General features: G+C 45.4%; 62 protein-coding genes and 1 riboswitch (2 of these 63 running past the window's edge). Of the genes, 56 read left to right on the top strand and 6 right to left on the bottom strand.

Annotation, left to right across the window (positions count from 1 at the left end; all coding sequences use genetic code 11):
• The 10 genes from L2D08_RS12495 to L2D08_RS12450 form a co-directional block, all read left to right on the top strand.
• On the top strand, nt 1-434 hold the final stretch of the coding sequence (locus tag L2D08_RS12495; protein WP_242234113.1) for a nucleotidyltransferase domain-containing protein. 751 nt of this gene lie to the left of the window's left edge; the window shows 434 of its 1185 coding nt (coding positions 752-1185); its start codon lies off the left edge, out of view; its stop codon occupies nt 432-434.
• Between the two features lie 12 nt (nt 435-446).
• Entirely contained in the window at nt 447-2246 is a 1800-nt protein-coding gene (locus L2D08_RS12490) for an ABC transporter ATP-binding protein (RefSeq protein WP_242234111.1), read from the top strand.
• Nucleotides 2247-2384: 138 nt separating this feature from the next.
• Nucleotides 2385-2576 (top strand): hypothetical protein, encoded by a 192-nt coding sequence (locus L2D08_RS12485; protein WP_242234110.1) that lies wholly within the window; start codon nt 2385-2387, stop codon nt 2574-2576.
• Between the two features lie 78 nt (nt 2577-2654).
• Nucleotides 2655-3437, top strand: coding sequence for a hypothetical protein (locus L2D08_RS12480; protein WP_242234109.1), 783 nt, complete (start codon nt 2655-2657; stop codon nt 3435-3437).
• Entirely contained in the window at nt 3434-3703 is a 270-nt protein-coding gene (locus L2D08_RS12475) for a PqqD family protein (protein WP_242234108.1), read from the top strand. Before L2D08_RS12480 ends, L2D08_RS12475 begins: the two co-directional genes overlap by 4 nt.
• On the top strand, nt 3690-4142 hold the full coding sequence (locus L2D08_RS12470; protein ID WP_242234107.1) for a S24/S26 family peptidase: 453 nt from the start codon (nt 3690-3692) through the stop codon (nt 4140-4142). Before L2D08_RS12475 ends, L2D08_RS12470 begins: the two co-directional genes overlap by 14 nt.
• A 16-nt stretch (nt 4143-4158) precedes the next feature.
• Entirely contained in the window at nt 4159-5970 is a 1812-nt protein-coding gene (locus tag L2D08_RS12465; RefSeq protein ID WP_242234106.1) for an ABC transporter ATP-binding protein, read from the top strand.
• A gap of 17 nt (nt 5971-5987) precedes the next feature.
• The gene (locus L2D08_RS12460) at nt 5988-7085 is read left to right on the top strand and encodes a nucleotidyltransferase family protein (protein WP_242234105.1); all 1098 of its coding nucleotides are present in this window, start codon (nt 5988-5990) and stop codon (nt 7083-7085) included.
• A gap of 28 nt (nt 7086-7113) precedes the next feature.
• Entirely contained in the window at nt 7114-8121 is a 1008-nt protein-coding gene (locus L2D08_RS12455) for a metallophosphoesterase (RefSeq protein WP_242234104.1), read from the top strand.
• A 118-nt stretch (nt 8122-8239) separates the two neighbouring features.
• Complete coding sequence (locus L2D08_RS12450; protein WP_242234102.1) at nt 8240-8941, top strand: hypothetical protein; 702 nt, start codon at nt 8240-8242, stop codon at nt 8939-8941.
• A gap of 82 nt (nt 8942-9023) precedes the next feature.
• On the opposite strand, the gene L2D08_RS12445 is transcribed toward L2D08_RS12450, so the two are convergent.
• Nucleotides 9024-9215 carry an alpha/beta-type small acid-soluble spore protein gene (locus L2D08_RS12445; RefSeq protein ID WP_242234101.1) on the bottom strand — a complete coding sequence of 64 codons (192 nt, stop codon included), beginning with the start codon at nt 9213-9215 and terminating at the stop codon, nt 9024-9026.
• 182 nt (nt 9216-9397) lie between these two features.
• On the opposite strand from L2D08_RS12445, the gene L2D08_RS12440 reads away from it, so the two are divergent.
• Nucleotides 9398-9778 (top strand): hypothetical protein, encoded by a 381-nt coding sequence (locus L2D08_RS12440; RefSeq protein WP_242234099.1) that lies wholly within the window; start codon nt 9398-9400, stop codon nt 9776-9778.
• Nucleotides 9779-9841: 63 nt separating this feature from the next.
• A complete protein-coding gene (gene msrA, locus L2D08_RS12435) occupies nt 9842-10513 on the top strand; it encodes a peptide-methionine (S)-S-oxide reductase MsrA (protein WP_242234098.1) in 672 nt (223 codons plus the stop codon).
• A gap of 60 nt (nt 10514-10573) precedes the next feature.
• Here msrA and L2D08_RS12430 read toward each other — a convergent pair whose 3' ends face one another.
• The gene (locus tag L2D08_RS12430) at nt 10574-10834 is read right to left on the bottom strand and encodes an HPr family phosphocarrier protein (RefSeq protein ID WP_242234097.1); all 261 of its coding nucleotides are present in this window, start codon (nt 10832-10834) and stop codon (nt 10574-10576) included.
• 167 nt (nt 10835-11001) lie between these two features.
• Here L2D08_RS12430 and L2D08_RS12425 point away from each other — a divergent pair, with 167 nt between their 5' ends.
• The 6 genes from L2D08_RS12425 (at nt 11002) to L2D08_RS12400 (ending at nt 16211) form a co-directional block, all read left to right on the top strand.
• Nucleotides 11002-12975 (top strand): alkaline phosphatase family protein, encoded by a 1974-nt coding sequence (locus L2D08_RS12425; RefSeq protein WP_242234096.1) that lies wholly within the window; start codon nt 11002-11004, stop codon nt 12973-12975.
• Between the two features lie 72 nt (nt 12976-13047).
• Entirely contained in the window at nt 13048-13275 is a 228-nt protein-coding gene (locus tag L2D08_RS12420) for a hypothetical protein (protein ID WP_242234095.1), read from the top strand.
• Nucleotides 13276-13855: 580 nt separating this feature from the next.
• Nucleotides 13856-14251 (top strand): GNAT family N-acetyltransferase, encoded by a 396-nt coding sequence (locus L2D08_RS12415; protein ID WP_242234094.1) that lies wholly within the window; start codon nt 13856-13858, stop codon nt 14249-14251.
• Nucleotides 14252-14277: 26 nt separating this feature from the next.
• On the top strand, nt 14278-14742 hold the full coding sequence (locus tag L2D08_RS12410; RefSeq protein ID WP_242234093.1) for a DinB family protein: 465 nt from the start codon (nt 14278-14280) through the stop codon (nt 14740-14742).
• A 112-nt stretch (nt 14743-14854) separates the two neighbouring features.
• A complete protein-coding gene (locus L2D08_RS12405) occupies nt 14855-15400 on the top strand; it encodes a GNAT family N-acetyltransferase (protein WP_242234092.1) in 546 nt (181 codons plus the stop codon).
• Nucleotides 15384-16211: a metallophosphoesterase gene (locus L2D08_RS12400; protein WP_242234091.1), complete on the top strand. Its 828-nt coding sequence runs from the start codon at nt 15384-15386 to the stop codon at nt 16209-16211. Before L2D08_RS12405 ends, L2D08_RS12400 begins: the two co-directional genes overlap by 17 nt.
• A 29-nt stretch (nt 16212-16240) precedes the next feature.
• On the opposite strand, the gene L2D08_RS12395 is transcribed toward L2D08_RS12400, so the two are convergent.
• Nucleotides 16241-16564, bottom strand: coding sequence for an iron-sulfur cluster biosynthesis family protein (locus L2D08_RS12395; RefSeq protein ID WP_242234090.1), 324 nt, complete (start codon nt 16562-16564; stop codon nt 16241-16243).
• A gap of 117 nt (nt 16565-16681) precedes the next feature.
• On the opposite strand from L2D08_RS12395, the gene L2D08_RS12390 reads away from it, so the two are divergent.
• Nucleotides 16682-17545 (top strand): STAS domain-containing protein, encoded by an 864-nt coding sequence (locus tag L2D08_RS12390; RefSeq protein WP_242234089.1) that lies wholly within the window; start codon nt 16682-16684, stop codon nt 17543-17545.
• Nucleotides 17546-17703: 158 nt separating this feature from the next.
• On the opposite strand, the gene L2D08_RS12385 is transcribed toward L2D08_RS12390, so the two are convergent.
• Nucleotides 17704-17874, bottom strand: coding sequence for a hypothetical protein (locus tag L2D08_RS12385; protein WP_242234088.1), 171 nt, complete (start codon nt 17872-17874; stop codon nt 17704-17706).
• Between the two features lie 404 nt (nt 17875-18278).
• Here L2D08_RS12385 and L2D08_RS12380 point away from each other — a divergent pair, with 404 nt between their 5' ends.
• The 11 genes from L2D08_RS12380 to L2D08_RS12330 all read left to right on the top strand — a co-directional run bounded on the left by L2D08_RS12380 (nt 18279) and on the right by L2D08_RS12330 (nt 30257).
• Nucleotides 18279-20810 carry a rhamnogalacturonan lyase gene (locus L2D08_RS12380; RefSeq protein WP_242234087.1) on the top strand — a complete coding sequence of 844 codons (2532 nt, stop codon included), beginning with the start codon at nt 18279-18281 and terminating at the stop codon, nt 20808-20810.
• A 68-nt stretch (nt 20811-20878) separates the two neighbouring features.
• The gene (locus L2D08_RS12375) at nt 20879-21373 is read left to right on the top strand and encodes a PH domain-containing protein (RefSeq protein WP_242234086.1); all 495 of its coding nucleotides are present in this window, start codon (nt 20879-20881) and stop codon (nt 21371-21373) included.
• Nucleotides 21366-22757 (top strand): PH domain-containing protein, encoded by a 1392-nt coding sequence (locus tag L2D08_RS12370; RefSeq protein ID WP_242234085.1) that lies wholly within the window; start codon nt 21366-21368, stop codon nt 22755-22757. Before L2D08_RS12375 ends, L2D08_RS12370 begins: the two co-directional genes overlap by 8 nt.
• Before the next feature lie 88 nt (nt 22758-22845).
• A complete protein-coding gene (locus tag L2D08_RS12365) occupies nt 22846-23562 on the top strand; it encodes a FadR/GntR family transcriptional regulator (protein WP_242234084.1) in 717 nt (238 codons plus the stop codon).
• A 150-nt stretch (nt 23563-23712) separates the two neighbouring features.
• On the top strand, nt 23713-24429 hold the full coding sequence (locus L2D08_RS12360) for a (Fe-S)-binding protein (RefSeq protein ID WP_242234083.1): 717 nt from the start codon (nt 23713-23715) through the stop codon (nt 24427-24429).
• Nucleotides 24430-24442: 13 nt separating this feature from the next.
• On the top strand, nt 24443-25873 hold the full coding sequence (locus L2D08_RS12355; RefSeq protein WP_242234082.1) for a LutB/LldF family L-lactate oxidation iron-sulfur protein: 1431 nt from the start codon (nt 24443-24445) through the stop codon (nt 25871-25873).
• A complete protein-coding gene (locus L2D08_RS12350) occupies nt 25870-26580 on the top strand; it encodes a LutC/YkgG family protein (RefSeq protein ID WP_242234081.1) in 711 nt (236 codons plus the stop codon). Before L2D08_RS12355 ends, L2D08_RS12350 begins: the two co-directional genes overlap by 4 nt.
• Nucleotides 26581-26733: 153 nt before the next feature.
• A complete protein-coding gene (locus L2D08_RS12345) occupies nt 26734-27666 on the top strand; it encodes an aldose 1-epimerase (RefSeq protein ID WP_242234080.1) in 933 nt (310 codons plus the stop codon).
• A 55-nt stretch (nt 27667-27721) separates the two neighbouring features.
• Nucleotides 27722-27937 (top strand): hypothetical protein, encoded by a 216-nt coding sequence (locus tag L2D08_RS12340; RefSeq protein WP_242234079.1) that lies wholly within the window; start codon nt 27722-27724, stop codon nt 27935-27937.
• Between the two features lie 10 nt (nt 27938-27947).
• Nucleotides 27948-29159 (top strand): MFS transporter, encoded by a 1212-nt coding sequence (locus tag L2D08_RS12335; RefSeq protein ID WP_242234078.1) that lies wholly within the window; start codon nt 27948-27950, stop codon nt 29157-29159.
• Nucleotides 29160-29192: 33 nt separating this feature from the next.
• Nucleotides 29193-30257: a M20 family metallopeptidase gene (locus L2D08_RS12330; RefSeq protein ID WP_242234077.1), complete on the top strand. Its 1065-nt coding sequence runs from the start codon at nt 29193-29195 to the stop codon at nt 30255-30257.
• A 36-nt stretch (nt 30258-30293) separates the two neighbouring features.
• Here the strand turns inward: L2D08_RS12330 and cls are convergent, their stop codons facing one another.
• Complete coding sequence (gene cls, locus L2D08_RS12325) at nt 30294-31820, bottom strand: cardiolipin synthase (protein ID WP_242234076.1); 1527 nt, start codon at nt 31818-31820, stop codon at nt 30294-30296.
• Between the two features lie 185 nt (nt 31821-32005).
• On the opposite strand from cls, the gene L2D08_RS12320 reads away from it, so the two are divergent.
• From L2D08_RS12320 to L2D08_RS12200, 26 genes are all read left to right on the top strand, one after another.
• Nucleotides 32006-34309, top strand: coding sequence for a 3-hydroxyacyl-CoA dehydrogenase/enoyl-CoA hydratase family protein (locus L2D08_RS12320; protein ID WP_242234075.1), 2304 nt, complete (start codon nt 32006-32008; stop codon nt 34307-34309).
• A gap of 13 nt (nt 34310-34322) precedes the next feature.
• Entirely contained in the window at nt 34323-35501 is a 1179-nt protein-coding gene (locus L2D08_RS12315) for an acetyl-CoA C-acetyltransferase (protein WP_242234074.1), read from the top strand.
• 14 nt (nt 35502-35515) lie between these two features.
• Nucleotides 35516-37282, top strand: a complete 1767-nt coding sequence (locus tag L2D08_RS12310; protein WP_242234073.1) for an acyl-CoA dehydrogenase family protein — start codon at nt 35516-35518, stop codon at nt 37280-37282.
• A gap of 81 nt (nt 37283-37363) precedes the next feature.
• Nucleotides 37364-37588 (top strand): hypothetical protein, encoded by a 225-nt coding sequence (locus tag L2D08_RS12305; RefSeq protein ID WP_242234072.1) that lies wholly within the window; start codon nt 37364-37366, stop codon nt 37586-37588.
• Between the two features lie 118 nt (nt 37589-37706).
• Complete coding sequence (locus L2D08_RS12300; protein ID WP_242234071.1) at nt 37707-38057, top strand: arsenate reductase family protein; 351 nt, start codon at nt 37707-37709, stop codon at nt 38055-38057.
• A gap of 70 nt (nt 38058-38127) precedes the next feature.
• The gene (gene gcvH / locus L2D08_RS12295) at nt 38128-38511 is read left to right on the top strand and encodes a glycine cleavage system protein GcvH (protein ID WP_242234070.1); all 384 of its coding nucleotides are present in this window, start codon (nt 38128-38130) and stop codon (nt 38509-38511) included.
• 202 nt (nt 38512-38713) lie between these two features.
• On the top strand, nt 38714-39076 hold the full coding sequence (locus tag L2D08_RS12290) for a toprim domain-containing protein (RefSeq protein WP_242234069.1): 363 nt from the start codon (nt 38714-38716) through the stop codon (nt 39074-39076).
• A gap of 1 nt (nt 39077) precedes the next feature.
• Nucleotides 39078-39374: a thioredoxin family protein gene (locus L2D08_RS12285; protein ID WP_242234068.1), complete on the top strand. Its 297-nt coding sequence runs from the start codon at nt 39078-39080 to the stop codon at nt 39372-39374.
• An 88-nt stretch (nt 39375-39462) separates the two neighbouring features.
• Nucleotides 39463-39568, top strand: a riboswitch (SAM riboswitch).
• Nucleotides 39569-39639: 71 nt separating this feature from the next.
• Nucleotides 39640-40665, top strand: coding sequence for a methionine ABC transporter ATP-binding protein (locus L2D08_RS12280; protein WP_242234067.1), 1026 nt, complete (start codon nt 39640-39642; stop codon nt 40663-40665).
• A complete protein-coding gene (locus L2D08_RS12275) occupies nt 40658-41326 on the top strand; it encodes a methionine ABC transporter permease (RefSeq protein ID WP_242234066.1) in 669 nt (222 codons plus the stop codon). Before L2D08_RS12280 ends, L2D08_RS12275 begins: the two co-directional genes overlap by 8 nt.
• Before the next feature lie 34 nt (nt 41327-41360).
• Nucleotides 41361-42215, top strand: coding sequence for a MetQ/NlpA family ABC transporter substrate-binding protein (locus tag L2D08_RS12270; RefSeq protein ID WP_242234065.1), 855 nt, complete (start codon nt 41361-41363; stop codon nt 42213-42215).
• A 262-nt stretch (nt 42216-42477) separates the two neighbouring features.
• Nucleotides 42478-42657 (top strand): YuzK family famiily protein, encoded by a 180-nt coding sequence (locus L2D08_RS12265; protein ID WP_242234064.1) that lies wholly within the window; start codon nt 42478-42480, stop codon nt 42655-42657.
• A gap of 175 nt (nt 42658-42832) precedes the next feature.
• Nucleotides 42833-43609, top strand: coding sequence for a Fe-S cluster assembly ATPase SufC (gene sufC / locus L2D08_RS12260; protein WP_242234063.1), 777 nt, complete (start codon nt 42833-42835; stop codon nt 43607-43609).
• 19 nt (nt 43610-43628) lie between these two features.
• Nucleotides 43629-44939, top strand: a complete 1311-nt coding sequence (gene sufD, locus L2D08_RS12255) for a Fe-S cluster assembly protein SufD (protein ID WP_242234062.1) — start codon at nt 43629-43631, stop codon at nt 44937-44939.
• Nucleotides 44936-46165 carry a cysteine desulfurase gene (locus L2D08_RS12250; protein ID WP_242234061.1) on the top strand — a complete coding sequence of 410 codons (1230 nt, stop codon included), beginning with the start codon at nt 44936-44938 and terminating at the stop codon, nt 46163-46165. Before sufD ends, L2D08_RS12250 begins: the two co-directional genes overlap by 4 nt.
• Nucleotides 46155-46589 (top strand): Fe-S cluster assembly sulfur transfer protein SufU, encoded by a 435-nt coding sequence (gene sufU, locus L2D08_RS12245; RefSeq protein WP_242234060.1) that lies wholly within the window; start codon nt 46155-46157, stop codon nt 46587-46589. The genes L2D08_RS12250 and sufU overlap by 11 nt, the downstream gene beginning before the upstream one ends.
• Before the next feature lie 115 nt (nt 46590-46704).
• On the top strand, nt 46705-48102 hold the full coding sequence (gene sufB / locus L2D08_RS12240; RefSeq protein ID WP_242234059.1) for a Fe-S cluster assembly protein SufB: 1398 nt from the start codon (nt 46705-46707) through the stop codon (nt 48100-48102).
• 723 nt (nt 48103-48825) lie between these two features.
• Nucleotides 48826-49158 (top strand): DUF1904 family protein, encoded by a 333-nt coding sequence (locus L2D08_RS12235; protein WP_242234058.1) that lies wholly within the window; start codon nt 48826-48828, stop codon nt 49156-49158.
• A gap of 484 nt (nt 49159-49642) precedes the next feature.
• On the top strand, nt 49643-50488 hold the full coding sequence (locus tag L2D08_RS12230) for a DUF72 domain-containing protein (protein WP_242234057.1): 846 nt from the start codon (nt 49643-49645) through the stop codon (nt 50486-50488).
• A gap of 16 nt (nt 50489-50504) precedes the next feature.
• Nucleotides 50505-51314 (top strand): sulfite exporter TauE/SafE family protein, encoded by an 810-nt coding sequence (locus L2D08_RS12225; protein ID WP_242234056.1) that lies wholly within the window; start codon nt 50505-50507, stop codon nt 51312-51314.
• 13 nt (nt 51315-51327) lie between these two features.
• Entirely contained in the window at nt 51328-52683 is a 1356-nt protein-coding gene (locus L2D08_RS12220; protein ID WP_242234055.1) for a bifunctional metallophosphatase/5'-nucleotidase, read from the top strand.
• 41 nt (nt 52684-52724) lie between these two features.
• Nucleotides 52725-53456: a sporulation protein YunB gene (gene yunB / locus L2D08_RS12215; protein ID WP_242234054.1), complete on the top strand. Its 732-nt coding sequence runs from the start codon at nt 52725-52727 to the stop codon at nt 53454-53456.
• A 117-nt stretch (nt 53457-53573) separates the two neighbouring features.
• Nucleotides 53574-54113, top strand: coding sequence for a hypothetical protein (locus L2D08_RS24275; protein ID WP_309241342.1), 540 nt, complete (start codon nt 53574-53576; stop codon nt 54111-54113).
• A 57-nt stretch (nt 54114-54170) separates the two neighbouring features.
• The gene (locus tag L2D08_RS24270) at nt 54171-55136 is read left to right on the top strand and encodes a Na+/H+ antiporter NhaC family protein (RefSeq protein WP_309241341.1); all 966 of its coding nucleotides are present in this window, start codon (nt 54171-54173) and stop codon (nt 55134-55136) included.
• Between the two features lie 203 nt (nt 55137-55339).
• Entirely contained in the window at nt 55340-56833 is a 1494-nt protein-coding gene (locus L2D08_RS12205; RefSeq protein WP_242234053.1) for a sodium-dependent transporter, read from the top strand.
• Nucleotides 56833-56946, top strand: a complete 114-nt coding sequence (locus L2D08_RS12200; protein ID WP_242234052.1) for a methionine/alanine import family NSS transporter small subunit — start codon at nt 56833-56835, stop codon at nt 56944-56946. The genes L2D08_RS12205 and L2D08_RS12200 overlap by 1 nt, the downstream gene beginning before the upstream one ends.
• Before the next feature lie 135 nt (nt 56947-57081).
• On the opposite strand, the gene L2D08_RS12195 is transcribed toward L2D08_RS12200, so the two are convergent.
• Nucleotides 57082-57416: the 3' portion of a YitT family protein gene (locus L2D08_RS12195; protein ID WP_255821946.1), read on the bottom strand. 292 nt of this gene lie beyond the right edge of the window; 335 of the gene's 627 nt are visible here — the last part of the coding sequence; its start codon lies beyond the right edge, outside the window — the gene reads right to left on this strand; its stop codon occupies nt 57082-57084.

Raw genomic sequence — 57416 nt, 5'->3', positions numbered from 1 at the left:
ACCAGCTGCTTCAGCAGGAATTAGAATGGGATCGGGTCTACAGCTTGCTAAAAAAGTATCAGTATCTCCAAGTCGGAGGCCAGGCAATCCTTTTATCCATGGAATTGCTCGGCACAACACGAAAGCAGCAGTTTGCACCGTTTCTAGACCAGAAATCTTCTAAGAAACTGGCTCAAGAAGCTATCTTTTATTATCAATCTATGATCAACTTACATGCAGATGACCTTCCTGCACACGTAGACCGGTACCACCGGCGTCACCTATTTTCTTTAAAATCAAAGAGAAGAAAGTTCATATTCATTTTAAGTTTTCTTCACCCTTATCCAGAAGATGCTGAAGTATTACCTTTACCCAGTCACCTTCATTTTTTATATTTCCCTTTGCGGCCTTTTTTGTGGGTCTGGAGAAAAACAAGGAAACCCGCCTTGTCTTAGGAGGATTTACTAATGAAAGACATGTTTTATTTTTTGAGACAGATTCATTCATATGCAGGAAAAATGCTTTATATAAATCTCCTAATGATGACATTTATCGGTTTGTTTGAAAGCATAGGTCTTCTATTACTGATACCGATGCTCAGCATGACTGGTTTAGTAAGCTTAGATGCAGGTAAAACGCCAATCTCTCCTCTGTTCGCTTTTTTGAAAGATTTTCCGGCTTCAGTTGGCTTGCCTCTTATATTAGGGACTTATGTTTTCTTGGTAATCGGTCAAAATTTACTTCAGCGACATATTACTATACAAAACGCAACTATCCAAAATGGCTTTTTGAAACACCTGCGTGTAGAAACGTACCGCACTTTACTGCATGCCAACTGGAATTTCTTTATAAAGAAAAGAAAATCAGATCTAATTAATTTAATGTTAACAGAAGTTACTCGTACGAGCGGCGCGACAAATGCCTTTCTACAGTTTATCGCTTCTCTTGTTTTTACCTTCATTCAAATTATTCTCGCTTTTTGTCTGTCTCCTGCTATTACTGCTTTTGTTCTTGTATCTGGCCTTATGATCGTTCTTTTAAATAGAAAATTTCTAAAAAAATCTCTAGAGCTAGGAAGCAGAAATGTGGAGTTAGGAAAAAGCTTTCTTTCAGGAATGACTGACCAGATTAATGGGATCAAAGATATTAAAAGCAACACCTTAGAAGAATCAAGAATGAATTGGTTTCACTCTATAACTGAAAAATTATATATAGAACAAGTAGATTATATCAAGTTAAAAACGACTTCACAGGTACATTACAAAATAGCTTCTTCTATTTTGATGGCAGCTTTCATTTTCATGGTGATAGAACTTTTTAATGCCCAGGCAGCTCAGCTTATGTTAATCATCCTCATTTTCTCAAGGCTATGGCCAAAAGTAGCAGGTATTCAATCTTCCCTTGAACAAATTGCCTCAACTATTCCTTCCTTTAAAGCTGTGAAAGCATTACAGCATGAATGCAGAAAAGCAAAAGAATATGAAGGTACTATGGAAGCAATTGAACCAATCCCTGTTCTGCAAGGAATAGAATGTCGATATGTGAATTTTCGTTATACAGCAAAGGAAGCAGTTCCAACGTTAAAAGATATTTCTATTTTTCTTCCCGCCAATCAAATGACTGCTGTAGTCGGCCGCTCTGGTGCCGGGAAAAGTACTTTAATTGATTTGTTAATGGGCTTGAACAAGCCGGAGTCCGGTCAGGTGCTCGTTGACGGCATTCCGCTTTCGGCAGAAAATGTGCTTTCTTTAAGAAAGTCCGTCAGTTATGTGGCACAGGACCCGTTTCTGTTTAATACGAGTATTCGGGAGAACCTGCAGCTCGTTGTACCGGAAGCAGGGGAGGAGCAAATGTGGGAAGCACTGGTGTTTGCATCTGCAGCGGATTTTGTCCGGAATCTTCCGCAAGGACTTGATACGATCATTGGTGACCGGGGGATTAAGCTTTCAGGCGGAGAGCGGCAGCGAATTGTGCTGGCACGGGCGATTTTACGTAAGCCATCTATTCTGGTGCTGGATGAAGCCACGAGTGCGCTGGACACGGAAAATGAAGCGAGAATCCAGGAAGCGATTGAGCGGCTAAAAGGAAAAATGACGATCATTGTCATTGCCCATCGGCTGTCAACGATACGGAATGCTGATCAAGTGATCGTGCTGGAAAAAGGCGAGGTTGTCCAGCAGGGGGCATTCAGCCAGCTTTCACAGGAAAAAAATAAAGTCTTCAGCAAGCTGTTAAGCAGCCAGGCAGCGGTGATCAAGCAAGGATAAAATGTTCTTTAAAAAGAACTAATTATCGATTATAATAATATTATTATTAAGAGATCTACCAAATTTCTTTGCATATAGGATAAGTATGTTCTTTTCGTTCTTTAAAAAGAACGATATGGTTGGGAAGGAGGTGAACAAATGAAAAAGGGATACAACGCACCCCATGTGCTTTCTCATCTAGCCGTTCAATTTGAAACCGCTCAAAGCTGGAATCCGGGGAAAGGAAATTTAAAACATCCGGGTACAGGAAATGATGGAGTAAACTGGCCGCCGAATAATCCAAACCCGACGCCAGGCGGGGCGGGTGAACCAGGAAAAGGAAATAAGTAAAATTACTAACAAAAACAAGCAAGTAATGGTGATCTTCCATTACTTGCTTGTTCCAAGCATTGAAGAAGGAGAATAGCCGTGAATATCTTTCAAACCAAAATTGGCGATCATCACATTCAGATTAACAGCTGCTCCAGCCAAGTCCTGGCTGCTTTGTCAAAAGATTTTCCCTCCTTTCATCCAAGCCAACAACCAGATATTGAAATGACAATTAAGGACGGCTATGGAGTCCCATTTCAAGATTACGAAGTAAACGTGAAAGAAAGCGAAGCGTTTATTTCCTTCACGCGAGCGGATTACCAGCTTCAAGTGCAGCCTGATTTCAAGCGGGCAGCCCTTTTTGTGCATGATGAGCTTGCTTTAAAACATGCATTGATGAATTTTTACAGCTCTTATATCGTTCATCACAATTGGGGGCTGCTCATTCATTCGTCTTGTGTGGTCGACGGGCAAAGAGCCCACCTTTTTTCAGGCCGTTCCGGGGCCGGGAAATCAACCGCGGCCCAATTATCCTGTCCGCGCACCCTTCTTTCTGATGAAGCAACCATTGTTAAAATTACGAAGGACAGTGTGATCGTATATGACTCTCCTTTTCGCAGTGAATTGCGGGCAAGCGGGACAGAAGAAATGGTACCTCTTGAAAGTATTCATCTGCTGCATCAATCGTTAACGAATAAAAGAGTGGAAGTGAAAAAATCAGACGCTCTTTTGCAGCTGATGGACAAAGTTTTCTACTGGCCTCACAAAAAGGAAGAAGCGGCATCAATTCTTTTTTTATTAAAACGATTAGTAGAGCACAGTGCGGTATATGATTTGTATTTTCAAAAAAATAATACCTTTTGGGAGCTGATTTCGTCATGACAACGTATGTGCGTAAAAGTGAAGCAGATGCAGTTGAGCTTGATGGTGAATGGATTATTTTAAATATGGAGCAATATACGGTTACGACTATTAATGAAGTGGGCGGGTTTTGCTGGGAATTGCTGCGTGACAAACAAACACCCGAATCGATTGCACAGGCTGTTATGAAGGAATACGATACGCAGGGAAGGGCTGTCGAAGCGGATATTGAGGAGTTTCTGGCACACTTGAGCCGCTGTGAGCTGGTTGATTATGAGAGGGAATGAGCATGCCGTTTATGCAGTGAAAAAATCCATTCAAAAAAACGGCTGGATCGATCTGCCGGCAGATGGCACCAGCATGTTTCCGCTTATTAAAAAGGGAAACATATGCCGATTTGTGGTATGTGAAACATCGGAACTGGAAAAAGGAGACGTTGTTTTATTTCAAGCAGCAGATCATCGATTAGTCGCTCATCGATTTTTAGGAGTAAAAAAGAACAGCCGGTATATACGTTATCTTTTTAAAGGAGACACCAATTTAGGTGCAGATACTCCTGTTACAGATGATCACATTATCGGCAGGCTTCTTTTTATACGAAAAGGAAACCGGACGATGCATACAGCCGGGCTGCTTTTTTTCATTTGGCGCAGCATAATCCTTGCTTTCCCCCCTATTTCTTCCTTTTTAAGAGCTTTTTTAAACTACAAAGAAGCCGGAAAATAACCAGAGGTGCAGGAGCATGAAACTCAAAACCATTATAAATAAGCAAAGCCTGCAGCAATATTTTTCATTTAAAGAGATAGAGCATATCTTTATTTTGCTTGCACCTTATATGAAGAGGCATAAAGGAGTGTATGCCGGGCTGTTTTTGCTTCTATTCGTTGAAATGGCCCTTACCCTGTCATCGGCCTGGTTTATCGGCACGATTATGGATGCAGCGGTTCAGCGTAACTTTAGCCAGTTAAACTGGCTTGTTATGGCTGGGGTTGGCTTGTCCTTTCTACATATTACAACAAATTTTGTTTATACGTATTTGGATACCGTTGCGATGAATGCAGTGGAGAAAGACTTGAAATTGGACTTATATAAACATATTTTGCTTATGTCAGGAAAAAGCTTTTCCTCGATTCACTCAGGAGAGCTGCTTTCCCATTTTACAAATGATATCAGCCATGTTCATGGAGTGGCTGGCAGCGGATTATTAAATCTTGTTCGTTTGCCGATTATGTCGATCGGTGCTTTTATTTATTTGGTTCAAATCAACTGGACATTATCCTTTTTTGTGCTATCGGTCGCGCCCCTGGCAGTTGCAGGAGGGGCTGTATTCGGCTTGCTGCTCCGGAACAACAGCCGGGTTATTCATGACCTGCACAGCAGTATAACAAAGAGCCTGGCTGAAACCTTTCAGGGCTTCACCGTAATCCGTTCATTTACGCTTGAGGGGCTGTTTTTCAAAAAATACGCCCAAAAAAATGAAAAGCTGTATAAGCTGGAATTAAAAGATGCCAAGCTGAGAGGGTGGTTCGGCGCAGGAGGACAAGCTGTTGCAACGGCCTCTTTTTTAACGAGCCTGCTTATCGGAACATATTTAGTCACTGATGATGTTTTAACGATCGGTGCTTTAGTCACATTCATCAACCTTGTGAATCATCTTATTTCTCCTCTCACCGGCCTTGCCGGGCAATGGGCAGGCTATCAGCATTCTATATCCGCTTTGGAAAGAATCGTACATGTGTTTAAGCAGCCCGCAGAAGCAGAGGAACTGCCGTCTTACTTTTCATCAGGACAAGCCAGCAGGGAGATCCGCTTTCAAAACCTCACATTTAGCTATGATGGAATCCATTCCGTATTTCAAAACCTTGAGCTGCAAATTCCAGCCGGCCAGACAGCGGCCATCGTTGGTCCGAGCGGGGCAGGGAAATCAACACTTTTTAATTTGCTCCAATCCTTTTACCGGCCGGATGCGGGAACCATTTTGATTGATGGCGTTTCTGCTGATGAGCTGCCCGTATCACAGCTGCGAAATATGATCGCCTGTGTCCCGCAGGAAACGTTTCTGTTTAGCGGAACCATTCGGGAAAATCTGCTGCTGGCACGGCCTGGAATCACGGAGGAGGAGATGATTCAGGGAGCGGTGGACGCCAATATCCATAATTTTATTGCGTCACTGCCTGCAGGCTATGATACGGAAATCGGTGAAAGAGGCATCAGGCTTTCCGGGGGGCAGAAGCAAAGGATCGCGATCGCAAGAGCTTTACTAAAAGATGCGCCCATTCTGCTGTTAGATGAGGCCACCTCTGCTTTAGACAGCGAATCGGAATATTTAGTGAAAGAAGCGCTGGAGCGGCTGATGAAAGGAAGAACCACATTAATCATTGCGCATCGTTTATCGACTATCCAGCACGCTGACCGAATTGTTGTCATGAATAACGGAGAAATTGTGCAAATGGGCCGCCATGAGGATTTAATACGTGAAGAAGGTCTTTATCAAACATTGATTAATAAACAATTTTTTCAAAAGCCAGCCGAGCCACAGCCTTTATTTTACTAATGAAAGAAGTGTGTTATATGATCCATCAGCTGATTGCCTCTCTTTACAATCCCAAGGTTACGATGCCCTCTGATGAGCGCTTTTACACTGAAGTGCTAAAGGACATAAACAATGATTCGGTCTTTTCTCAGCTTTATTTTTTGATGAAACAGCGGGACGTTCTGGAACAAACACCGCTGTTTTTCCAAAAAAAGCTGAAAATGCATTATCAGACTGCTTTATATCAAAACATCTTTATCAAAAAGCAGATGGAGCTGCTTTTCGATTTATTTGAAGAGGCCCGTATCGAAACCATTCCGCTGAAAGGCGTGTATTTTGCTGAAGAGTATTTTGGGCATATCGGTGCGCGTGCGACAACAGATATTGATCTTTTGATTCGAAAAAAAGATATTCAGCAGGCAGTACACGCGGTAAAAAAGCTCGGCTTTGATCTGGAAGAGGAGCCGATCCCGTCTCATTTCCATGTCAGCTTCAGTAAAATGATCCCCGGCTCGCCATACCCGCTGACAGTAGAAATTCATTGGGATATTTTAAGAGAAACAACAGCGGATCTTCAAATAGAGGAATTCTGGAAAGAAGCACGCCCTGTAAGGGCGTACCGAAAAGTAAAGGCTTTATCCGGTTATCATACCTTTTATATGATCTGCCTGCATGGCTGGCGGCACAATTTAGATTCCCCCAAGTATTATCTCGATATCATTCAAATGATCAATGTTTTGGAAGGTAAACTGCCATACGAGCGGTTATTTCAAGATGCGAAAAGGCATCAGACGGTAAAACGGATGGGCCGTACATTGTCGCTGGTGTATGAAAAATATCCGATGTTAACAGACATAGCGCCTTTAGGGGCGTATATAGCCCCAAAAAAGAAGCAGGGACAAAAAAAAGGAAGCCGCTTTGCCTCATATGCCCAATTTATCGGCTATCAATTTTTCAGCTATGATACCATTCGGCACAGCTCGGTCGAATTAAAGCTCTGGCTTCTTCCAACGAGAAGAGACCTGCTTTCTCAAGTTAATCAAGATCCAAAGCGGTTCTCTTATCTTTCACTTTTGTCCCGCTTGTATAAAAAGCGATGCTTGAATGCTGTTAAAGCGCTGATATCTATTTTTTAAAACTAACGCTGCACGGAGGTGGATACAGATGAAGCAGTTGATGAAAAAAGGGATAACAGGGCTGATCCTTCTCTGTATCATCCTTGTTTGTTACACAATTTGGGACAACCATCGCTTCATTATGGTAGAGCAGGAAATTAAGATCGACGATTTGCCTGAAGAATTTGAAGGATTCACGATCCTGCAGATAAGCGACCTGCATGAAAAAGTATTTGGCACCGGGCAGGAAAAACTGATTCAAGCTGTTAATACTATCGATTATGATGCCATTATTTTTACAGGGGATATGCAAAACGGCAGCACCCATTACGGACCGTTTTATTCCTTGATCGAGGGGATTGAAAACAAAAAGCATGCCCTGTACATAAAAGGAAATGCCGATCCGGAAAATTATCAGTCCGATATGCAAAAGCCATTTGTAAAAAGTGAATTTATTAAGGGGATGGAAAGGAGAGGCGTTCAACTTTTAGAGTCCAATTACACGATTAAGCGTGGCTCTGAAGGAATTCATTTTATTGATTTTGAGTTATCGGCTAAAGCGGATATCGAGGGACAAATCGACATGCTTAATAACCGGTCTATACCTAAAAATGCTGTGTATAGAGATCATTTGAATGCTCTTTTTGATCATCAAACAAAGCTATTGAAAGACATCTCTTTTTTAGACAAAGCTGACCAGTCCGAAGTGTTCATTGCACTGAACCACTACCCGGTAGTGGATAAGCGGATCGATCAGCTGAACAGCACACCTGGATCTGTTTTCCGGCCTTTTGACCTTATTGTAGCCGGCCATTATCATGGCGGCCAAATTCGGCTTCCTTTTTTAGGCGCCCTTTTTGTGCCGGAAGCATGGTATGAACGAAATGGCTTTCTGCCTCCGCAGGATCGGGTAAAAGGATTATGGACTTACAAAGGAACCAGGCAGTATGTAAGCGCTGGTCTCGGCAGCAGTGACTTTGTTCCTTTTTTAAATTTCCGGTTCCTTAATCCGCCCGAAATCAATGTATTGACGCTGACCGGGAAACACAGGGAATAGCAGTACGGAGAAAAGGCAGGCAAGCTTCCTGTCTTTTTTTGCATCGTCTAAAGTCCAGCTCTCTGACATACGAATGAGGAAGGAACGTAAACGGTAAACGTCAGAGAGGAGCGCCCTAATGGACGAAAAACAAGTTATTCAAGTGCACCATGGAGATGTCACGGGAGACCGCGTACCAGATATTGTGTACGTAACAGCCGTTCAAACGGCGGGCAGTTCATTTTTGCAGCAGATCACACTCGTTGTTCAAGACAGGCGGACAGGCGGTTCGTTCCGGCTTTTGCTGCCTGAAAATACGGGCTACAATCCAACGGTATTTCTCGGCGATTTTACCGGCAATGGGGTAAAAGATATTCTGGTGGTGACCGATACAGGCGGGAGCGGCGGCACTGTTTACGCTTATGTGTATTCTTATGATGGCGGGCGTTTTTATTTGATTTTTGACACAGCCCTGTTTAATAAGCAAACACAATACAGTGTCCGGTACCAAAATGATTACAAAGCAGAAGTGACAAGCAGGCAGCCTGCTAAACGGTATGTATTGGACCTGACAACGAAAGGGCCTGATTACTTGAACGAAATCTACAGCCCGGACGGCACATTAAAGCAGCCGGTCGAAGGATGGGTCTCACCGCTTTCGGGGCTTTACCCGGTTGATTTTGACCGTAACGGCGTGTATGAGTTAAATGCATGGCAGGGTATTGCCGGACGATTCAACGCAGATCGTCTTGGCTATGTGCAAAGCGTGTTAAAATGGAACGAGCGTGCATTTCAAATAGATCAGCAGTATGTATCAATTTGGGGAGAAGAGAAAGAATAAGTACGCATGCCCCTGAAAATAAAGCGTCAAAAACCAAACTGGTTTTCCGTTTCAATTTTACAGGATGCATGCGTAGGAAAAATTAGCCTTGAAGCTCTTGCTGAGCAAGGCGGACTAGACGTTTCGTGATTTCGCCGCCTGTTGAGCCGTTTGCCCGCGAAGTAGTATCTGCTCCAAGCGTGATACCAAATTCGCTGGCAATTTCGTATTTAAATTGTTCCAAAACTTGTTCTGCCCCAGGGACAAGAAGCTGCTGCCGGTTATTGTTTGCCATGTTTTTTCACCACCTCTTTTGTTTGCTTATACTATTTGTTTTGCGGGGGAGAAACATGCAGAAAAAGCGGTAGCAAATGATATCGCTTTTGGAAGGATTCCACTTAGGTGGCACAGGTGTTTTAGTGGATGAAGATAAGGGTAAAGCCAATGAGCAGACCATCTAGTCAAAGGAGTGATTACATGCATCATGGATATCCAAAAGTAGGAGACTCCCTTCAGGCATTTGTGAATGTATGCGGCCAGCCGTCGCCCGAATCAACCAATGAAATGATCTTATTTGACGTTCCCGGCATCAATGCCAGGTTAACGTGCTGGATCGACGAAGAAAAAAACGTACATAAGCTGTCGAGTTCGATCCCGATGGGTCCGCAGGCAGCGGTAGAGCTGGCGAAGCGATTTCTGCCAATGGATGCAAAGCCTGCCGATACAAGCCTTGATACCGATTCAGCCAAGCTGAACGCGTTAATTCAAACGTACCGCGTAGATTATAAAGGAAAACAAAAACAAGCGGTCATTACTGCTGAAGAAACAGGCGCTTTTACAGTTGCCATTGAAGATTAACAGCTCCGGGCCCCGGCTCCCGGAGTTTATTTCGTTTTGATTCATATGTATAGGAGGGAAATCATGCACACAATTGCAGAGATTGAAGCCAACTGGCAGGCACATACGTCAAACCGTCAAACCGCCACATTTGGCATGGGCTGTTTTTGGAGCCCGGATGCTCGTTTTGGTGCCCTGCCCGGTGTGATTCGGACAAGAACAGGCTTTGCGGGCGGTACAACAAGCAATCCGGTCTACCGGCAAATGGGAGACCACACGGAGACGGTACAGATTGAATTTGATCCGGATATCCTTTCTTTTGAAGAAATTCTTCATATCTTTTGGGCGAATCATACGTCAACAAACCGGACAGAATACAAAGACCGCCAGTACATGTCGCTTCTTTTTTATCACAATGATGAGCAGAGACAGACTATTGAGCAGGTCAAGCGTGAGCTTGAAAGAAAAAGAAATGAACAGATTGAAACAGAGATTCAGCCGTTTTCCGTCTTTACGCCTGCGGAAGAGCGGCATCAAAAGTATCATTTAAAACGGTTTAAGCGGGCAGCGGAAAAACTGGCCTCCGTGTTTACCACACCTGCTTCTTTTACCGATTCAACTTTGACCGCCCGCCTCAATGGATTTGTAAAAGAATACACGACTCTGTCCCAAATTGAAGAAGAAATCCGTTTATGGGCCATTTCTGATTCAGATAAGGAGGAGCTCTCCGCTTTTGTCCGCGGGCTCCGCTGGTAAAGAGAAAAATGAGCCAGGTGGTTAGGGCAGGTTGATACTCACATAAAAAAACACGTCCCGCTACGAAACGGGGCGTATTTCTGTTTGTTCAAGTGCAGCTCCGATGGCTTTAATGGCCTCATATTCATCGATTCCTTTAGCTGTGAGCGTCATTTCTCCATTAGGTGAACCAAGTGCCAGCACCCCCATAATCGATTTCACATTAACGTGCCGGTTTTGATAATGCAGATAAATATCGGATACGAACTGGCTGGCTAAGTGAACAAGCGGAACAGCGGTTTGCGGGGTAAAGCTTCTTATGTAAACAGTTTTGACAAACATGCTTATCAAACCTTTCTTCGTAGAATAAAAGTATTTTCAGTATACCCGCTCCAATAAAAAATAGAACCTCTTTCGGAAAGATGAAGCTGCCAAAAAGAAACAGGCCTATTTCGCCTCTCCTTCGGGTAAAGAACACCGTACTTTTGAAGAGAAAAGAGGCTGGAAAAATGAAGAAGTTGCTGCTGTTAGCGGCCGGGCTGTCGATTTGCCTGAATCCTTTTACGGCTCAGGCAAAAACAGGGACCCAATCAAAAGACCAGGATGTCATCGTGATTTCTTTTGATGGCATGCGTCAGGATTTAACGGAAAAATACATAAAAGCGGGCGACCTGCCAAATATGGAGGCGCTGATCGAAAAAGGAGTGTGGGCAAAGAAGCCGGAAACCATTGTGCCGTCCTTAACAGCCCCGTCTCATGCCGCCCTCTCAACGGGTGCCACTCCAGATAAAACAGGCATTGTCAGCAATGAGTTCCACGATCCGGAAAAAAACTTTAATAATAAAGACGATGCTTTTCATACAACCCTTCATGTAGCCCCGATTTGGAGCGAAGCAAGCCGGCAGGGGAAAACAACGGCAACCGTCGCATTTCCAGGAGCCAATCCAGAAACGAAAAACCAGACGGCGGATTACTCTGTTTTTTATGGAGACACGTGGGCGAAAGCCAGCTTAAACGAGCTTTCGTTCAAGGAGGCATCGGGCTGGAAAGGGGCACCAAAAAGTTTTAGCCCGCCGCAGGAGGCTTCCCTGCCGCTGAAGCTGAAAAGGGCTAAAAACCGAACATTGTTTGTTCTCGCGACTGATACAACGGACGACGGGCGGGTAAACTACGGTCAGTTTACCGTTTCTGAGGACAAGCAGATACACGCAGAAGACGGACGTGCAAAGCGCGATGAATGGGGCACAGTCCCGCTGACAATGGACAAAGGGGAGCATGCCGGCTTTACCTTCAAGGTAAAAGGAGAAACAACAGATTTAACGGAGCCGGTACCCTTTTTTAAAACGGCTGTTACATCCGGATTGTTCAGCGGGCCGGAGGGCTTTGAAGCGGGCATTACAGAGCAATTCGGCTTTTTCCCCGTTGAATCTGAGGATGATGCGCTGAAGAAAAAATGGATTACCCGCGAAGAATATGAGCAAATCAGTGCCCGGTTTGATACGTGGATCACTGATGTGTCTCTTTATATAAAGAACACGTATAAGCCTGATGCACTGTTTTTTTATGGTCCCCAGATTGATCATGAAGAGCACAAATATACGCTGACAGATCCGCGCCAGCCGGGCTATACGAAGAAAAAAGCAGAACGTTATGAAGCGTATATCAAATGGGCGTATCAGCTGGCAGATGATACAGTCGGCAAAACTGTGGAAGCCATGGATGACAATGACCATTTATTTGTCGTATCAGATCATGGAATGGAAGCGGCACATACGATGCTTGAGCCGAATGCCGTACTGAAGAAAGCGGGCCTTCTAAAAATAAATAAAGACGGCACGATTGATTACTCCAAAACGAAAGCATATGCCGTACCAAGCGGCTCAGCCGCCCATGTATATATTAATGCCAAAGCAACCGGGAAAAAAGGCATTGTCGGGAAAGATGAATTTGACGATGTGAAGCGCCAGGCCATCGACGCATTCAAGAAAGCAGAAATAGGGCAGAAAAACCGAAATGATATGCTGGAGCTCGGCATTGAAGCTGTTCTTTCCGGCAAAGAAAAAGAAGAGCTGTCAAAGCTGCCAGAAGCAAGTATGAAAGGAATATGGGAAGCGGGTTTAAAAGAAACGATTCATCCATATGAAACGATTCTGTCGTCCGGGGATGCCGAAAAAAAACCGCTTGGGCATGCGCATGCCGGAGACATTTTGTTGATTGGTGCACCTGGATATATGATGGCAAACGGTACGAGCCGTTTCAGCAAGCCCTCAGTTGAATTAGGCACTCACGGTGGAGACTCGGCCAAACAGGATCTGCGCCCCGTCTTTATGGCAACAGGACCTTCATTTAAAGAAGGAAGCACGATCGGGGAAGTATCCACACTTGATCTGGCTCCGAATGTATATAACCTGCTCGGCATTAAAGCTCCTTCTTTTGTGGAAGGAGAAGTGAAATCTGCCCTGTGGAGGAAAAAAGAGGAATAAATTCTTGGATGTATATATATTAACGAGTTAATTGTTCAAAACAACCTGAATAGTACCCGGCTTGTCAGTGCGATGGAAGATGTGAATCAATCAAACGGACAGTCGCAGCTGAAACTGCAGCAAGTAAAGGGCGGCCTGGCAACGGTTAAAATGGAAGTGGAAAGCTGCTTAACGATGTTTGGCCGCAATAAAGAAGACCTGGATCAAATGGTTCTTTCTATACAGGAAATCAGCCAGACAGCCGAGAGCTTGGCAAAGCTGACTACTAATCCATTAGAAAAAGCAGAACAGACGATGTAAGAAAAAAGCTGTCTTTATACGAGACAGCTTCATACTGTAGGCAGATAATATTGATAACTATGCACATGAATGGGATGGGCCTGCGGCGTCCGGGCAGCTCCGCTTTCCATGGGGCAGGCGCTGAGCCCGGCTTCGTCTGGCGGCTTCACCGGTCTCAGCTTCCAGCTAGTCCCATAGGAGTCTGCGCCGCCCTCCCGCCGCCAAGTGGCTTGCGACCAGATAGTATAGTACTAATAAGGTCGTATCTTTCTGTTTAAAAAAAGAGAAAATGTCTATTCAATCCTTGCTTATTATTGTTCAATAACACCTAGTGAACCTGCCGGACGAAGACTCCTGCGGGAAGTACAGTGAGCCGGGAGACCCCGCAGGCGCGGCCGAGGGAGCTCCCGCACTGCCTTAGGATGCGCGAAGTCCGGCAGGCTTCACTTATCGGCTCTTTTTTAAAAACGAAAGACTTTGTCTACACACTGTAGCTGTCAATATACGAGACAGCTTCTTTCTCTTAATTGGAAAAACGTGTATAAAAGCTTATAATGTAGAACAAGAAAAGATGGCGGAGGCGGGAGGGAAGGCTTTTAACATGGTTACATATCGACTGAATACGGGCATTGCGGCTGCTCAGCTGGCGGAGGTGTTTCAATCCTCCGGTATTCGCCGCCCGGCAGACGATCTGCTTCGTCTGCAGAAAATGATTGACCATGCGGATCTGATAGCCGAAGCATGGCAGGAGCAGGAACTGATTGGAATCGCGCGCGTACTCACGGACTTTTCATACTGTGCTTATATTTCCGATTTGGCTGTTAAAAAAGAGCATCAAGGACAGGGAATCGGTGCGGCGCTTTTAAAGCACGTAAAAGCGGAGCTGAGCGATGAAGTGGCGCTTGTGCTTCTATCCGCGCCGGAAGCAATCGATTTTTATCCAAAACAGGGCTATGAACGGGTGGATAAAGCTTTTCTCATACCGCGTAAAAAGTAGAACAGCAGCAAAAAGGAGACATGGACATGGATCATTTTTTATTTAACCAGTTAGCATTTGTTCGCAAGCTGACACTTAAAGAAACAGAAGGAATTGATGAAGAAACCTCGCATCTTGTGCCAGCTGGATTCAATAACAATATTAAGTGGAATCTCGGACATATTTATTTGGTCCAAGAGCGGTTCGGCTTCCATTTTACCGGTGATAAAATGGTGATGCCGGACGAGTTTAACAGCTGGTTTGGACGCGGTACAAAGCCAGCTGACTGGCAGGGCGGAGTGCCGAAAATGGATGAACTGCGTGTGCTTTTAAAAGACCAGACAGAACGGATTAAGCGGCAGACAGCACACCGCCTGCCGCACCCGCTTGCCGAGCCATTTACCACCTCAGCCGGCTTAACGCTTTCATCGGTTGAAGAAATGCTGACATACAGCCTTCACCATGAGGGGCTTCACGCTGAAACAATTAAGTCAATTAAGCGTGTATTGTAGGTGAAAGGGCGGGTTTTGCCGGGAAGCCCGCTTTTTTAATTCTCTTCATTTGGGTTTAAACATCCATTCTGTGATTGGGATACTTAGATGATGCAGCGGACGGAGGCATTAAATGATTAAACTTGCGCATTTTACACGGGAAGATTTCGGCACGCTGATGCAATGGATTTCAAGTGAGGCTTTTATGATTCAGTGGGCGGGTTCTTCTTTTGAATTTCCGCTTCACGTTTATCAGCTTGAACAATACATAAAAGGAGCCAATCAGCCATCTTCAGATACCTTTGTTTTCAAAGCCATTGAGCAGGAAACCGGGAAAATGATTGGACATCTTTCATTAAAACTCGACCGGCGCAATGACTCTGCACGGATTGGAAAAGTCCTGATCGGTGACGAATCTATGCGCGGCCGTGGCCTCGGTGCCTGCTTGATTGAAGCAGCAGCCGAGCTCGCTTTTTGCACCTTTAAAATGCACCGTGTCAGTCTTGGGGTCTTTGATTTTAATCATGCAGCGATTGCCTGCTATGAAAAAGTGGGCTTTCAAAAAGAAGGGCTGCTTCGCGATGTACGCAAGTGCGGGCAGGAGTATTGGAGTCTTTGGGAAATGAGCCTGCTGGAGGAAGAATGGAAGGGGAGAGACGAACGTGAAGCGGCGAAATAGCAAGCGTCTTATTCTTTTGTTTCTTTTTCTCTTCCTCCTGGGGCTGTTTTTCTACATACAAAATAATGTCTTAACTGTTACAGCACTACAAGTACAATCGGAAAAAATTCCAGCTGCCTTTAATGGATACCGGATTGTACAGTTATCAGACCTGCACAGCGAATCATTTGGGGAACATCAGCAAGTACTTGCCGAAAAGGTGAAACGGGAAAAACCGGATATAATTGTATATACAGGCGACTTAATTGATCTTAGGCAGGGCGGTGAAGCAGCGGGCTATGATTTAATGAGGAAAATGGTCAACATTGCACCCGTTTATTTTGTTACCGGTAATCATGAGGAAGGGGACTTTGCAGCAAAAAAAGATCGGCTTCAAAAAATGGGGGTTCATGTGCTTCAAAATGAAAGTATGGTTCTTCAGCGGGATGGAGAAGCGATCAATCTCATGGGGATTGATGATCCGACTAGGATTGAAACGGGTGAAGCCATACAGCAAGCAAAACAGAGCATTAAACAGCGGGATCGGTATACGGTTTTGCTTTCCCATCGTCCTGAGCTTTTTTCCCTTTATGCTGAGGCTCAAATGGACTTGATTTTTACAGGGCATGCGCACGGCGGCCAGGTACGGCTGCCTTTTGCAGGCGGCTTATTTGCCCCGGGGCAGGGTTTTTTTCCTCCTTATACGGCCGGCGCCCATATGCTTGGGTCTTCTACAATGGTGGTCAATCGCGGGCTGGGCAACAGCCTGGCTCCACAGCGTATCTTTAACCGTCCGGAAATCGTCGTTGTAAACCTCAAACAAGCGAAATAAAAAGCGGCCTGCCGAAGCAGCCGCCTTTTTTATTTATTGCGAAAAGCCATTCTGCCGTTCAGCATTTGATTTGCGCTTTTCAGCTGAAATGTGTTGGCTTCCTGAGAAAAATCAATTTTAACCGCTTCGTCGTAAAAAACCATCTTCGGCTTTTCCACTAAAATCGGCATCGCATTTGTTTGAAGCAGCACGTCGTGGTCCGGATCAGCTTCATCCACATACCAAAGCGTTGGAATGCCGTTTAGCACGCATCCGTTTCCTTCTGTATCCCATTTTAGCTTTAATATACCGTTCTCCCGGTTTTTTAGTGCATGTATTTTTTCGGCCGCTGCCGGTGTAATTGTGATTTCCATGTTCATCCGCCCCTCTTGTTTCAGTATAGCATATGAGCATCCGCATCCGTCTTTTTTTGACTTGGTTTTATCGTTTCTTTGGTGGGGAAAGCGGTATAATAAATAGGAAGAAAGAACATGGCGATGGAGGAAAAAGAATTGGAGAAAAAAGACCAGGCTCTTTATGAAGCAATCCGTTTGAATGCGGCTGATATAAGCAAAAAATGGTTTGAAGCGAGAAAAAAAACAGGCAGGTCTGTTTACGCAAAAAATGCCGGCTCTGTAATTCAAAAAGAATTAAAAGAACAGCATCTTTTTACTATTCATACGATCGCAAGCGGTTTTTTGCCGGATCAAACATTATTTGAACAAAACTTGAAGGAATGGACCGAGATTGTGGTAAATACCCGCCTGGAATGGGATACACCCATTTATGAAGTCATTGCGGCACTTAACAAAACAAGAAACCTGATGTGGGACTTTATCACAGAATACAGTTTAGAGAAAGAAGACATCGGTAAAAAAGATATTTTAAACTGGAGTGCCGTATACCATTCCATTTTAGATACGCTGGCCATTGAGTTTTCTACCCGTTACTATTATTTAACCCGCAGCCGTCTGCAGGGACAGGAGCAGCTGATTGAGGAAATTGATGCGCCGGTAATCCCGATTTCCAAAAGAATCGCCATTTTGCCTTTGATCGGTGCGATGGATGAAAAAAGAGCTCAGTCTTTGCTTGAATCCATCCCAGTAAAATGTGCCAAACAGCAAGTAGGTCATTTGGTGATAGACTTTTCCGGCATGAAAGTGATTGACACCTTTGTGGCCAACCAGTTATTTAGCTTAACGCAGTCGCTGCAGCTCCTTGGCATTCAAACGGTCGTATCCGGCATGCGGCCGGAAACAGCACAGACAGCAATTCAGTTAGGGCTGGATTTCAGCCGGCTTGAAACATTTCACGGTCTTCCGCAGGCACTTACGTATCTTGGAGTTGGAAAATAAGCAAAACGGGCAGCTGCAATGGCTGCCTGTTTTTTTACGTTGAAATGAAACCATTTAAAATAACATACGTATAGCATTGGATGACCCGTTTATTTTCAAAAAAGTTCCAAACACGCAGCCAAGCCCGGACCAGATAAAAGTCCGGGCTTTTATTTACATTAATTGCTTTCTTCTTCATCTTCCATTTCTGTTTCCTCTGTTTCCATTTCCCCGGTATCTGTATCCGTGTCCGTTTCTTCCTCAGAACCGCCGCAGCCTGCTAAAGCGCCAATCGTTAAAAACATAGTGATTCCGCCGGCCGCAAACTTCTTTTTCAGTATAGAATCCATACCGGACGCCTCCTTGAAAAAAGATAGAATGAAAAACAGTCATCTACTTCCCAGATGCAAGAAGGAATAAACAGGGTGGGAAGAACTTTACAAAGTTTTTACATTTTATTAAAAAAGAACAAAAAAGGGGGCGGTCCAGATGGGCATTCGGACCGCCAAACAATGCACAATGAATCGGTGGGGTAAAGCTAAATTGATAATGATTATCATTACCGGTTACAAGTATTATCTTAACCGGTGTTTCCAAATCTGTCAACTCATAATGAAAAATGATTTTCATGTAAAAAAGTCCCCCGGTTTTTTAAACAATTTCATCTGCTTTTTAGCTGTTAAGGATTTAATAAACAACTTATACTGGGGGAGGATTTTGAAAACGCTTGCAAAAGAGGATGGTGGAAAAGTTCATGTATATTAAATCGAAAATGATCGCCCCTATTGCAGCGCTTCCGCTGCTTTTATCTTCATGGACAGGGGCGGCTCATGCGGCAGGCGAAGAAACAGCACAGCCTCCCGCAGCTATACAGCTCGAAGCACTGGATAGAGGGCTGCAGGCTGTTCCAACATCAAGTGGTGTCTTTCTCAGCTGGCGGCTCCTCGGAAACGAAGTGGATGGGTACGCCGAAACAGGCATGACAGGTGTAGACTTTCATGTCTATAAGAATGGACAAAAAATCGCAGCTGTTCATGACAGTACTAATTTTGTTGATCCAGCCGGTACAGCGAATGCTTCCTATTTTGTCCGCGCAGTTAAAAACGGCAAAGAATTAAATCAAAGTGATACCGTACAGCCATGGAAGCAGCAATATCATGATTTAAAGCTGCAAAAGCCTGCAGACGGTGTTACACCAGCCGGAGAACGGTATACGTATTCAGCGAACGACATGAGTGTCGGTGATGTAGATGGAGACGGCCGCTATGAATTTTTCGTCAAATGGGACCCGTCTAATTCAAAAGATGTGTCGCAGATTGGCTACACAGGCAATACCTATATTGACTGTTATACGTTTGAAGGCAAGCTTTTATACCGGATTGACCTCGGCGCCAATATTCGCTCGGGTGCACACTATACCCAATTTCTTGTGTACGACTTTGACGGGGACGGCAAAGCGGAGTCAATGTTTAAAACGGCACCAGGCACCAAAATTATTCATTATAACGACAATGGGGATGTGATATCCCAAAAATATATTACGATGCCAAAGGAAGATATAGAAGCAGGTTATGCTCATACTGATGACTACCGAATGAGCAAAGAAGATTACTACAATCACGTTGTCGAGATGTTTATGAATTGGCATAAGCATGAAGAAGTTGTAAGTGGCAGCTGGCCGAAAACATTGGAAGAAAGCTTTGGCATTGAGCCGAAATATACGTATCCGTTGTCTCGAGAAGACGCTCAAAAATTAGCTGACTACTTTATGGATGTATATGCTCCGGCAAGAAGTGCACGTAACAATTTACGAAATTTCGAAGGCTTTATTGTAAGCGGCCCTGAATATATAACGGTATTTAACGGGGAGACCGGTGCGGAGATGGAAACCATCCCTTATGGAGTCAGCCGTCATGACGATGGATTAATGTGGGGAGATTATGCCATGAGCCGGATTGAACCGGGCAATCGGGTCGACCGGTTTCTTGCAGGAGTCGCATACTTGAATGGCAAAACACCATCCGCCGTTTTTGCACGCGGCTACTATACACGTGCAGCTCTTGTTTCCTATGATTGGGACGGAGAAAAGCTGCGCGAAGTATGGACAGCAGACAGCGGCTGGACACCGATGAAAAATCCTTTTAACGATAGTCCGCACGGAACAAGCGGTGAAGATCCGGCCCTCGGGGCACTTGCTAACCAGGGTGCCCATTTCTTAAGTACAGCAGATGTAGACAGAGATGGGAAGCAGGAAATCGTATACGGATCGGCAACGGTTGATCATGACGGCAGTCTGCTTTACAGTTCCACAGATACAATGCCGGCACAAAGCGCTGCGCCGGGAACAACCGCGAAGCTTGGCCATGGTGATGCCATTCACGTAACGGATATAGATCCGGACCGGGAAGGACTCGAAATCTTCATGGTACATGAAGGCGCCGCTTATGCTCCGTACGGTTATGCGATGCGCGATGCGAAAACCGGCCGGGTCATTTACGGGGCTTATACCGGCAAAGACACGGGACGAGGCATGGTGGGAGACATTGATCCATCCAAAAGAGGGCTGGAAACATGGGCAATAGACCTGCGGACCGCCCAGGGCGAAGCAATCGGAACGAAAATTCCCGGCACGAATATGAACATTAAATGGGCGCCCGATATGACGACGCAAATTATAAATGGATCAGGGGAAGGCACGCCAAGCATCAATGACTGGCTGGAAGGAAGAAAGCTGCTAGCGGAAAATACGCGTACAAACAACGGTACAAAAGGAAATCCGTCTCTTGTAGCGGATGTATTTGGCGACTGGCGTGAGGAACTGATGCTGCGGACCGCGGACAGCAGTGCAATCCGCATATTCACAAGCACCGGGCAAACAGAACGGAAAATGTATACGCTGATGCATGATACGCAGTACAGAACGGGTATTGCTGGACAAAACACCGCCTACAATCAGCCGGCGTACACAAGCTTTTACTTTGCATCGGATACGGATTGGTCTTCTGTACCACAGCCCGAGTATCAAACGCCTGGAACAGCTCGTTCACTTCAAGCTTTAGTAGACAAATATTTGGAGGCCGGAGAGATCTCCCATTCAATCGGCAAAAAGCTGGACAACGCATTAAAACAAGCATTACACCAGTATAAAAAAGGCGAAACAAGTCAAGCTGTTTTCTTCTTGGATAAATTTGTTTCTTATACAGACAAGGCAGAAAGCGGCCGGGCACAGTTGAATTTATCCAGCCATGCCGAACAGCTGAAAAAAGAATGGCTGAAAAAAGAATGATTTGATCCATTTCTTGAAACAAAACACCCGATCATTCGTATAAAAGGAAGAACGGGGGTGGTCAGTAAATGGAAACAAACATTAAAGCACCAAGCAAAAGCATTTCACCGCAGGCAGTGAAAATGTGGCGGCTGAGCAGGGCGATTGGCCATGCAGCCGCCTTTTTCCTGATTTCTGCACTGCTGGCAATGGATGCAGCCTGGGGCTGGTGGAGCTGGATTGGCTGGCTGCTGTATGGATCAGCAGGCTTCACGCTGCTGTCAGCTGTTTTTACGATTGGCATTGAGCCATCTATTCTGCAGCGAACATGGCGGTATGAGGTAAGCGAAGAATATGTCCAGTTAAAGCACGGAGCGCTGACGCGGGTTCATGTACTCGTGCCTATGGCGAAAGTGGAATATGTCACGACGAATCAAGGGCCTGTTATGCGTAAATATGGCTTGTATAACGTGGTAATTGGGACAATGGCCTCCTCACATAATATTCCGGCTGTTCCGGAAAAAGAAGCTTTTGCGCTGCGGGAACAAATTGCCGAGCTTGCACAGGTGAAAGACAATGGGTAGGCAGCAAAAGCATCTTCATCCCGCCCATATGCTGCTGTCTATTGTTCATACAGTTCGTAATGCTTTTTTTCCCGCACTATTTCTTTTTGTTTTTCACCAAGCCGGGGAAGGCAGTTGGATTTATTGGGGCCGCTTTGGTTTTTTCGCTTTTATAGCGGTCAGCATTATATGGGCTGTACTGAAGTGGTGGATGTTCCGCTATGAATTTCGTGCACACGCGCTCTACGTGTATGACGGTTTGTTTATAAAGTCAGAACGTCATGTCCCGTTAGACCGTATTCAAAATGTGCAGCGGAATACGTCTTTTCTTCACAGGGTGCTCGGCCTAACCGCGCTTTCGCTGGAAACGGGTGGAGAAGAAGCCTCTTTAAAGCTGGTGGCTGTGACGAAGCGGGAAGCAGACCGAATTGAAATGATCGTAAGAGGAGAAGAAGAGCCGGATGAGCGAAGGCTGCACTTTCAAGCAACAAATCGCGAACTGTTAAAAGCATCTTTTACATCGTTTAGTTTTTTTGTTATTATTCCCCTGCTCACCTCGCTGTATTTTACCATTGATGATTTTCTCAGTCTCGGTGGATTTACAAAAAAAGCAGTCGATTATGTGGCTGGTTCGCTTTGGCTGCTTGTTCCCATCCTTGCCGGATTTGTCATATTGGGTATAGCAGCAGGGATTATCATTACGTATTTGCAATACGGCAATTCGGCTATTATGTCAGATGAAAAGCGAATTTATTTAAAAAAAGGACTGCTAAATGAAACGTTTTTCACGATTACAAGGGAGAAAGTACAGGCGGTTAAATGGAAGCAGTCTTTTGTGAAAAAATGGTTTGGACTGGTCGAAGTAGAGTTGATCAGCGCCGGTGATACGGGAGAAGACGAGCTTGAAACCAACTCGCTGTACCCATTTTTGCCGGAAAAAGAAGCACAGAACATGATAAAGGAGCTTCTGCCGCAGTATGAGCTGGAAAATGAGTTGCAGAAACTGCCCCGGGCTGCGTTATGGATGAAGCTTCTGCGCCCAAGCTATGTATGGACCTTAGTGACGGCGGCTTTGTTCTGGCAGCTTCCTGCTTACTGGTATGCTTCACTGGTTCTGCTTTTGGTGATCCTGCTGCTTAGGCGGCTTGAATGGAAGCAGGCACGCTATGCAATCAACGGAGAGTTTATCCAGCTCAAAACAGGCGCTTTGTTTACAGAGGTGCTGCTGACAACGCGTGGAAAAGTACAGGAAGTAGAAGTCAAGGAAGGGGTTCTGCAGCGCCAGTGGAAGCTGGCGACGATTCGTACTGCCAACCGGGCAAACCCGGTTCACTACACGGAGCTCAGGGATGTGCCTGTCCAAACTGCCCGTGAATTTTATTACTGGTATGCAGACCGCTCGTAACGGCTCGGCTTCTTCACCTGTACAAGCCAGAAAAAAGTACAGCCGGCTGTCTCGTTGCGTATATAATAGACGAGAGGTGAGAGAAGCATTGAAATATAAACAAATTAAACCGAAAAAAATATATGAAGAAGTGGCAGATACGCTGCTTGAATTGATACGTTCAGGAGATTTGAAGCCGGGTGAAAAGCTTGACTCTGTCCAGCAGCTGGCTGAAAGCTTTCAAGTCGGCAGATCTGCTATTAGAGAAGCACTCACATCTCTTCGTGCGATGGGGCTTATTGAAATGCGGCAGGGAGAAGGCACATATGTGAAAGCATTTGAACCGGGAGATATTGCTTTTCCTCTGCAAAGCGCCCTGCTGATGAATAAAGAAGACCTGCAGCAGTTAATGGAAGTGCGTAAGATTTTGGAAACTGGCATTGCCGCCTCTGCAGCGGCCCGGCGTACTCAGGCAGACATAGAAGAGATGCAGCGGGCTCTTTCTGATATGGTTACTTATTCTGGAGACGCTGGGCGAGGAGAAGAAGCAGACCTTGCTTTTCACTTAGCTGTTGCGAAAGCGGCCGGCAATGATCTTTTGTTAAACTTAATGAATCACGTTTCGGACATGACAGCCGAATCGATGCGGGAAACGCGCCGTATTTGTTTATATGAAGCGAGTGCCACCGTTGAGCAGCTGAATCAGCAGCATGAAGCGATTTTAAAAGCCATTCAAGTCCAAAAAGCAGAAGAAGCGAGAAAAGCAATGGCTGTCCATCTTGATTACGTAGCGTCGGTCCTGCGCAAGCACCTGGAAATAGGATAAAAAAATAGGCTTTTGATAGAGGAAAAGCCGTCTCTTGCCGGCTTTCTCTCTGTTAAAGAAAGTCTTGGAAAATGAAAGCGCTTATAGTATTATTAAAAGAAATCATATTAAACAGGTCATCTGATGACCTTACTTTTGAGGTGAAGTAACGTGAAGGTTACACTTTTTATTACGTGTATCGTTGACATGTTCCAGGCAGATGTAGGCAAAGCAACGGTAGAAGTGCTGGAACGCCTTGGCTGCGACATTAAATTTCCGATGGGGCAGGTATGCTGCGGGCAGCCGGCTTACAACTCGGGATATGTAGAAGAGTCAAAAGATGCCATGAAAAAAATGATTACGACATTTGAGAACGCGGAGATCATCGTAACCCCGTCCGGATCCTGTGCCACGATGTTTAAAGAATACCAGCGTATTTTTCATAATGATCCCGTCTGGCGTCCGCGCGCAGAACGATTAGCCGTAAAAACCTATGAGCTGACCGAATTTATCGTTCATGTATTAGGAGTGGAAAACATAGGTGCAAAGCTAAACGGGGTGGCGACTTATCACCCGTCCTGCCATATGACACGGCTTCTTGGTGTAAAAGATGCGCCGATGACTCTGCTTCAAAATGTGGAAGGGCTTCGCTTTGAACCGCTGCCAAACGCGCATAACTGCTGCGGCTTCGGCGGCACGTTTTCCGTGAAGATGGGCAATATTTCGGAGCAGATGGTTGATGAAAAAGTCGACTCGGCCGAGCAGACAGGAGCCGACTTTTTAATTGGAGCTGATGGCGGCTGCCTGATGAATATTGGCGGGCGTATAGAACGAAGAGGAAAACCAATCCGCGTGATGCATATCGCGGAAGTGTTAAACAGCCGGTGAGGGGGGAAATAACATGGCAATGAAAATCGGAGAAGGCAAATTTAAAGAAAACGTCAACAAAAACATGGAAGATACCTTTATGCGAGGTGCGGTAGCAGGCGCACAGGAACGGCTCCGCACACGCCGGCTTGATGCGGCAGAAGAGCTTGGAAACTGGGAAGAGTGGCGGTCACACGGAGAGGAAATTCGCAAGCATGTCTTAGATAACCTCGACTACTATTTGCATGAGCTGGCTGAAAACCTCCAAAAACGCGGCGGACATGTGTTTTTCGCCGAAACGGCAGACGAAGCGACCGGATATATCCGAGAAGTTGTAAATGCGAATGGCGGCAAAAAAATTCTGAAGGCTAAATCAATGGTCACAGAAGAGATTAGTTTAAATCAAGTGTTGGAACAGGAAGGCTGCAAAGTGATTGAGACAGATCTTGGCGAGTATATCCTGCAGCTGGATGAACATGATCCGCCTTCTCACATCGTGGCGCCGGCCCTCCATAAAAACAAAGAGCAGATTCGGGATGTGTTTTCTGACAAGCTAGATTACAAGATGACTTCCAAACCGGAAGAACTGGCCCTGCATGCGCGTGAAACGCTGCGCCAGGAGTTTTTAACAGCCGACATCGGCATTACCGGCTGCAACTTCGCCATTGCAGAATCCGGATCGGTAGGTCTTGTGACGAACGAAGGAAACGCCGGGCTTGTGTCGGACCTGCCCAAAACGCAAATTGCTGTGATGGGCATGGAGCGGATTGTACCAACGTTTGAAGAATTTGAAGTGCTAGTGGGCCTCTTGACGCGCAGTGCGGTCGGACAGAAATTAACGAGCTATATTACAGCGCTTACCGGTCCCCGCGAAGAAGGGGACGCGGATGGACCAGAAGAATTTCACCTTGTGATCGTGGATAACGGGCGTTCTAAGATTTTAGGCACGGAATTTCAGTCCGTTCTGCAGTGTATCCGCTGTGCGGCCTGCATTAACGTCTGTCCGGTATACCGCCATATTGGCGGCCACTCCTACAATTCAATTTATCCGGGGCCCATTGGAGCCGTTCTCACACCGCTTCTTGGCGGTTATGATGACTTTAAAGACCTTCCTTATGCTTCGACGCTTTGTGCCGCCTGCACGGACGCCTGCCCGGTGAAAATTCCGCTGCATGAACTGCTGCACAAGCATCGGCAGGTAATTGTAGAAAGAGAAGGACGCGCACCTATTTCTGAAAAGCTTGCGATGAAAGCGTTTGGGCTTGGAGCAGCTTCAAATCCTATGTATGCAGCAGGCTCGAAAATGGCCGCGGCGATGATGAAGCCGTTTACGAAAAATGACCGCATTTCAAGCGGGCCGGGACCATTAAAAGCATGGACAGAAATCCGGGAATTTCCGGCGCCAAATAAGGAGCGCTTCCGTGACTGGTTTAAACAGCATGAAAAAGGAGGCGGTGAACAGTGATCTACCAGCGTGAATCTTTTTTAAACAATGTAGCCAGGCAGCTTGGCCGCAGCCGTAATATAAGTGTTAGGCCGGAGCGAAACTGGCAGTTTCGTCCGCAGGATAAAACGCTCACAGATAAAACGCCGGATGAATTAATGAATGTGCTGCGTGACCAGTGCCGGCTGATTCATACTGAATTGATTGAAACGACCAGCAGCAGGCTGGCGGAAATACTGGAGGCAACTGTTCATTTATACGGCGGCGGACCGATATCCCTTTGGAAGGATCCGCGCTTTACCGAGTTTGGCCTCGATGGGCTGCTGAAAGAAACGTGGCCATTGCATAATGTGGAAGTAAACGAATGGGATCCTTCCTGCGGCCGGGAAAATATCACCCAGGCAGAGCGGGCGAACATTGGTATTACTTTCAGTGATATCACCCTGGCTGAATCCGGTACGGTCGTCCTGTTTTCCGGTGCTGGAAAAGGGCGCACGGTCAGCCTTCTTCCGCGCAGCTATATTGCCCTCGTGCCGAAAAGCACCATTGTACCGCGTATGACGCAGGCAGCGCAGGAAATTTCCCGGCGCGTGCAGGCGGGTGAAACGATTTCGTCATGCATCAATTTTATTACCGGTCCAAGCAACTCTGCTGATATTGAAATGAACCTCGTTGTGGGTGTGCATGGTCCTGTTAAAGCCGCGTATATTGTGATTGAAGACCGGTAATGCGGGAGCTGCACAGCGGCTGATGGGCCAGACTGCCCGTTTCAGCATTGGAATTTTGCAATTTCCCGCAGAGTACGTTTATAAAACGTATGAAATGGGCAAATCGTTAACAAAAGGTTCTGGCAGTGATGCCGCGCGCAAAGGAGAGTAACCATGATTAAACATGTACTTTTTGATGGAAAAGAAGCCATCCAAGCATCCAACGATTACCTTCAACTTCTTATGATCCCGTCCTTTGGGAGCAATGTGATTTCATTAATCGATAAGAAAACGGGAAAAGAATTGCTCGTGAAGCCGGATTCGTTCGCGGCATTAACTGAAAATCCGATGCTCAATGGCATCCCGGTTTTGTTTCCGCCGAACCGGATTGAAAACGGTACGTTTATATTTAATGGCACTGCGCACCATTTTCCAATCAACGAAATTGACAAGCATCACATTCATGGTTTTGTATACGACCAGCCTTGGCAGGTCACGAATGAAAAAGAAGAACAAGGTGTCGTAACCATCCAGACGTTGATTCAGCTTGACCAGCCTGCGATTTATAAAGGGGCGTCTATCCAATTAACATACGAGCTTGACGGAGCGATTTTACGCCAAACAGCGACCGTTAAAAACGGCGGTGACGAACCATTCCCATGGGGAATCGGCTACCACACTTCTTTTTTATTTGATGAAAAGCATTCTTCTTTTTCCTTAACGAAAAAAAGCCAGTGGCTGTTAACGGATGAAGCGATTCCAACAGGAGAGCAGGTGCCGGGGGAACCGATGAAGGAAATCAGTTTGCAGGCCATGCCGCTTGATGATGCATATGCAGCTTTTGGCGAAGGAAACGAGGCTGTTATGCATAACAGGGAAACAGGCTGTACGGTTACATATCGGACCGACTCATCCTTTAAACACTGGGTCATCTACAATGGAAATGGAAAGGAAGGATTTGTCTGTCCAGAGCCTTACACATGCATCACCAATGCGTTTAATATGAACCTTTCACCTGAAGAAACGGGATTGCGCATCCTGATGCCGGGCGAGGAAGATACAGTAAGAACAGAAATTGAAGTCAGCTCTTTATCTACTCCGCAGTGATGCCACTGCGGATTTTTTGGTATAATGAGGAAAAGAGCCGAAAGAAGAGGACAATATGAAAAAATCACTCATCGAAACGCTTTTAACAGAAATGCCGCCGGATGATTATCTGCGAAGAGAAGCGGATGAGCTGAAGGGGAGGAAGAAAAAGATAGATTTTGCCCCTCTGAAGCCGGCATCAAAAGGGCCTGCGCCGGAGTTTACTTTTCTCGCCATGATGGCTGGCTTTGCAGGCATTATGGCCGGTGCCGCGTACCTGCTGATTTTTTAAGGAGAAAAAAATGAAACGAAACTATTCTTTTATGCTGGCGACCGTGTTCGTCGGCTTTCTTATTTTTGGTTTTTCAGAAAATGTAAAAGGGCCGGCCATGCCGCGTATCCAGGCGGATTTCGATCTGGATGCTTTTCAAGTCGGTACACTGCTGGCTTTTAATTCCATTGCCTATTTGCTGGCCTGCACGTTTACCGCGCAGTTAACGAGAAAATGGGGCATCAAGACTATGAGTGCTTTGTCGTTTGGCTCTATGGCTCTTTCCGGTGTATATATTTATTTGTCTTCCACCTACACAGGCCTGGCAGGAGCCTATTTTTTTATGTACGTTGGAAACGGCATGCTGGAAATTGTCCTGGCTATTTTAAGCGCGCGCTTGTTTGTAAAAAATACAGGAATGATGATGAACTTAGCTCATTTTTTCTACGGGCTTAGTTCAATCGTGGCCCCTATGCTTGCTTCAGGTTTAATGAAGCTGGCCATTGGCGGAACGGAGCTGGATTGGCGCGGAATGTATCTTGTGATCATGCTGCTTTCCCTTATTCCGATGATTCCAGCTCTGGCAAGCCGGTTTCCGCAGGAAGATGTACAGCCCGAACATCGGATTCCGGTTCGGACGCTTGCACGTGACCCGGTTCTGTGGCTTATTGTGATGGTTCTTTCATTTGGAGTGGTAGCTGAAATGTCTGTCGGCGGCTGGCTCGTCAACTTTTTGGAAAAGGCATATGATTGGACAAATGCGGATGCCTCTCAGATGCTGTCGATTTTCTTTTTATTCTTTACTTTTTCCCGTTTGTTTCTTGGACCGGTAACGGACCGAATCGGTTTTACTGTATCGCTTATCTTATTTGGCGCCCTTTCAGCCGCTTTTACTTTCATTGGCATTGCAGCGGGTGAGCCCGGTGCCTTATTACTAGCTGCAGCCGGCATCGGCATTGCACCCGTTTATCCGACCGTCATGGCGATGATCGCCCGCCGCTATCGGGAAAATAGTGATACGGCCATTACGTTTGTGGTCACGATTATGGGCATTTTCACCGTTTCCGGAAATGTCATCATTGGCGCTATTATCACCGCTGTAACAGAATACGCGGGTGCCGGTATGGGGATTGTACGCGGTATGCAGGCAGGCTATTTGTTTATTGGTGCCTGTGCGCTCTTGAGTGCCCTGTTTAGCTTCTTTTTGTATGTTTATTTACGACGTCAAAAGGAAGTTATATAGAAACGGATTTTTGCAGTAAAGGAGAGGGAGCGGTTGAAAGAATCCATTATATCTTTAACGAGAAAGCTGATTGAATTCCGCACCGTGGAGAAAGAACGGATTAACGAAGCAGCTGAGTATTGCGCCGAATGGCTGGCTGCGAACGGCGTTCATGCCAGGGTGATTAATAATGAAGGCTTAAAAAGCGTCGTGTCTGTGATTGGTGAGGAAGGACCGACTGTGATTTTAAATGGCCATCTCGATGTGGTGCCAGCCGGTCCCGATCAATTTATTCCTTATGTGGCAGAAGGAAAGCTTTACGGGCGCGGCAGCTTTGATATGCTTGGCTCGGTTGCAGTCATGATGCATGTAATGGCAGAGCTTGGGCAGGAAGAGCTGCCATGCAAGGTCATGCTTGCGCTCGTGCCGGATGAGGAAAAAGGCGGGCAAAAGGGAACTAAATATTTAGTTGAACATGGCCTGCTTGGAGACGTTGTGATTTGCGGAGAAACCACAAACCTTGATATTGCTGTACAGGCAAAGGGGGTCCTGCAGGTGGAAATCCAAATTGAAGGGGTTTCCGCTCACGGCAGCCGGCCCTGGCTTGGTGATAATGCAATTTTAAATGCGGTTGAAACGTACAAACGAATTGAAGAACTGCCGATTTTCAGCGTAAGTACGCCGTATTTTGAGCATCCATCGCTTAATCTTGCCCGGATTGAAGCCGGACAGGCGATTAACCAAGTACCGGACTGCTGTATTATGGATCTCGATATTCGGTATCTGCCCGGTCAGGACCCGGCAGTGCTGCTTAAAGAAATAAAAGGGGTTGTCAACGGCACTGTTCGTGTATTAAGCGAGGGAGAACCTGTACAGACGAATCCAAATCATCCATTAATTAAGCGTCTTCAGCAGGCAGCGGAGCATATATCCGGACGGAATATTCAAATGTTTGGCCAGCATGGAGCGGCTGACACGCGTTTTTATGCTGCCCGGGGCATTCCCGCAGTAGAGTTTGGGCCATGCGGTGCGAATCACCACGGTAAAAACGAATATGTCGATACTGACTCCCTTGTGACATTTAAAGAAATTTTAACCGACTACATTTTCCGGTTTTAGCGAAAATCGGCTGCCTTTTATCCGGCAGCCGATTTTTTATAAAATAGGAGACAGCAGACGGGCCAGTGATTCTCCAATCCGCTTAAAGAAGGTCCGGTGCTCAAAGCGTTCGCGCGTAACGGGTACAGAATCAGCAAAATCATGGAGAAAATCAATTTCAATTTTCTCTACAGCCGGGGTCCGGTTATATATAAACGTCATAAGTTCATGATTTAATCGAAAGCTCCGAACGTCAAAATTTGCTGTTCCTACAATTGCATGCACATTGTCAATCAGCAGTACTTTTGCATGCGTAAACGAGTCATCCCGGTAAGCAAACACTTTTACGCCGGCGCTAAGCAAATCTTTAAAATAAGAATTCGTTCCATAAAATGAAATCGCCCTGTCGCCTTTTCCCGGCACAATAACGCGCACGTCTTTTCCGCTTCTGGCTGCTACACGGATAGCCGCCAGCGCTTCATCATCCGGCACAAAGTATGGAGTGGTGAGCCAAATTGATTTTTCAGCGGATTGAATCATTTCCAGCATCGCATCCCGGACATCACGTTCTTCATTGTAGGGGCCGCCGTAAACCGTTTGCACCATTTGGTCGGCTTCATCCACTTTTGCGGGAAAATACGCTTCAAATCGAAACGGTACTTTCAGTTCGTCAAGCAAGGATGATTTTGCTCCTGTTGCGTGGATCCAGTCTGTTATAAATGCTTCCTGAAGCTGGTGAACAGCCGGTCCATGAATACGGATATGGGTGTCCCGCCACTTTTTAAATTGGGGGGCGTTGCTGCAGTATTCTTCACCGACATTCAGTCCGCCTGTAAAGCCGGTATGCCCATCCACAACGACCATTTTACGATGATTTCGCAAGTTAGCAGTACGCGTGAGCCATGGGGATATAATCGAATCAAATGCATAAGCTTCAATACCTGCATCACGCATCGGCTTTAAAAAAGATTTTGGCAGGCTTGAACAGCCAAGACCATCAAAAAGAAAACGGATATGAACGTTCGCTTTTGCCCGTTCAATAAGTGCATCGCGAATTTGGATAGAAATATTATCGTCCCGGAAAATATAATATTGAATATGAATGTGGTGTTCCGCGTGCCGAATCGCATCTAAAATTGCTGGAAACGTTTCATCACCGTTCGTTAAAACATCTACTTTATTGCCAGACATCGCCTCGAAGCCGGTCATATTTCGAATATTTTTCGCCTCTGGAAGCTGGTCAGATATATCCCATTCTTTTCCTAGATGACGCATGGTGGTGATAAATTTAACGGTTTCCGCGACAACCTGCTTCGGCAGCAACCGTCTTCTTGGATCCCGGCCAAATACGGCATACAAGACAGCGCCGGCAAGCGGAAATGCAAGGACAATGGCACTCCATGCCACCTTTGAGTTGGTCCCGCGCGAATCAAATAGAAGTAGATTTATGACAACTAAAACGGAAACCCCAACAGCTAAATACGTAAAGGCCACCGATAACTCATTGGAATAAAAACGAATTGAAAAATAAATTAAACCCATACAGATGATCAGTACAAACAGTTGTACAATCTTTTCTCTCATGACTGTCCCATCCTTTTACAATGCTTGTCCCTGACGGATTTACCCCAAAAAAAAGCACTTTATCAATGTTTCCATTAGTTTACCCAAAAATTTCATTGATGCGACCGTTGAAATTTAAAAAAGGGTGCGTTATAGTTTAAATTAAGACAAATGAATGAGTATTCATTCAAAAAGGGGGCTCGTTTGTGATTCAGCTTATTCGTAAAGCGGCTGTGATCGGATCAGGAGTCATGGGTTCAGGTATTGCTGCCCATTTAGCCAATGCAGGTATTCCCGTTTTGCTTCTTGACCGGGTATTAGAAGGTGAAAAGAACCGCAGCTCTCTTTCCGAAAAAGCAATTCGGGAGCTGCCTGGACAAAAACCGGCTCCGCTTGCTTTAAAAGATTATGCTGCCCTGATTAAAGCAGGTAACCTTGAAGACGACGCAGACAAATTAGCGGATGCAGACTGGATCATTGAAGTGGTTGTTGAGCGGCTTGATGTAAAAAAAGATATTTTAGCGCTTGTAGATGTCCACCGCAAAACCGGAAGTATCGTTTCTTCCAATACATCCGGCATTTCGATTGAAGCGATGACTGAAGGACGCAGCGAGGATTTTAAAAAACATTTTCTTGGTACACACTTTTTTAATCCGCCCAGATATTTAAAGCTGCTTGAACTGATTCCCACACCTTATACCGACCCGGATGTGACCGATTTTATGAAATCAGTTGGGGAGAACATCCTTGGCAAAGGAGTGGTGATGGCAAAAGATACACCTAACTTTATTGCCAACCGGATCGGCACGTACGGCTTATTAAAAACAATGCACGTCATGGAGGAAATGAATCTCTCATTCGGAGAAGCAGATTCGGTTACAGGACCGCTCATTGGAAGACCGAAAAGCGCAACTTTTCGTACGCTTGATGTAGTGGGGATCGATACATTTATTCATGTAGCGAAAAATGTATATGAACAGGCGGATGGAGAGGAAAAAGTCGTATTTACAGTGCCAAAGCTGCTTGTGCAAATGCAGAAAAACGGCTGGATTGGGGCAAAAGCAGGGCAGGGTTTTTTTAAGAAAGAAGAACAAACGATTTTAGAGCTGAATGCCAAAACGATGGAATACGGTCCACGCAAAAAGTTGAAAGCGGATTCAGTAGAACGTGCCAAGCAGCAAAAAGGATCGGCCAAATGGAAAACACTCCTGTACGCCAAAGACGAGGCGGGCACTTTTCTTTGGCGGGTGCTTGCTCCGACTCTTCTTTACTCGGCAGCGCTTACCGGAAAAATCGCCGACGATATTGTTGCGATTGACCGGGCAATGAAGTGGGGGTTCGGCTGGAAGGAAGGCCCATTTGAAATCTGGGACCAAATCGGCCGAAACGAATCCATTGCCAGGATGGAAGCGGAAGGGCTGAAGGTACCGGCCTGGGTAAAAGAAATGAAAGATTCCTTTTATAAATATGATTGTTATTATGATCCTCTGACCAAATCCTATAAGCCTGTGCCTCAGGACAAAAAAGTGATTTATTTGCCAAAAGGAACGGCTGTGATCAAGGAAAATAGTGGAGCACGGCTTCATGATATGGGCGACGGGGCAGCGCTGCTTGAATTTACTTCGCCCAACAACGCGATTGGTCTCGATATTATTCAAATGATCAACCTCTCGATAGAAGAAGTGGAGAAAAACTATCAGGCTCTCGTGATCGGCAACCGGGGCAAAAACTTTTGTGTCGGTGCAAATCTGGCGCTTATTTTGATGGCGGCGCAGGATGGGGACCTTTGGGAAATTGAAGCAACCGTTAAACAGTTTCAGAAGGCGATGATGAATATTAAATACAGTCCAAAACCTGTTGTAGCCGCACCGTTTGGTATGACGCTCGGCGGCGGAGCGGAAGTGTGCCTGCCGGCCGCCCACATCCAGGCCGCCCACGAAACGTATATAGGTCTTGTTGAAGCTGGCGTTGGCCTGATTCCCGGAGGAGGAGGCAATAAAGAACTTTACATCCGCTGCTTGAACCAAATGCCAGGGGAAGATCTTCAGGCGGCTGCAAACAAAGCGTTTGAAACGATTGCCCTGGCAAACGTATCTACTTCAGCAGCAGAAGCACGCAAAAGCGGGTTTCTTTATCGGTCTGACGGAATCAGTTTAAACGGCGACCATGTGCTTTATGAGGCAAAAAAAGCTGCACTTCACTTAGCAGATACAGGCTATAGAGCGCCGATTCGAAAAAAAATTCCGGTCACCGGAGAAACGGGTTATGCCACGATGCTGATGGGAGCCCGGTCCATGCACACAGCAGGTTTTATTTCCGACCATGATTTTGAAATTGCCCAAAAACTCGCCTGGGTCATTGCCGGAGGACGAGTGCCGTTTGGGACGGAAGTAGAGGAAGAGTATTTGCTGGAGCTTGAGCGGGTGGCGTTTTTACAGCTGGCCGCCTTGCCGAAAACACAGCAGCGCATGCAGCATATGCTCCTGAAAGGAAAGCCACTTCGCAACTAAAAGGGGGATTCCAATGAAAGAAGCGGTGATTGTAGCAGGGGCGCGGACACCGGTCGGCCGGGCTAAAAAAGGAACACTCCGCCATACGCGTCCGGACGATCTCGGTGCACTTGTTGTGCGGGAAACAGTAAAACGGGCAGGGGAATACAGCGGAGACATTGATGACTTGATTATCGGCTGCGCGATGCCTGAGGCCGAACAGGGATTAAATGTAGCCCGGAATATTGGGGCGCTTGCCGGTCTGCCGCATGACGTGCCGGCCGTAACCATTAACCGGTACTGTTCATCCGGCCTTCAATCCATTGCGTATGCGGCAGAGCGGATTATGCTCGGCCATGCCCGAACGATTATCGCTGGCGGAGTGGAATCAATGAGCCTTGTCCCGATGATGGGGCATGTAGCTCGTCTTAATGTAAAAATCGCCGAAGAAATGCCCCAGTACTATATGTCCATGGGCCATACTGCAGAAGAAGTCGCCAAAAAGTATGGCGTTTCCCGGCAAGATCAGGATGCCTTTGCTGTTGAGAGCCATAAAAAAGCCGGCCGCGCCATTGCCGAAGGAAAATTCAACGACGAAATTGTACCGGTGGGCGTTACATTCCGGCACATAGGAGAGGGTTTGCGCATACAGGAAGAGCAAGTTACTTTTTCAATGGATGAAGGTGTGCGCCGCGAAACATCTATGGAAGCACTCGCCAAGCTTCGTCCTGCTTTTTCTGCCGCCGGATCCGTCACAGCAGGGAACGCGTCCCAGACATCTGACGGAGCCGCGGCGGTCATGGTCATGGAGCGGGAGCAGGCGGATGCCCTTGGCTTAAAACCACTTGCCAAGTTTCGTTCCTTTGCGGTCGCAGGTGTACCGCCGGAAGTGATGGGCATCGGCCCGGTAGCCGCTATACCAAAAGCCTTGAAAATGGCAGGACTTCATCTTAAAGATATTGACTTGTTTGAATTAAATGAAGCCTTTGCTTCCCAGACGCTTGGCGTCATAAAGACGCTTGGCCTTGATATGGATAAAGTGAATGTAAACGGGGGCGCGATTGCCCTTGGCCACCCGCTTGGCTGTACAGGCACGAAGCTGACATTAACGCTTATCCATGAATTAGCACGGCGCGGCGGGCAGTTCGGCATAGTCACAATGTGTATTGGCGGTGGCATGGGGGCCGCTGGTGTATTTGAACGGATTACGTAAAAGGGGGAAGAGGGATGGCAGCAAAAGGTGGTTCCTTTTTAATCGAAGACGTTCCATGCAGCGCAGTATTTACCCCGGAAGAATTTTCAGACGAACAGAAAATGATTGCTAAAACAACAGAAGAATTTGTGCTGAACAGCGTCATGCCGCAGGTGCCCTTTCTGGAAAATCATGAATTTGACCGGTCGGTAAAACTGCTGCAGGAAGCAGGGGAGCTTGGGCTCCTTGCCGCAGATGTACCGGAAGAGTACGGAGGCTTAAGTCTTGATAAAATAAGCTCAGCGTTAATCGCAGAAAAACTGGCCGCTGCCGGCGGATTTTCGATCTCACACGGGGCGCATGTCGGTATCGGCTCGCTGCCGATCGTGTTGTTTGGCAATGAAGATCAAAAAAAAGCGTATCTCCCGGACCTGGCTGCCGGCGCCCGCTTTGCCGCCTATGCGCTTACTGAACCCGGATCTGGATCAGATGCTCTTGGGGCGAAAGCGACTGCCCGGCTGAATGAAGCCGGAACTCACTATATTTTAAATGGCGAGAAGCAGTGGATTACCAATTCTGCTTTTGCAGACGTATTTATTGTGTATGCAAAAATTGATGGCGAACACTTTTCAGCCTTTATCGTTGAAAAGCAATATCCAGGTGTATCGACCGGAGCGGAAGAAGATAAAATGGGCATTAAAAGCTCTTCAACGAGAACCCTTATTTTGTCAGATGCACAGGTGCCGGTCCAAAACCTGCTCGGTGAAGCAGGACGCGGGCATGTCATTGCTTTTAATATTTTAAACATTGGCCGTTATAAGCTTGGTGTCGGCGCCGTTGGAAGCGCCAAGCGGGCACTTGATATTTCTTTGAAATATGCCGCGGAACGAAAACAATTTAAAACGCCTATTGCCCAGTTTCCTCTCATGAAAGAAAAGTTCGGTACGATGGCTGCTAAACTGTATGCAGCGGAAAGTGCCATTTACCGGACGGTTGGTCTTTTTGAAGAGCGGATGAGCGGCTTAACGGCTGAGGAACAAAAGAACGGAAAAGCAGTCGCTTCCTCTATCGCTGAATACGCGGTCGAATGCTCTCTTGGCAAGGTTTTCGGCTCAGAGGTGCTGGATTACATGGTGGACGAAGGTGTGCAGATTCACGGAGGATACGGATTTATGGAGGAATATGAAATTGCCCGCATGTACCGGGACTCCCGCATTAACCGGATTTTTGAAGGGACCAATGAAATTAACCGGCTGCTTGTGCCGGGCACACTGGTTAAAAGAGCGATAAAAGGGGAACTACCGCTTTTTGAACGGGCCAGAGAGCTGCAGGACGAAATCATGATGCTACTGCCGGAAGAACCGGGAGATGAGGTGCTCGACCAACAAAAAATGCTTGTGAAAAGGGCTAAAAAAATAACGCTGCTCGCTGCCGGGCTTGCAGCTAAAACGTATGGTACATCGCTCGAATCTGAGCAGGAAGTGCTCGCCAACATTGCAGATCTGACAAATCTGGTGTATGCGATGGAATCGGCCGTGCTGCGGACAGAAAAAGCGATCAGTGTATCCGGCGAAGAAAAAAACAGCCAAAAAGTACTTTATACCGAAATTTTCTGCCAGGAAGCATTCAATGAAATAGAAGCCCATGCCAAAGAAACGCTCACTGCTGTCGAGTCCGGAGACGCTTTACGCATGATGCTGTCTGCCCTGCGCAAGCTCAGCCGCCATACCCCCGTCAATGTAATTGCCAAAAAGCGTGAAGCTGCCGACAGGCTGAATTTATCCCTAAAATATACAGTGTAACAAATGCGGCCGCCTCCTTTTAAAAAGAGGCGGCTTTTTGCCGCCGCAGACTGTAGACAAATGATATGGAGGATCGTGCACATGGATGGGATGATCGGCGTCCAGACAGCGCCGCTTTCAATGGGGCAGGCGCTGAGCCCGGCTTCGCCTGGCGGCTCCAGCGGTCTGCGCTGCTCTTCCGTCGCCAAGGGGCTCACAACAAAATCGTATAGAGCTGATAAGGACGTATCTTTCTGTTTGAAAAAGAAAATGTCTATTCATTCTTTGCTTATTGATCTGCAACACCACTTATCGGCTCTTTTTTAAAAGCGAAAAACTTTGTCTGCATCTGAGGCAGCTTTTTACAGCCGTCCGCCGGAATCCCTTTTTTTGAAAAAGGATTTTGGGCGCTTATGTCGAAATGGATGTGATGAGGTGATAGGAAATGAAGTTTTACTGGTATCCAAAATGCGGTACATGCCGTAATGCAAAAAAGTGGCTGGACGCGCATAATATTTCATATGAAGCCATTCATATTGTGGAGTCGCCGCCGTCAAAAGCAGAATTAAAAGATGCGTACGAAAAAAGCGGCCTTCCACTGAAAAAGTTTTTTAATACAAGCGGCCAAAAATACCGTGAGCTTGGTTTAAAAGAAAAAGTCGCAACAGCAGATGATGATGAGCTGCTTGATTTGCTTGCTTCCGATGGCATGCTCATTAAGCGCCCGCTTGCTATAAACAATGATAAGGTAACAGTAGGTTTTAAAGAAGAGGACTATGCACAAAAATGGCAGTGATTTCTTGCTTTCCATCTTCATAATCAGTAAAGTGTAAAGTGAAATTATTCTTATCTGGAGGTACATACTCATGAGCTTACCTAAAGAGCTGCGTTATTCTGAAGAACATGAATGGGTAAAACAAGAAGGCGGGAAAGTGCGGGTCGGTATCACTCATTTTGCTCAAGCAGAACTTGGTGATATTGTTTTTGTTGAGCTTCCGTCTGTTGGCGATACAGTAACTGTTAACGAACCATTCGGCAGTGTAGAATCTGTTAAAACGGTTTCCGAGTTGTATGCACCTGTCAGCGGTACAGTGGTAGAAATTAACGAAGAGCTTGATGATAATCCTGAATTTGTGAATGAATCACCATATGAAAAAGCATGGATGATTGTTGTCGAACCTTCTGATGCTTCTCAAATTGATGCTTTAATGACAGCAGAGCAGTACGCAGAAATGACAAAAGAAGACTAAACATGGGGACCGGCACCGTGCCGGTCTTTTTGCTTTTGGCTGGCACCAGGCAATACGAGGGGCTTATACGCCACGGGAAATAAAAGCACAAGTGGAAAGATGTCGCTTTTATTCCATATTATTAGCCGCAGGGCCTCCTTCTTTTTTGCATTTTGAGCGAAAACGCGCCACAATAGAAGTATAATGTGCAGCGGGGTGATTGGTGATGATGGTAGAAAAAACGATTATCGTCGAAGGGTCATCTGATCGTAAACGGGTGGCTGAAATTGTAAAAGAACCGGTAGATATTATTTGCACCAATGGAACAATCGGTGTCGCGCGTCTTGATGAATTGGTAGAGCAATTATTCGAGCGGGACGTATACATTTTAGTCGATGCCGATGCATCAGGAGAAAAGCTGCGCCAGCAGTTTAAGCGTGAGCTTCCTCATGCCCGGCACCTATACATTGACCGCGGGTACAAAGAAGTGGCTGCGGCACCGCACCGTTATTTGGCTACTCTCCTAATGGGGGCTGATATTGACGTGCGCGGTGAGTATTTACAGCAGGAAGGAACACATCATTAATATGAAAACAGCTGAATCAATCCTGGAATATACAGCCAAGCCTAAATCGGCTCTTTATGTGTATACATCGATGTGCGGTACATGCCAGGTAGCAGGGAAAATGCTTGATGTTGTTGAAGCGATGAATACAGATGTGCCACTCCAACGCATCAATATAAACTATTACGAAGAAATCGCTCATCGTTTTGAGATCGAGAGCGTTCCGTGTCTTCTTTTATTTGAGCAGGGTGTATTAAAAAAGAAAATTTATGCTTTTCAGTCAGTTCCATATATATATGAAGAAATACGGTCACTTTAACAGGCCGTCGAATATTGTCGGAATTGCAGAATGTTTTGTTGACATATGTATTCAGACGGTGGTAAAATCCATTCATAAATTAAAACGACTCTTATCAAGAGTGGCTGAGGGAATGTGCCCGATGACGCCCGGCAACCGTCTTTACAGGAAAAGGTGCCAAATCACACGAAGCAGTATGTTTCGGGAGATGAGAGAAAGGAAACGTCAAAAACGCCTTTCTGTCATTATGACAGTCGGGCTTTTTTTGTGGAAAGGAAGTGATCCCGTGATTTTTATTGAGCAGGCAAAAAAAATATTTCAAACGAAGAATGGTCCGGTTAAAGCGGTCGATAATATAAATTTATCCATCCAGGAAGGCGAAATTTTTGGCATGATTGGCTACAGTGGCGCTGGTAAAAGTACACTGATCCGCATGTTGAACGGGCTTGAAACACCGACGGAAGGATCCGTAACCGTAGCGGGGCGGAAGATCTCAACGATCAAAGGATCTGAACTTCGGAAAGCACGCCAGGAAATCGGCATGATCTTTCAGCATTTCAACTTGCTTTGGTCACGCACCGTACGGGAGAATATTGCATTTCCTCTTGAAATTGCGGGCGTTAGCAAAGCAGAACGCACTAAGCGTGTGGATGAATTAATTGAGCTCGTTGGCCTTCAAGGCCGTGGCGACTCATACCCGTCACAGCTCTCCGGCGGTCAAAAACAGCGGGTCGGCATTGCCCGGGCACTTGCGAACAATCCAAAAGTGCTTCTTTGCGACGAAGCAACATCAGCTCTCGATCCACAGACAACCGACTCTATTTTGGAGCTTCTTGTCGATATCAACCAGCGTCTTGGATTAACGATTGTGCTTATCACGCACGAAATGCACGTTATTCGAAAAATCTGCCACCGGGTAGCCGTAATGGAAAATGGTAACATCGTAGAACTTGGTCCGGTACTCGATGTGTTCCGTCGTCCGGAGCAGCCAATTACGAAGCGGTTCGTTCAGCAGATCACCGAGCCAGAGGAATCAAAAGAAACAATTCAGCACCTCCTTACCGAGCATCCGGAAGGAAAAATCGTCAAGCTGACATTTGTAGGCGTTTCGGCGGAACAGCCGGTTGTGACTGAATTGATTCGTTCGTTTAATGTCGGGGTAAACATTTTGCAGGGGAAAATTTCTCAAACACAAAACGGCGCGTATGGCACGCTGTTTGTTCAAATTACAGGCGATTCGTCTGAAGTGGACAAGGCAGTCGCCTTTTTGGATGCCCAGCAAGTTGATTCGGAGGTGATTGAGTATGATTGAACAATGGTTTCCGAATGTTGACTGGGAAAAAATGTGGGAAGCAACCTATGAAACACTTTATATGACCAGTATTTCTGTTGTGATTACCTTTGTTTTAGGGATACTGCTTGGACTGCTGTTGTTTTTAACATCAAAAGGACAGCTCTGGCAGAACAAAGCAGTGTATAGCATCACCGCCGTCATTGTCAATGTGTTCCGTTCGATTCCATTTATTATTTTGATCGTGCTGCTGATTCCATTTACAAAAGCCTTATTAGGAACGATCATTGGTGAAAACGCGGCACTGCCTGCTTTAATTATTGGAGCAGCACCGTTTTACGCTCGTATGGTTGAGATTGCCCTTCGCGAAATTGACCGCGGCGTTATTGAAGCAGCCCGCGCAATGGGAGCTTCCACTTGGACGATCATCCGCAAAGTGCTGATCCCAGAATCACTGCCGGCTCTTATATCTGGCTTAACGGTCACCGCCATCGCTCTTGTCGGCTATACGGCAATGGCAGGTGTGATTGGGGCAGGCGGCTTGGGGAACCTTGCTTTCTTGGATGGTTTCCAGCGCAGCCGCAGTGATGTGACTTTAATGGCAACGATTGTGATTTTAGTTATCGTGTTTATTATCCAGTTTATCGGCGATACGGCTGTCCGTAAGCTTGATAAACGCTAATAAAATATATTTATTCTTTAGGAGGAATGTAACCATGAATAAAAAATGGCTTCTAAGCTTGTTAACAGCTGCCATTATGCTTGTGCTTGCAGCTTGCGGCGGCGGGGACAAAGCGGAAGATAAGGAATCAGCTTCGGGCGGTTCATCTGAAGAGGATAAAACAATTGTTGTCGGAGCATCTAACACACCGCACGCAGTTATTTTGGAGCAGGCAAAGCCAATCTTAAAAGAACAAGGCTACGACCTGCAAATTGAAACGTTCCAGGACTATGTACTTCCAAACACAGCGCTTGAAGAAGGCGATTTAGATGCAAACTACTTCCAACACGTCCCATATCTTGAGCTTCAAGAAAAGGAACAAGGGTATGACTTTGCAAATGCTGGCGCTATTCACCTTGAGCCAATGGCTGTTTACTCAAAAAAATATAAAAGCCTGAAAGACCTTCCAAAAGGCGCTACGATCATCCTAAGTAATTCAGTTGCTGAGCATGGCCGTGTATTGATGCTTTTAGAAAAAGAAGGTTTAATCAAAATCAAAGATGGCATCGATAAGACTCAAGCTTCACTTGAGGATATTGCTGAAAATCCAAAAGATCTTAAGTTTGACTACGATTACGAGCCAGCGCTTCTTCCGCAAATTTACAACAACGAAGAAGGCGATGCAGTTGTAATTAACTCAAACTATGCTATTGATGCCGGCATCAGCCCGACAAAAGATTCTGTTGCGATTGAAAGCACAGATTCACCATATGCAAACTTAATTGTTACACGTACGGGTGATGAAAATTCAGAAAAAATCAAAGCATTGGTTGAAGTATTGAAATCAAAAGAAATTCAAGACTTCATTACAAAAGAATGGAACGGAGCAGTCGTTCCGGTTACAGAATAATGAAAAAGCGCCTGGTATGCAGCCAGGCGCTTTTTTTTACTTGTTTTATTTTCTGGCAATTTAGAATTTGGGCGTAAAAGGTTTATATTCGGAGAGAGCGGTTATATAAAGAAGTGTAACGAAGCTCACCTAGTGTGAGAAGGCTGGAAGAAGCTATATGGCTTTTGTGCCTCCTGGCAAGACTCTGGTAGGATAGAGAACGAAAGCTAGGTCTTCAAAAAAAAACGAAAAGGATTGATTCCCCATTAGTAACTCACTTGATATGAAGTACACAGAAGGTATGGAAAAAGCCATGCATGCATCGCATGGTGTCGGCTATGCAGAGTACAATCAGAAGCATGAAGTGAGAATGGATATTGAGCAGAACCGAGAGGAAGACTATCAACAGTCAAGACGCATGGTTGCTGACTTTAACCGTAAATTTACCAATCACCTTTCTTAACGAATAAGCAGAAAAACCGGTTGTAAAACCGGTTTTTCTGCTTTTATTTGAGAATACTTTATTTAATCGTTTTCCTAAGTTGAATATAAATTTCATTTGTTATAAGATTGTAATGAGAATAAATTGAGAATAGACACAATCGGTTTTCTCGGCCGATGAATACGGAGGGTAAAAGATGTCACAATCAACGTTAGCAATCAAAAATCTTCACGTCTCAATCGACGGAAAGGAAATTTTAAAAGGGGTCAACCTTGAAATCAAAGGCGGCGAGTTCCATGCAATCATGGGGCCGAACGGAACAGGTAAATCCACTCTTTCGTCTGCAATTATGGGCCACCCTAAATATGAAGTAACAGAAGGTTCGATCACGTTTGATGGTGAAGACGTGCTTGAGATGGAAGTAGATGAGCGCGCACGTGCAGGTCTTTTCCTTGCGATGCAGTACCCAAGTGAAATTACAGGTGTTACAAACGCTGAGTTTCTTCGTTCAGCTGTAAACGCACGCCGTGAAGAAGGCGATGAAATTTCCCTGATGAAATTTATCCGCCAAATGGATGCAAACATGGACGTTCTTGACATGGACCAGGATATGGCACAGCGTTACTTAAACGAAGGATTCTCCGGCGGTGAGAAAAAGCGCAACGAAATTCTTCAGTTAATGACAATTCAGCCGAAAATTGCGATCCTTGACGAAATCGACTCCGGTCTTGATATCGATGCATTAAAAGTGGTTTCAAAAGGAATCAATAAAATGCGCAGCGAGGATTTTGGCTGCCTTATGATTACGCACTACCAGCGTCTTCTGAACTACATTACACCTGATTATGTTCATGTTATGATGCAGGGTAAAATCGTGAAATCCGGTGGAGCGGAACTAGCGGAACGCCTTGAAGCAGAAGGATATGACTGGATCAAGCAGGAACTTGGCATCGAAGACGAAACGGTACAGTAATCGTATAGGAGGAGCAAACATGACAGAAACAAAATGGTCAGTTGATGAATCAGCAATCCGCGATTTTTCAGCTGCAAACAACGAACCAGAATGGCTGTTGAACCTTCGTCTGGATGCGTTTAACAAGGCGGCAGATCTTCCGCTTCCGAAGCCGGATAAAACAAAAATCGATAAATGGAACTTTACCGAATTTGGCGCACACAGCGTACAGAGTGCAGCATATACCCAGCTTACCCAGCTGCCACAGGCTGCACAAGCGGTTATTGGTGAAGAAACAGCTTCACAAAACATTTATGTACAGCGCAACAATACGCCGTCTATTTTAAATGTATCAGCTGAATTAAAAGAAGCAGGTGTCATTTTTACTGATTTTTCAACAGCCGCAAGAGAACACAGCGAAGTTTTCCAAAAGTTCTTTATGCAGCAGGTGGTCAAAGCAGATGAGCATAAATTAACCGCTCTTCATGCAGCGCTTGTAAACGGCGGTGTATTCTTATACGTGCCTAAAAATGTTGAAATTCAAGAGCCTATTCAAGCGGTTTTCATTCATGACGATGCGCAGGCTGCGCTGTTCAACCATGTTATTGTGGCAGCAGATGCGAACAGTAAGGTGACGTATGTAGAAAACTACATTTCTACAGTGAAAACAGAGCAAGGCGTAGCGAATATCGTGACAGAAGTGATCGCTGGCGATAACGCACAAATTTCATACGGCGCCGTTGACACATTAGCAGAAAATATGACAACATACGTGAACCGCCGCGGTATTACATCGCCAAATGCGCGTATTGACTGGTCACTCGGTATCATGAATGATGGCAATACCGTTTCAGAAAATGTGACAAACTTGATTGGCGATGGTTCCTTTGCTGATACAAAAACAGTAGTGGTCGGCCGCGGCAAGCAGTCAATGAACTTTACAACAAAGGTTGTTCATTTCGGCAAGCATACAGAAGGCTACATCTTAAAGCACGGTGTAATGAAAGATGAAGCAAAATCAATCTTTAATGGCATCGGCAAAATCGAGCATGGTGCTTCAAAATCAAACGCTGAGCAGGAATCACGCGTACTTATGTTGAGTGAAAAAGCTCGCGGTGACGCGAACCCAATCCTTTTGATTGATGAAGATGATGTTACAGCAGGACATGCTGCTTCTGTTGGCCGTGTTGATCCGCTTCAGCTTTACTACTTAATGAGCCGCGGTATTACGAAACAAGAAGCAGAACGCCTTGTGATTCACGGCTTCCTGGCACCAGTCGTAAACAACCTGCCAATCGAAAATGTGAAAAAGCAATTGACAGGGGTTATTGAAAGGAAAGTTCGCCAATGAATGCGAAAGAACTGAAAAAGTACTTTCCCATTCTTGATCAGGAAGTGAACGGTCATCCACTCGTTTATCTTGACAGCGCGGCCACTTCCCAAAAGCCCGTTCAAGTGATTGAAGCGCTTGATCATTATTACCGTTATGCTAATTCGAATGTGCACCGCGGCGTGCATACGCTCGGCAACCGGGCGACGGATTTGTATGAAGGCGCACGTGAAAAAGCACGCAAGTTTATTAATGCGGCTTCTACAAAAGAAATTGTTTTTCTGCGTGGAACAACGACAGCATTGAATCTTGTCGCTCAAAGCTACGGGCGTGCGAACGTAAAAGAAGGCGACGAAATCGTCATCACGATGATGGAGCATCACTCCAATATCATTCCGTGGCAGCAGGTTGCCAAAGCAACAGGAGCTACTTTAAAGTACATTCCTTTGCAGGAAGACGGAACCATTTCTTTAGAGGATGTCCGAAAAACCGTCACGCCTAACACAAAAATTGTATCGGTGATGATGGTATCAAATGTGCTGGGTACCATTAACCCGATTGCAGAAATTACGAAAATTGCTCACGAAAACGGAGCCGTTATGGTAGTGGATGCAGCTCAGGCGGCTCCGCATATGAAAGTTGATGTCGCACAGCTTGACTGTGATTTCCTTGCTTTTTCCGGCCATAAAATGTGCGGTCCAACCGGCATTGGGGTGTTGTATGGAAAACAAGCGCTTTTAGAGGAAATGGAACCAATTGAATTCGGCGGAGAAATGATTGACTTTGTCGGCTTATACGAATCAACATGGAAAGAACTTCCGTGGAAATTTGAAGGCGGCACACCGATTATTGCCGGAGCCATCGGGCTTGGCGCAGCCATCGACTTCTTAACAGAAATCGGCATGGATGCAATCGAGCAGCATGAGCATAAGCTTGCTGCGTACGCCATGGATAAAGTAACAGAGATTCCGGGAATTTCTGTTTTCGGTCCGAAAAGAGGAAAAGACCGCGCAAGTGTGGTAACATTTAATTTAGATGATGTTCATCCGCATGATGTGGCGACGGTTCTTGACGCGGAAGGCATCGCTGTCCGTGCAGGGCATCACTGTGCACAAACGCTAATGAAATGGTGCAAAGTATCTGCCACAGCACGTGCAAGCTTTTACTTGTATAATACGGAAGAAGATATCGACAGACTTGCCGCCAGTTTGTTAAAAACGAAGGAGTATTTCTCAGATGTCTTTTAATAATTTAGATCAGTTATACCGTCAGGTGATTATGGACCATTATAAAAATCCGCGCAACAAAGGGGCCATTGAAGACGGCAGTGTGACCGTTGATATGAATAACCCAACGTGCGGAGACCGGATTCATTTGACGATGAATGTAGAAAACGGGGTTGTCACGGACGCGAAATTTGAAGGTGAAGGCTGCTCGATTTCCATGGCCTCTGCTTCCATGATGACACAGGCGATCAAGGGGAAAAACATCGAGGATGCCGTCAAGCTGTCTCAAGTTTTTTCTGACATGATGCTCGGCAATGACTATCCGGACGATGTAGACCTTGATGATATTGAAGCGCTGCAGGGAGTGGCAAAATTCCCGGCCCGCATCAAATGTGCGACACTATCGTGGAAAGCAATGGAAAAAGGACTCCAGAACCAAAAGTAAACGATAAATAACGAATAAATAAAAAAGCAGGCTGAGGGTTCACGCCGCGGACACCAGGTACCCCTGAAAGCGAGCGTTTATCGTCAGCCTGCCATAACAACAGGAGGAATGCAGCATGGCTAAAAAAGCCCCTGAAATTGGCGATTACAAATATGGCTTCCATGATCGCGACGTATCCATTTTCCGTTCGGAACGTGGATTAACGCCTGAAATCGTAAAAGAAATTTCAAAAATGAAAGATGAACCACAATGGATGCTCGATTTCCGTTTGAAATCATTAGAGTATTTCTATAATATGCCGATGCCTCAATGGGGAGGCGATATGGCGTCTCTTAACTTTGATGAAATTACGTATTATGTTAAGCCTTCTGAACGCTCAGAGAAATCATGGGATGAAGTACCGGACGAAATCAAGCAAACGTTTGACAAGCTTGGAATTCCGGAAGCGGAACAAAAATATCTTGCAGGGGTTTCAGCACAGTATGAATCCGAAGTTGTCTACCACAACATGAAAGAAGATTTGGAAGAGCTTGGTATTGTCTTTAAAGATACGGATTCTGCTTTGAAAGAGAACGAAGACATCTTCCGCAAGTACTGGGCGAAAATCATTCCGCCGACAGACAACAAATTTGCTGCACTAAATTCGGCTGTTTGGTCAGGCGGCTCATTCATCTATGTTCCGCCGGGCGTGAAAGTGGATACGCCGCTTCAGGCGTACTTCCGTATCAACTCAGAAAATATGGGCCAGTTTGAGCGTACATTAATCATCGTTGATAAAGATGCAAGTGTACATTACGTTGAAGGCTGTACCGCTCCTGTTTACACAACAAACTCGCTTCACTCAGCGGTTGTAGAAATTGCGATTGAGGCGGGAGGATACTGCCGCTATACAACGATTCAAAACTGGGCGAATAACGTATTCAACCTGGTAACGAAGCGGGCCGTTTGTGAAGCAAACGCAACGATGGAATGGGTAGATGGAAATATCGGCTCTAAACTGACAATGAAATATCCAGCTGTTATCCTGAAAGGCGAAGGCGCGCGCGGTATGACGCTTTCGATCGCCCTTGCCGGTAAAGGGCAGCATCAGGATGCAGGGGCAAAAATGATTCACCTTGCACCAAATACATCATCCACAATCGTATCAAAATCAATCTCAAAACAAGGCGGAAAAGTAACATACCGTGGTATCGTTCACTTTGGCCGTAAAGCAGAAGGCGCCCGCTCAAATATCGAGTGCGATACACTTATTATGGATAACAAATCAACGTCGGATACAATTCCATACAATGAAATTTTAAACGACAACATTTCTCTTGAGCACGAAGCGAAAGTATCAAAAGTGTCTGAAGAGCAATTGTTCTACTTGATGAGCCGCGGTATTTCTGAAGAAGAAGCAACAGAAATGATCGTTATGGGCTTCATCGAGCCGTTCACAAAAGAATTGCCAATGGAATATGCCGTTGAAATGAACCGCCTCATTAAATTTGAGATGGAAGGTTCTATCGGTTAATACCGAAAAACCCTTATTCATAAGGCTTTTAATAGAAGGCGAACTGTGATAAATCAGCCGCATACCAAGAATGTACCAAGTTCAATTGGGTTTCATTCTGAAAGGTGTTCAGCGGACTTATCCAGTTCGTCTTTTTTATTTTTTTGCAGGATTGAAGGTAAGTATTCGATCTTTTCTTGAAGGTCTTATGCTCCAGGCGATTTAAGGTATATTTAAGGCTTTTCCCTGTTTTAAGCAATAGAACCACGTCTCCATATTTAAATCATGAGTGCTTTCGCTATATTCAATGCCGGCTTTTTTGAGATAATCTTGCATTGTTTTGCGAATAAGAAAAGCTGTTGGATCACGATAATTTCAGGAAATGATACCGTCTTCAGTTTAAGTCACGTCCATTCACGTACTAAACCAGGGGCTGTTTTGTTTGAGCAATAAAAAGAATTTTTTAACGTTGTCACGATGACAGTATTGTAATCATCCTTTCTTATTTGTTTATCGACTATGATTTTATCAGTCCCTATACAGGCAGTCATTTTTCATCAAGAAAGCTGCGATCTTAATAAAACCAAAATAACAGGCAGTGACTAATGGAGTTCTATCTAACCGGTCACTTTGGTTCGCATCTGCAATATGGAACAGAAGGAAAGACTTTGATTATAGAAAGATTTGATATAAACTTTTCAACAGAGATCTAACAAATGATCATACATAATGGAGGGAATACAAGTGCCGCACTTAGTGATTCGAGGGGTATCGATTGAGGGGATGAAAAGAATCAGCAAGCCATTAGTAGAAGAGCTTGCAGAAATTTGTGAATGCGGGACGGATAATTTTACGTTCGAAGTGCCTCATTCCACGTTTGTGTTTGATGGGGAAGAGATTCCGGCTTTCCCGCTTATTGAAGTAAAATGGTTTGAACGCGGGCAAGAAGCTCGCGATCGATTCGCCCAGTCCGTTACCAGACACATTATGTCAACAGGTGCTGATGAAATAGAAGTCGTGTTTATTCCTTTCTCCGAGCCTGCTTATTATATTAATGGCGAAAGAGTCGGGGACTAAAGGAAACATGTATGGAAAGACAAAGGGGAACCTTTGCTGCCCCTTATTGAAGTGAATAGCATCTAATAAGGAATGAGGAATAAAGAGGCTGGGATATAGGTTGATTTTTTAGTTGTTGAATCCGAGTGATTGCCAGGACTTGGTACGATTTTACATTCATCCGGTTAAACAGTGTATCACAGTTGTTCCAAGACCAAACCACCTCCGTGGTTTGGTCTTTTTGATTGCCAGGGTAAAATGAAAGTAATTACAAATATTGAAAAAGTAATGAGGAGTCAATGAGAAAGAGGAAGGGTAATAAGAAATCATACTGCAAGCCGCTTTTTTGAAGAAGAAAAGAGACGCTGGATTTACGAAGTGCATCTTTGGGGAATGCCATCGCCTTTTTGAGAAAGAAAAGTAAAATAAAGAGCTGATATTTGGGATGCTTGAAATTCACAGCCCTTCCTACTTATGCTACACTCTTACTACGAGGTGATACGAGATGATTTATACAGGGGTAACCGGCTGGGGAGATCATGACACACTTTACACGCAAGGAGTCGCTTCCCGAGATAAATTAACCGAGTACGCAGCGCATTTCCCGACCGTTGAACTTGACTCCAGCTTTTATGCTGTGCAGCCGGAGCGCAACATGCGGAAATGGACAGAAGACACGCCGGACGGCTTTCGATTTATAGTTAAAGCATACCAGGGAATGACTGGCCATGAACGGGGCGAAATTCCGTTTGACTCGAAAGAAGAGATGTTTCATGCATTTAACTTATCGCTCACACCAATGATCGAAACAGGAAAGCTCGCCATGGTGTTGTTTCAGTTTCCACCCTGGTTCGACTGCACACGTGAAAACGTGATGTATATTCGGTATTGCCGGGAAAAAATGGGGAACGTGCCGCTTGCCATTGAATTTCGGAATCAAACCTGGTATGAAGCCAAGTATTTTGATAAAACGATTTCTTTTTTAGAACAGGAAAACTGGATTCATACGGTATGCGATGAGCCGCAGGCCGGTGAAGGCTCAATTCCCATTGTGCTTCAAGCAACGAACAAGGAAAAAACGCTGGTCCGCCTGCATGGACGCAACCGGGCAGGCTGGCGGAAAAACGGTCAGAAAAATTGGCGCAAGGTGCGCTATCTGTATCGCTACAATGAGCATGAACTGCGGCAGTGGGTTGATTTTACGAATGAACTCCATAAACAGTCAAAAGATGTCTTCGTGCTGTTTAACAATAATTCTGGCGGTGATGCCGCGGATAATGCGAAGCAATTCTTACATTTAGCGGATATTCAATATGACAATCTAGCTTCGCGCCAGCTCGATTTGTTTTAGGAGGCTAGTGTGTAGAATGGAATGGATTCTTTTACTCGGCATCGGTCTGCTCGCGGCGGCAATCGGCGCCCTCGTCGGACTTGGAGGCGGGATTATCATTGTGCCGGCACTGCTTTTTTTAGGCGGAACGGCACTGCTCGACCCTGTTTCCCCACAAGCAGCAGTGGGTACGTCGTCGGTTATCTTAATTATTACCGGCTTGTCTTCAACCCTTGCTTACATGAAACAGAAAAAAGTGGATTATAAATTGGGCTGTCTTTTATTTATTGGCAGCGCGCCGGGAAGCCTGCTTGGGGCTTGGGCCAATAAAGGGCTGAACACGGAGCAGTTCAGCTTGTTTTTTGGCTTATTTATGGTGTTTATGTCATTTGTACTTATGTTGAAAAATCGGGCAAAGCCGCTGTTTGCCTCGCGCGGCCTGACCCGGACATTTACCGATAACGAAGGAACTCATACATATTCCATTGAGCCGATTACCGGAACGATCGCTTCATTTGTGGTCGGCTTTTTAGGCGGTTTATTCGGCATCGGCGGCGGCTCACTGATGGTGCCCGCCATGATTATGCTGTTTGCGGTTCCCCCGCATGTAGCCGTTGCTACATCGATGCTGCTTATTTTTTTATCAGCAGGCGTATCGAGTGTGACACACGTATTTCTTGGGAATGTAAACTGGCTTTATGCAGCAGCGCTCGTGCCCGGAGCCTGGTTTGGGGCACAAATCGGTGCCTGGCTGAATGCCCGCCTGGCGTCAAAAACCGTTGTGATGATGCTTCGTCTCGTTTTGATTTTGGTTGGTGTCCGCTTGATTTGGCGGGGCATTTATTAAAGGTGGAATGAACATGGAAAAAACGATACATATTTATCATACAAATGATTTACACAGCCATTTTGAAAATTGGCCGAGAATTGCCCGCTTTTTAAAGGAAAAGCGGGAACTGCACGAATCGGCCGGAGAGTTTGTTTTCGCTTTTGATATTGGCGATCACGTGGACCGGGCCCATCCGTTAACAGAAGGAACGCTCGGCACCTTCAACATTGAGCTGCTGAATTCATCTCGGTTTGATGCGGCTGCGATCGGTAACAATGAAGGGATTACGATGCCAAGAGAAGCATTGAATGCACTGTACGAGCAGGCTCGCTTTCCGGTTGTTTGCGCCAACTTGTTTGAAAAAAACGGAGAGAGGCGGCCGGACTGGGTTGTACCGCATACTTTTTTTCAAGCAGGCAGCACCACGATTGCCGTTACCTCTGCGACTGCACAGTACACCGCTTTTTATGAACTTCTGGACTGGTGCGTCACTCTTCCTATTGATGAGCTGAAAAAGCAAATTGCGATGCTGAAAAAGAGGGCAGATATTGTAATCGTGCTTTCTCATCTTGGGATGTATGATGATGAAAAGCTGGCGGAAGAAACAGAAGCGGATATTATTCTAGGCGGGCATACCCACCATACGTTTCATGAAGGAAAAGAAGTAAATGGAACATTGATGGCGGCAGCCGGCAAATACGGCTATTTTACCGGCCACGTGGAAGTGGATATCGATAAAGCCGGCCGCATAGCCGCTAAACGGGCCCGTGTATATGAAACAAACCGGTTGCTTACGCCTCCGCCAGACGAAAAGAAGCAGCAGGCGCTCTTTGAAGAGAAGGGGCAACAAACCCTGTCTGTGCCGGTTGTACGGCTTCAAAAAGAGCTTTGGAGTGATTGGTTTAACCCGTCTCCGCTGCCTCAAATGCTGACCGAAGCACTTACAGAATGGTGCGGAGCTGACTGCTCTTTTTTAAATGCAGGCGTCGTATTGGGGAATTTGCCGGCAGGGGATATCACAAAATACGACCTGCATAAACTGCTGCCTCATCCTATAAACCCTTGTTTAATCGAATTGACAGGGGCGGAGCTGGCAGAAGTCATCCGGCAGACATGTGATGAAAAATGGCCTCATCTCCAAATTAAAGGGCTCGGTTTTCGCGGAAGTGTCATGGGCCGATTTGTGTATGATGGAATCGAGATCGATAAGCCGAATATTTTCATTAACGGTGAGCCGATCGACATAAAGCGGACGTATAAGGTTGCGACTCTTGATATGTTTACGTATGGCCATTACTTTGTTGAACTGCATCGTGCTTCATCAAAACGGTATTTCATGCCCGAATTTTTGCGCGATATTATGGAATGGAAGCTTCTGCAACTATAAGCCTTCTTTCCCGCATACAATGCGGAAAAGGGGGTTTTTTTATGCGCAGGCGCAGAAAATGGAAAAGCCGTGCTTCATCATCAGGCCGCCGCCGCTTTTTAACTGTTGTTATTTTTTTTATAGCCGGCATTATTTTTGTTCTTTGGCTGATCAACCGGAATATTCAGCCAGTCATTTTAAACTTCGCTGAGGCGCAGACGAACAAAATTGCTTCAATGGTTCTGCAAAAAGCGATCAGTGAGGAAATTACCGAAAATCTTAATATAAAAGATATCATGACAACTGAAAAAGGCGATGGAGGATCGACGACATTTAACGCGGAAGTGATCAACAGGGTGCTTGCCGAAGTGACTGATCTTGCCGAAGAAAACCTGGATAAAGCGGAAGCGGGTAATTTAACGGAACTTGAAGAGATCTCAGGTGTCGAGATTGATACGGAAGAAACAGCGCGGGCGCAGGGGATTGCTTACACAATCCCGCTCGGACAAATTACAAACAACGCTATTCTTGGCAATCTCGGACCGCGTATTCCGATTCGCTTTCATGCCATCGGGGACGTTACATCGAATGTTAAAACAAAAGTGGAGCCGTTCGGTATTAACTCTGCTTATGTAGAAGTATATATTGAACTTGAAGTCAGCGTAGAAGTTATCGTTCCATTTGCAGTTGATACAACAGTCGTGAAACAAACACTTCCTGTAGCGATGGGGCTTGTTCATGGGACGGTGCCAAACTACTATAATCCGGATGCCATTAATGTACCGTCAAAATAAACAAGTATAGAAAAGGTCTACGTTTTTTAATACGATGTTATCGGAATAAACTATAAAGGCAATGCAGCCAATAAGCCATTGCTTTTTTTTATTGCGCAAAATGGAGGAGAAATACTTTTGGAAAACACAATTTTTTCACTTTTGCCGCCGGTCCTGGCCATTGTAATGGTGATCTTAACACGCCGTGTGCTTTTATCGCTTGGCGTTGGGATTCTGGCAGCAGCTTTTTTGCTTGCTGATTTTAAAATTAGGAAAACATTCTCAATCACTTGGGAAGCACTATCTGGTAATATGTACACAAGAACAGATGGGGCATTTGAATGGAGTGAATGGAATTTATATATTATTTTCTTTTTGCTTATTTTAGGTATTGTTACAGCGTTTACTACCATTTCCGGCGGCAGCCGTGCTTTTGGAGAATGGGCCGTTACGCGCGTTAAGTCACGCACCGGTGCTCAGATAATGGCCGCTTTACTTGGTATTTTGATTTTTATCGATGATTACTTTAATGCACTGGCGGTAGGCCAGGTATCACGGCCTATTACCGGCCGCCATCGTATTTCACGCGCCAAGCTTGCTTATATCATTGACTCGACGTCTGCTCCAGTTTGTGTAGTAGCGCCGGTCTCAAGCTGGGGTGCTTACATTATAGGATGAATCGGCACCATTTTAACTGCTCATCAAGTAACGGATCTTACAGCTTTCTCGGCGTTTATGCAAATAATTCCCATGAATTATTACGTTTGGGCGGCACTTGGAATGGTTTTTCTTGTAGCGGTATTAAACCGGGATTTTGGTCCAATGAAAAAGCATGAAAATCGCGCTGTTCAAACAGGAGAAGTAGTATTCAGCGGCCGTGAAATTCCTAGTGAGCTAAAAGAAGATTTGCCGGTGAGTGACCGCGGTACGATCGGCGGACTTGTCTGGCCGATAGTAGCATTGATTATCGGTACGGTCGCGGCTATGCTTTTTACGGGCTCCAGAGCGGCAGGTGAAGGCGCAGACATTTTTGCTATTTTTGAAAACACAGATGTAGCAAAATCATTGTTTATTGGCGGAGTCATTGGGCTTATTACAGCATTGGTGGTTTTTGCACGACAGGCCGCCGTGTTCCCAGAGGGAGCCGGCGCTGTATTAGGAAAAGGGATAGTCGAAGGCATTAAATCCATGCTTCCCGCAGTGTATATTTTATTTTTAGCGTGGACGATCGTAGCGCTGATTGGTGAGCTTGGAACAGGTACATATTTAGCCGGCCTTGTAGAAAAATCCGGCTTGAACATTGGCTTTTTGCCGATGATTTTGTTTGTGACAGCCGGTATTATGGCTTTTGCAGCCGGAACAAGCTGGGGATCGTTTGGGATTCTTCTTCCGATTGCCGGTGAAATTGCAGCAGCAACAGATATTTCGCTTTTATTACCGGCTTTGGCAGCTGTTTTAGCGGGTGCTGTATTTGGAGACCACTGCTCGCCGATTTCAGATACAACGATTCTCTCATCAACCGGGGCAGGGAGCAATCACATAGATCACGTGATGACACAAATTCCTTATGCGCTCGTATCTGCTTTAGCGGCGGCAGCAGGTTATATTGTGCTCGGTTTTACGGAAAATATGTTTCTTGGGCTTGCCGTGACGATTCTTTTACTAGTTATGTTTGCATTTATTTTAAAAAGAACAAAGTAGAATTTTTCAGAAAAAATACCTGCATATGGAAATATAAAGGTATTTTTTGTTAGGTGAGCGGACCTATAGTAAATTAACTGAATTATTCTAAAAAAATAATAAAAAAAATATTTACGAATATTTTAAAGAAGATTATAATAAAGAAGGTCTTCAGAAATTATCTGAAAATAAAAAATTTTGAACATTCAAGGAGGTCCATATATATGGAACAAAATCGTCCACAATGGGGGTCCCGCGCTGGATTTATTATGGCAGCGGTTGGCTCGGCAGTCGGGCTCGGAAACATTTGGCGTTTCCCCGCAGTAGCGTATGAAAATGGCGGAGGTGCTTTTTTCCTTCCCTATTTGTTTGCTTTATTAACAGCCGGAATCCCACTGCTTATTATGGAATTTACAATGGGTCACAAGTATCGTGGTTCCGCACCGCTGACAATGACAAGAATTAATAGAAAGTCAGAGTGGCTTGGCTGGTGGCAGCTAGCAATTTCTTTTTTCATTGCAACGTATTATTCTGTTATTATTGCATGGGCTACATCGTATTCATTTTTCTCATTTACAAAATCATGGGGTGACGCCCCGCAGGACTTTTTGCTGGGAGAATATTTACAAGTAGGTGAACCGGGCCAGCTTGGCGGGTTTGCAGGTGGTGTTCTTCTTCCGTTATTACTTGTGTGGATTGTAACATTGGGCATTATGTTTTCAGGAGTTAAAAAAGGAATTGAAGCAGCTACGAAATTTATGCTTCCACTTCTTGTTATTTTATTCTTTATTGTCGTAGTACGTGCGTTGACTTTGCCAGGAGCTGTTGAAGGCTTAAATGCCTTTTTCCAGCCGGATTGGTCTAAAATTTTAGATGGTAAAGTATGGATTGCAGCTTATGGCCAAATTTTCTTTAGTTTGTCAGTCGGGTTTGCTATCATGATTACCTACTCTAGCTATCTGCCAAAAAAAGCAGATATTACGAATAATGCTTTTATTACAGCTTTTGCAAATTCCTCATTTGAGTTGCTTGCTGGCTTTGGTGTTTTTGCCGCTCTTGGGTTTATGGCACAGCAACAGGGTGTAGCGGTAGAAGAAGTTGTGTCAAGCGGAATCATTTTAGCTTTTGCCGTTTTCCCGCAGATTATTAATGAGTTTCCAGTAGCAAGTGGATTTTTTGGATTCTTATTTTTTATCTCACTTACGCTTGCAGGGTTAACATCGCTTATCTCGATTATTGAAACGTTTGTGGCAGGACTGCAGGAGAAATTTAATATTTCCCGAACAGTATCCGTAGCAGTAGGGGGAGGCCTTTCAGCGTTAATTTCACTTCTATATGCAACAAAAGGCGGACTTTTCTTCTTAGACACGGTAGATCATTTTATTAACTTGTATGGAATTGTTTTCGCTGGATTCGTTGAAGTTATTCTTGTTGCTTGGGTATTTAAAGAATTGGATTCGTTGAAACAGCATGCGGATGCCGTTTCTGACATAAAGCTGGGTGCATGGTGGAAATTCTGCTTAATGATTTTAACGCCTATCGTGCTGGCCTATATGATGTTTGATAACATTCGTCAAGACCTGTCTGCTCCATATGAGGATTATCCACTTTCATTCCTGATTACTTATGGCTGGGGTACAGCAGCACTTGCCATTATCATTGGTGTAGTCTTTATGTTTATTAAGCCTTTAAGCCGGAACAGCAAGGAGGGGCTATAATGGATACGGGTGCAATTGTGATGATGGTCATTGGCGTTGTGATCATTTGGGGAGGCCTTGGTGCCAGCATTGGTCACGCAGTAAAAAAAGCAAAAGAAAACAAACATTCATAATAGCAAAAAAGCGAATTTAAACGCTGCTCTGCTGAATAATTTGCAAAATCAAAGCCGGATTACCGATAAAGTAATCCGGCTTTTTATATTATTGACAGTAAACAGCGAGCCAGTCCTATTTTTATGCGGAAGGATTTACTTTTTACGCCAGATAAAATCAAAAGTCAGGATGTTTTTGGGGCGGGGAACGGTATACAGCCAGCCAATGGTTCTTGTGGACATCCATTGACAAATAAGGGCTTGGACGACAATTTCCCAAGCGATGGCATAAGCTGTGATCAGGAAAATAAAACCATTAATCCAAAAAAGCGGTTTACTGGGATTCACATGCCTGTACTTGGCAATAATTAAAGCGATGACGCCAACGCCTCCGTTTGATACTCCCTGTCTTAATAAAATGGATACGCCTGTACCAAAAAAGAGGGAACCAAAAAAAAGATCAATCCATACATTTGAAAATGGTGATTCTA

Origin of the sequence: Domibacillus sp. PGB-M46, assembly GCF_022668875.1 — a bacterium.
Classification (GTDB): domain Bacteria; phylum Bacillota; class Bacilli; order Bacillales; family Domibacillaceae; genus Domibacillus.
The sequence above is the reverse complement of the archived record's forward strand: the minus strand, read 5'-3'. Positions and strand labels throughout refer to the sequence as shown.

Excerpts from the sequence above, each read along its gene's own strand:
- L2D08_RS12490 (WP_242234111.1), top strand. The coding sequence starts at position 447 with ATGAAAGACATGTTTTATTTTTTGAGACAGATTCATTCATATGCAGGA.
- L2D08_RS12485 (WP_242234110.1), top strand. The coding sequence starts at position 2,385 with ATGAAAAAGGGATACAACGCACCCCATGTGCTTTCTCATCTAGCCGTT.
- L2D08_RS12475 (WP_242234108.1), top strand. The coding sequence starts at position 3,434 with ATGACAACGTATGTGCGTAAAAGTGAAGCAGATGCAGTTGAGCTTGAT.
- L2D08_RS12470 (WP_242234107.1), top strand. The coding sequence starts at position 3,690 with ATGAGAGGGAATGAGCATGCCGTTTATGCAGTGAAAAAATCCATTCAA.
- L2D08_RS12465 (WP_242234106.1), top strand. The coding sequence starts at position 4,159 with ATGAAACTCAAAACCATTATAAATAAGCAAAGCCTGCAGCAATATTTT.
- L2D08_RS12460 (WP_242234105.1), top strand. The coding sequence starts at position 5,988 with ATGATCCATCAGCTGATTGCCTCTCTTTACAATCCCAAGGTTACGATG.
- L2D08_RS12455 (WP_242234104.1), top strand. The coding sequence starts at position 7,114 with ATGAAGCAGTTGATGAAAAAAGGGATAACAGGGCTGATCCTTCTCTGT.
- L2D08_RS12450 (WP_242234102.1), top strand. The coding sequence starts at position 8,240 with ATGGACGAAAAACAAGTTATTCAAGTGCACCATGGAGATGTCACGGGA.
- L2D08_RS12445 (WP_242234101.1), bottom strand. The coding sequence starts at position 9,215 with ATGGCAAACAATAACCGGCAGCAGCTTCTTGTCCCTGGGGCAGAACAA.
- L2D08_RS12440 (WP_242234099.1), top strand. The coding sequence starts at position 9,398 with ATGCATCATGGATATCCAAAAGTAGGAGACTCCCTTCAGGCATTTGTG.
- msrA (WP_242234098.1), top strand. The coding sequence starts at position 9,842 with ATGCACACAATTGCAGAGATTGAAGCCAACTGGCAGGCACATACGTCA.
- L2D08_RS12430 (WP_242234097.1), bottom strand. The coding sequence starts at position 10,834 with ATGTTTGTCAAAACTGTTTACATAAGAAGCTTTACCCCGCAAACCGCT.
- L2D08_RS12425 (WP_242234096.1), top strand. The coding sequence starts at position 11,002 with ATGAAGAAGTTGCTGCTGTTAGCGGCCGGGCTGTCGATTTGCCTGAAT.
- L2D08_RS12420 (WP_242234095.1), top strand. The coding sequence starts at position 13,048 with ATGGAAGATGTGAATCAATCAAACGGACAGTCGCAGCTGAAACTGCAG.
- L2D08_RS12415 (WP_242234094.1), top strand. The coding sequence starts at position 13,856 with ATGGTTACATATCGACTGAATACGGGCATTGCGGCTGCTCAGCTGGCG.
- L2D08_RS12410 (WP_242234093.1), top strand. The coding sequence starts at position 14,278 with ATGGATCATTTTTTATTTAACCAGTTAGCATTTGTTCGCAAGCTGACA.
- L2D08_RS12405 (WP_242234092.1), top strand. The coding sequence starts at position 14,855 with ATGATTAAACTTGCGCATTTTACACGGGAAGATTTCGGCACGCTGATG.
- L2D08_RS12395 (WP_242234090.1), bottom strand. The coding sequence starts at position 16,564 with ATGGAAATCACAATTACACCGGCAGCGGCCGAAAAAATACATGCACTA.
- L2D08_RS12390 (WP_242234089.1), top strand. The coding sequence starts at position 16,682 with ATGGCGATGGAGGAAAAAGAATTGGAGAAAAAAGACCAGGCTCTTTAT.
- L2D08_RS12385 (WP_242234088.1), bottom strand. The coding sequence starts at position 17,874 with ATGGATTCTATACTGAAAAAGAAGTTTGCGGCCGGCGGAATCACTATG.
- L2D08_RS12380 (WP_242234087.1), top strand. The coding sequence starts at position 18,279 with ATGTATATTAAATCGAAAATGATCGCCCCTATTGCAGCGCTTCCGCTG.
- L2D08_RS12375 (WP_242234086.1), top strand. The coding sequence starts at position 20,879 with ATGGAAACAAACATTAAAGCACCAAGCAAAAGCATTTCACCGCAGGCA.
- L2D08_RS12370 (WP_242234085.1), top strand. The coding sequence starts at position 21,366 with ATGGGTAGGCAGCAAAAGCATCTTCATCCCGCCCATATGCTGCTGTCT.
- L2D08_RS12355 (WP_242234082.1), top strand. The coding sequence starts at position 24,443 with ATGGCAATGAAAATCGGAGAAGGCAAATTTAAAGAAAACGTCAACAAA.
- L2D08_RS12345 (WP_242234080.1), top strand. The coding sequence starts at position 26,734 with ATGATTAAACATGTACTTTTTGATGGAAAAGAAGCCATCCAAGCATCC.
- L2D08_RS12340 (WP_242234079.1), top strand. The coding sequence starts at position 27,722 with ATGAAAAAATCACTCATCGAAACGCTTTTAACAGAAATGCCGCCGGAT.
- L2D08_RS12335 (WP_242234078.1), top strand. The coding sequence starts at position 27,948 with ATGAAACGAAACTATTCTTTTATGCTGGCGACCGTGTTCGTCGGCTTT.
- cls (WP_242234076.1), bottom strand. The coding sequence starts at position 31,820 with ATGAGAGAAAAGATTGTACAACTGTTTGTACTGATCATCTGTATGGGT.
- L2D08_RS12315 (WP_242234074.1), top strand. The coding sequence starts at position 34,323 with ATGAAAGAAGCGGTGATTGTAGCAGGGGCGCGGACACCGGTCGGCCGG.
- L2D08_RS12310 (WP_242234073.1), top strand. The coding sequence starts at position 35,516 with ATGGCAGCAAAAGGTGGTTCCTTTTTAATCGAAGACGTTCCATGCAGC.
- L2D08_RS12305 (WP_242234072.1), top strand. The coding sequence starts at position 37,364 with ATGGATGGGATGATCGGCGTCCAGACAGCGCCGCTTTCAATGGGGCAG.
- L2D08_RS12300 (WP_242234071.1), top strand. The coding sequence starts at position 37,707 with ATGAAGTTTTACTGGTATCCAAAATGCGGTACATGCCGTAATGCAAAA.
- gcvH (WP_242234070.1), top strand. The coding sequence starts at position 38,128 with ATGAGCTTACCTAAAGAGCTGCGTTATTCTGAAGAACATGAATGGGTA.
- L2D08_RS12285 (WP_242234068.1), top strand. The coding sequence starts at position 39,078 with ATGAAAACAGCTGAATCAATCCTGGAATATACAGCCAAGCCTAAATCG.
- L2D08_RS12275 (WP_242234066.1), top strand. The coding sequence starts at position 40,658 with ATGATTGAACAATGGTTTCCGAATGTTGACTGGGAAAAAATGTGGGAA.
- L2D08_RS12270 (WP_242234065.1), top strand. The coding sequence starts at position 41,361 with ATGAATAAAAAATGGCTTCTAAGCTTGTTAACAGCTGCCATTATGCTT.
- L2D08_RS12265 (WP_242234064.1), top strand. The coding sequence starts at position 42,478 with ATGAAGTACACAGAAGGTATGGAAAAAGCCATGCATGCATCGCATGGT.
- sufC (WP_242234063.1), top strand. The coding sequence starts at position 42,833 with ATGTCACAATCAACGTTAGCAATCAAAAATCTTCACGTCTCAATCGAC.
- sufD (WP_242234062.1), top strand. The coding sequence starts at position 43,629 with ATGACAGAAACAAAATGGTCAGTTGATGAATCAGCAATCCGCGATTTT.
- L2D08_RS12250 (WP_242234061.1), top strand. The coding sequence starts at position 44,936 with ATGAATGCGAAAGAACTGAAAAAGTACTTTCCCATTCTTGATCAGGAA.
- sufU (WP_242234060.1), top strand. The coding sequence starts at position 46,155 with ATGTCTTTTAATAATTTAGATCAGTTATACCGTCAGGTGATTATGGAC.
- sufB (WP_242234059.1), top strand. The coding sequence starts at position 46,705 with ATGGCTAAAAAAGCCCCTGAAATTGGCGATTACAAATATGGCTTCCAT.
- L2D08_RS12230 (WP_242234057.1), top strand. The coding sequence starts at position 49,643 with ATGATTTATACAGGGGTAACCGGCTGGGGAGATCATGACACACTTTAC.
- L2D08_RS12225 (WP_242234056.1), top strand. The coding sequence starts at position 50,505 with ATGGAATGGATTCTTTTACTCGGCATCGGTCTGCTCGCGGCGGCAATC.
- L2D08_RS12220 (WP_242234055.1), top strand. The coding sequence starts at position 51,328 with ATGGAAAAAACGATACATATTTATCATACAAATGATTTACACAGCCAT.
- yunB (WP_242234054.1), top strand. The coding sequence starts at position 52,725 with ATGCGCAGGCGCAGAAAATGGAAAAGCCGTGCTTCATCATCAGGCCGC.
- L2D08_RS24270 (WP_309241341.1), top strand. The coding sequence starts at position 54,171 with ATGCAAATAATTCCCATGAATTATTACGTTTGGGCGGCACTTGGAATG.
- L2D08_RS12205 (WP_242234053.1), top strand. The coding sequence starts at position 55,340 with ATGGAACAAAATCGTCCACAATGGGGGTCCCGCGCTGGATTTATTATG.
- L2D08_RS12200 (WP_242234052.1), top strand. The coding sequence starts at position 56,833 with ATGGATACGGGTGCAATTGTGATGATGGTCATTGGCGTTGTGATCATT.